This window comes from bacterium (assembly GCA_035945995.1).
Classification (GTDB): domain Bacteria; phylum Sysuimicrobiota; class Sysuimicrobiia; order Sysuimicrobiales; family Segetimicrobiaceae; genus DASSJF01.
Genome location: DASYZR010000135.1, coordinates 1 through 57,671, shown reverse-complemented (window position 1 = coordinate 57,671; position 57,671 = coordinate 1). Strand labels below are relative to the sequence as shown.

Here is a 57,671-nt window from a genome sequence, read left to right as displayed (position 1 = left end):
CCGGTGCTCCATCTACAATCCGGTGGTCGAACGTCAAAGACAATACCATTGTCAGCTTTGGGGCAATCTGCTCGGCCGCGACGACGGCGCACCGGCGCACTCGGCCTACCCCCAGAATGCCGGCCTCGGGTGGATTAAGAATCGGCGTAAACGCGTCAACGTCGTAGATGCCGAGGTTTGTGACCGTGAACGTGCCGCCGCGTACCTCTTCCGGCCGCAGTCGATTGGCGTGCGCCCGTTCGGCAAGGTCGCGAATCGACGCGGAAATTTGCTGGAGCGTCGCGTGATCGGTGTGGCGCACCACGGGGACGATGAGTCCTTCGTCGAGCGCCACGGCAAACCCGACATGGATGTCCGGAAGGCGCCGGATCCCCTCGTCTTCCCATCGTGCGTTCAGACGAGGATGCGCCCGCAGCGCCAATGCTGCCGCCCGAACGATGAGGTCGGTATAGGTGAGGTGAATGCCGTGACGTCGCGCGAGTTCCGGTCCGACCTCGGTTCGCAGTCGGGCGGCCTCCTCCATATTCACTTCAGTCGTCAAAGTCAATTGGGCGGTTGATTTGAGACTGTCGAGCATGCGCCGGGCAATAATCGCTCGCATCCTCGAGGGCCTCACTCCTGCCTCGGCTGGACGCGCCGAAGACGAAGACGGCCCAGGAATCGCATGAGGCGGTATCATCGGCGTAGCGTCATCTCCTCTCTAAGATCGGCGAGCGCTTTCTGTGCCTTCTGCGTGACCATCCGCCGCCGAATCTCGTCGACATGCGGGAGGAACCAACTCGCGATCGAGCAGTTCCTCCACCCCTCGGTAGGCTTGTACGTCCCACACGCCCGCGCCAAGTGGTATCGAAGCATGCGGGACGGTGACAATAATCACCGGGTCCCCGCGCTTCAACGCAGTAATGCCGATGGGCATACCGTCCTTCTGCGATAGAAGCACGATCAGGTCGGGGAAGGACGACATTCGAATTCCGTCGACATCGAGCGTGAGGAACTCGTTCACCACGCCAAGCTCTGCGACGTGGCCGCCGTCCGCCACCACGACGCAACCGACGTCGTACGCTCCCCGGAGGCGAACGGTCTGCTCCGTCACCAATCCCGCCAGCACAACGTTCGCGTTCAGCGTCGACACGATCGCGTCAATGAACGCGTCGGGTCCCCGACCGAGCGCGGCGATCATCGCTCGGCCAAGATGAATGCTCATGCTGACCGAACCGACGGCTGCGGCCGTGCGCAAGAAGCCAATTGAAACCGGACCTCGACACGCGGAGATGCCTCCGCCCAGCACATCGGAAGCGCGTCTGACGACATCGGACGTCAACGCAAGCGGCCCCCAGACCACCAATTCCATGCGACCGCGGTCAGCGAGGGTGCCGCCCACTGCCGCTTGGAAGATCGCAACGTCGAGGCGCGAAGCCAATCCCATTCCGCCCATCCGCACGGACGGGTGGCCGCGACCGTTCGTCGCGCAATCGAGTACCACAATGTTCGGGTCAAGCGCAGCGTGCAGCCACGACGTCGCCACACGCGCACTCGGGTGCCCCATCACTGTGCCGACGAGTCTCCCGTTTCGGGTGTCCTCGCGTTGGGCGATGGCCGCGCGGATCAACTCGAAGGCGCGCAGCCGGTCCCTCGGAAAGACACTGCTTGTGTGCCCTCCGGGAGCACCAACGCCGGTCGTCACGATCGCCAAGTCGCCGTCCTCGAAATCATCCAGATCCGCCAGCCTTGGCTGGCCAAACTCAAGCACCATTTGAGCCTGCCGTAGGCCCTCCTCGAGGCCTCCCCCTCCGGCCCCCAACACGAGGCCCCCGTACACGGCAGCCTCAACATCTCCAGTCGTTAGCGTTCTCACTGCGGAGTCGTGGGCGTGTCGTCATGTCTGGCCAATCGTACGTCGAGCCCAAGCTGATGCCGATTCCGGGCGGCAATGGCGGTCTCGTACCCCGCATCGGCATGGCGGAGCACGCCGAGCCCCGTATCTGCGTGCATCACGCGTCGGATGCGCTCCCGAGCGTGCGCCGTTCCATCCGCGATGACCGTGGGGCCCGCGTTTAGCGAACGTCCGTAGGCCTCGTGTATCGCGACGAGATCGGCTCCCGCGATGGCGTCCAGCAGACCGTTCAGAATCGGCCAATCGGCGATGCAATCGCTACCATCCCGCATGTTCTCCGTCTCACGAAAGCGGCACGTGACACTTCCAGAGTCCAGATGATCTCGAGTCAACGCCACTGGGCCGGCGATGTCCCCCTTTTCGATGAGATCGTTCACGGCCAGCGCGGCTTCCGTGCGCTCTCCGTGCCCAAGCCAGCAGACTCGAGCGGGCAACCCTGTGAACTTGACACGGGATGCCTTCGTGAGCCACTCCGTAATCCGCGGCACGTCCCGAAACATCTCCATCAACGCTTCGTCGATTCGGAAGATTGTGTCGGGATGGCCTTCGATCGCGATGAAACGGAACGGGCCGATCCCTTCGCAGAACATGGGGCGAATGAACAGATCAACGAATCCGGGGATATCAAACGCGTTCGCAACCCCGTTGGCCAGAGCGCGCTCGCGCAAGCCGTTGCCGTACTCAAACACGACCGTCCCTTTGCGCATTAGTGCCAACAAGCCCTGAACGTGCCGAGCCAGCGTCGCTCCCGCTAGGTCGATCAATTTCCCGGGATCCGTCCATGCGAGACGATCACACTCTTCCCCGCTGATGCCGGCAGGGACATAGCCCAACAATGGATCCGGTGTCGTCTGATCCGTGGCGATGTTCGGAACGATGCTGTGACGCTCGAAATGCTCCAGCACGTCCACGATGTTGGCAGCGACGCCGATCGAGGCAGCTCTACGCTCCCGGGCAGCCAACATCCACAGGCGAACAGCTTCCGGCACCGTCGGCGCGAGTCGCTCGAGATACCCTTCTCGCGCGCGGCGGGCCAAACGATCGAGGCGAACGTCTGCGACGAGAATTGCAGCGCCTGCCAGTACGCCGGCCAGAGGTTGAGCACCGCCCATGCCACCCGAGCCTGCCGTGAGAATAGTTCGGCCCACCAGGCTCCCACCAAAGAATCGCCGCGCAGCGGCCATAAAGGTCTCGTACGTGCCCTGGATGATCCCCTGGCTGCCGATGTACTGCCATGCGGCCGCGGTCATGCCCGGGTGAATCGTGAGATTACGTCGCCGTAAGTTCGCTATCTCCTCCTGGGTCGCAGTAATGGTTGTCCCGTTTGACATGATAACGAGAGGGGCGTTCTCCCCCGTCTCAAAAATGCCAATGGGTTTCCCGGACTGAATGACGAGTGTCTCGCAGGTCTCCAGGCAGTGGAGAGAGCGTACGATCTTATCGAGACTCTCCCAGTCCCGTGCAGCCTTGGATCCACCCCCGTACACGACGAGATCCTCGGGACGTTCGGCGTTTACGAGGTTGTTCTCGAGCAAACGCAGGATGGATTCTTGCCGCCACCCTTTGCAGCGGAGCCGAGCGCCGGTCTGGACCGTAATCTGCCGCGACAGAGTCATTGGTGGGCTTCAGAGCCTAGGTGCTGATGGTCATCGTGCCGGACCGCGCTTGGGGTGGACGACGTCGGATCGCGTCTTCGTTCGGCTCGGTGCCCCACCCCGGCCTATCCGGGACGATGAGGTGGCCGTCGTCGATTTCCGGCACATGTGTGAACAGCTCCGCATCCCACGACAGTCGATCGCCGTCATACTCAAGGATGTGGAGATTCGGGATAGCTGCGCCGATGTGACCGTTGATCATGGTGCTCAAGTGACCGTAGAAGTTGTGCAGCGCCACATTCGTTTCGTACGCCTCGGCGGCAGCCGAAATCTTCATCGTCTGCCATGCTCCGTTCCACACCGCGTCGACGATAGCGATGTCCATCGCGTGTTCGTGGAAGTACGGCAGAAAGTCACGAAGTCCGAACAGCGTCTCACAGGACGCCACAGGGTGGGCACTGCGAGCGCGGATATACGCAAGCGCTTTGGGGCTGTAGGTATCAATTTCGACCCACGATAGATCGAGATCCGCAACATCGCTGAGGATCTCGAGATAACCTGCAGTTTTTGCATTGAAGTTGAGGTCGAGCAGGATTTCAATGTCCGGTCCGGCACCGGACCGAAGGGCCTCCAGATGGGCTCGCAGATTTCGCCTTACCGTCTTGTCTACGGTGAGTTCGGGCACGAACGGGTGCGCAAATCCGGGATGCCAGCCGCGGACCGACCCCTGCTCGTATATGAACATATTCGTTTTCAATGCGGTGAAGCGCCGCGCTCGGACTTGCTCCGCGGTGGCTTCGGTACCCTCTAAGTTTGTGATCGCCGGCGGGTAGAATCGCGGATGCAGAATGTGCCACGTCGCGCAGTGTGACCAATAGAGGCGGACGCGGTCGCGCAGCTTGCCACCCAGGAGCTGATAGCAGGGCACCTGTAACGCTTTTGCTTTTGCATCTAATAGAGCGTTCTCGATGGCCCCGATGCCCTCACCCACGACGCCCCGATTCGCCATCCGGGTAGCGGCGTAGAGCTCGGCATGAATTCGCTCGTGGGCCATGACGGGCTGTCCCTTTACGCGCCCGGCGAGATGTTCGATGACAGTTGTGACGCCCGGAGACCCGTACCACTCATCGAATTCGCTCCAGCCTACGATCCCCGCGTCCGTGGTCAGTTTGACGAAGTGGTAGTTTCTCCACCCCGCATCGCAAGAGAGTGTCTCGATATCGGTAACTCTCATACCGAGCTCCTCAGACCGACTCGTTGTGTCGATTGCGGATCCCCCGACTGCCTGCTCAATGTCGTGGGATTCGATGTCCAAGGGACGGTCGGGTGGAAGTTGGGCCGCTCATTGCTACTCCTCGCCAGCCTCGACCGTGGCCTCCGCTGCGGCGGCATCGTCGGCCGAGAACTGCTCCTCTTCCGTCGACCCGCGCAGCGCAAGCGTCGAACTGGCCCCGCCCGCGATCACTTCGGACACCGCGTCGAAGTAGCCAGCGCCGACTTCGCGCTGGTGGCGCGTCGCAGTGTAGCCGTGCCGCTCCAGCGTAAACTCGTGGTCCTGCAGCTGCACGAATGCGGGCATGCCCGCCTCGGCGTATCCGCGCGCCAGCTCGAACATCGACGCGTTGAGCGCGTGGAATCCCGCGAGCGTGATGAACTGAAACTTGTAGCCCATCGTCGCGAGCTCGCGCTGGAAGCTGGCGATCGTCGCGTCGTCGAGATGACGCTTCCAGTTGAAGGAAGGCGAGCAGTTGTAGGCGAGGAGCTTGCCCGGGAAGTCGCGGTGCACCGCCTCGGCGAACCGGCGGGCCTCCGCGAGGTCCGGCCGGGCCGTCTCGAACCACAACAGATCGGCGTACGGCGCGTAGGCTCGCGACCGCGCGATTGCCGCGTCGAGGCCGGGGGTCACGATGTGGTAGCCCTCCGGCGTCCGTTCGCCCGTGAGGAACCGTCCGTCCTCTGGATCGATGTCGCTCGTGAGCAGGGTCGCGCCCAACGCGTCGGTCCGCGCGATCAGCACAGCCGGCACGCCGAACACGTCAGCGGCGAGACGCGCCGCGGTGAGGGTCCGCACGAATTGGGCTGTGGGCACGAGCACTTTGCCGCCCATGTGGCCGCATTTCTTCTCAGAAGCGAGCTGGTCTTCGAAGTGCACGCCGGCGGCGCCGGCCTCGATCATCTGTTTCATCAGCTCGAAGGCATTGAGCGGCCCGCCGAAGCCGGCCTCTGCGTCGGCGACGATCGGCGCCAGCCAATCGCGGCGCAGCCGACCCTCCGCCCACTCGATTTGATCAGCGCGGCGCAGGGCGTTGTTGATCTGCCGCACGAGGGACGGCGCGCTGGTCGCCGGATAGAGGCTGAGGTCGGGATACATCTCGCCGGCCAAATTGTTGTCGGCGGCCACCTGCCAGCCGCTCAAATAGATCGCCCGCACGCCGGCTCGGACGATCTGCACCGCCTGGTTGCCGGTCAACGCACCGAGCGCCGGCACGTACTCCTCGGTGTGGAGAAGGTGCCACAGGCGCGCCGCGCCCGCTGCGGCAAGACTGTACTGCACGTCCACCGAGCCGCGCAGGCGGACCACGTCGCGGGCGTCATACGGCCGGCGGATGCCCCCCCACCGGCGGTCGGCGGCCCAACGTCGCGCCAGAATCGCCGCCTGTTCGTCGATCCGCGTGCTGACCTCGTTCACCATCGCCTTGCCCTCCTGGGTCACGCGAGATGCTCGTACGCCGGAATCGTCAGAAACTCCACGAACGGGTCGGTGAGGGCGACACGCTCGAAGATCGCCCGCGCCTCCCCGAAGCGGCGGAGGTCGAACGCGTGGCCGAGATACTGCCGGATCCGTTGCAGTTCGTCGTCGGCCACCGCCCGCACGAGGCGCGCGGCCACGGGCCGGCCGTCGTCTAGGTGCGCGCTGTGGCGGACCCACTGCCAGATCTGCGATCTCGCGATTTCGGCGGTGGCGGCGTCCTCCATCAGATTGTACAGCGCCGCGGCGCCCGTGCCGCGCAGCCATGATTCGAGATACTCGATGCCGACCCGTACGTTCGTCCGCAGGCCGGCGTCCGTGATCGTTCCGCCCGGCACGCGCACGTCGAGCAGGTCGCGCGCTGCAACGCGCACGTCGTCCCGCGTCCGCGCAAGCTGCTGCCGGCGCCCCGCGAGCACGCCGTCGAACGCGCGCATCGCCTCGTCCACGAGCCCGGGGTGCGCCACCCACGTGCCGTCGAACCCGTCCGTCGCCTCGCGGATCTTGTCGTCGCGGACCTTGGCGAGCGCCTGGCGATTGACCTCGGAATTGCGGCGCGTCGGAATGTACGCCGCCATCCCGCCGACCGCGTACGCGCCGCGGCGATGGCAGGTGCTGACCAGCAGCTCGGTGTACGCGCGCATGAACGGCACGGTCATCGTGACCTGCGACCGGTCGGGCAGCACGAACTCCGGCCGCTCGCGGAACGTCTTGATGATGCTGTAAATGTAGTCCCACCGGCCGGCGTTGAGCCCCGCCGAGCGGTCGCGGAGTTCGTACAAGATCTCTTCCATCTCGAACGCGACGAGAATATGCTCGACCAGCACCGTGGCTCGGATACTCGCTCGCGGAATCCTGAGCGCCTCCTCGGCGAACGCAAAGACGTCGTTCCAGAGCCGCGCCTCGAGATGACTCTCCAGTTTGGGCAGGTAGAAGTACGGGCCGGTGCCGCGATCGAGCAGCGCCTGGGCGTTGTGAAACACATACAGACCGAAGTCGACCAGGCTGCCGGAAGCCGGCCGTCCGTCGAAGTACACGTGGGTCTCCGGCAGGTGCCAGCCGCGCGGCCGCACGATCAGCGTGGCGGTCTCTTCGCCGAGCCGGTACGCTTTGCCGTCCGGCCCGGTGTAGGCGATCGTCCGGCGGACGGCGTCCATGATGTTTACGTGACCGTCGATGACGTTGTCCCACGTCGGGGCGTTGGCGTCCTCGAAGTCCGCCATAAAGGTGCTCGCCCCCGAGTTGAGGGCGTTGATGATCATCTTCCGATCGGCCGGCCCGGTGATCTCGACCCGGCGGTCCTCGAGATCGCGCGGTACGGGAGCCACGCTCCACGCGGCCTCTCGGATCGCGCGCGTCTCAGGGAGAAAATCCGGAAGGCGTCCGGCGGCGATCTCCGCACAGCGCTCAGCGCGCCTGGCGAGCAGCGCGCGGCGGCGTTCGTCGAACTCGCGGTGCAGCGCGAGGACGAACTCCACGGCTTCGCGCGTCAGGACTTCGGGAAACCGGTCACCAATCGGCGCGCGTACTTCGGCTCCACCGGTCGCCGTCGAGGCTCTCATACGTCTATTGCCCCTCACGTCCGATCGCCGCCGCTTGTTCGTCGGCGTGATAGCTGCTGCGGACGAGCGGCCCCGACTCGACATAGCGGAACCCCATCTCAAGTCCTTCGACTTTGAACAAGGCAAACTCGCGCGGGTCATAGTGACGAACGACCGGTAAGTAGTCCTTGCCCGGCCGCAAGTACTGTCCGATAGTTAGAATGTCGCAGCCGACCTCGCGCAAATCGCGCATGGTCGAACGCACCTCGTCGCGCGTTTCACCGAGGCCAACCATTATGCCGCTTTTCGTAAGGCCACGTCGTCCCCATGTCTTTGCCCGGGCCAGAAGGTCGAGCGAGCGCCGGTAGTTGCCACCGACACGCACGGCGCGGAACAATCGCGGCACCGTCTCAATGTTATGGTTCACAATGTCCGGCTCAGCGGTGAGAACGGTGCGAAGAGCAGTATGATGGCCCTTGAAGTCTGGAATCAACACTTCGACAGAGCAACGCGGCGTGCGCTTGCGGATCGCTTGGATCGTCGCCGCGAATATTCCAGCTCCACCATCGGCCAGATCATCACGGTCTACGGAAGTGATGACCGCATGCCGGAGGCCCATCTTCTCGACCGCCTCTGCGACGCGGACTGGCTCCTGCAGATCCAGTTCAGCCGGCAGTCCATGCGCGATCGCACAGTACGCGCAATGCCGCGTGCACACGTTGCCGAGGATCAGGAAGGTCGCCGTCCGGCGGTTCCAACAATCGCCGATGTTGGGACAGCGCGCCTCCTCGCAGACGGTGTGCAGCGCCTGCGTACGCACGATCGCGACTAACTCGCGGAAGTACGGGCCGGTCGGAAGCCTTACTTTCAACCACTCTGGGTGTCGTCGCCGCGCACCGCTCGCCGCGTCTCCTACGTAGGCGCGCGGGGATTCGTGCCCATCATGTGGCATGCCCCCCATCACTGCGCTCCCGACTCCCTTGATCGAGCGTTGCAAGATTCTGTGACCATGTTTGGTTGGTCGTAATTGGAGATCTCGATTAGGTTTCCGTCAGGGTCGTGGAAATATACAGAGGTGAGCTGCCCGATGGCGCCGACCTGGGGTCCGGGTCCCTCAATTACCCTGACCTGATGGGCTTGGAGATGCGCTACGACGACATCCATTTGGGTGAGAGTGATGAAGCACAAATCGGCCGCCCCCGGGGTCGCACGCTCGGCTTTCGGTTCGAATTCGTGGCCTGTCCTATGCAAGTTGATTTTTTGAGAACCAAAATGCAGCGCCCAGTGATCTCCATCGAACACGACAGGCCTCATCCCAAGCACGTTAGAGTAGAAGGCGCAGGTTGCCTCGATGTCTCGGACGGTGAGCACGATATGGTCCAGACGATCAACAAGTGCCATACGCGGATCCTCCTCGAAGACGAAACCGCGTCGTTCCGCGACCTGCTCCCCGATTGGCGACAGCGACGGTTGTCGAACTGGCTGATCGTGTTGGGCCCTGATCGCATGAGGCTCTTAGGAAGGGACCGAACTTCGGCGCGTCGCTGGACCAGACCGATCCGCGCGCAACCGGGCGCTGAGACGATCGAATCCGTGCTGGAGGTCCAGAATTAAATCCTCCACGGCCTCAAGCCCAACATGCAGCCGCAGCAGAATCCCCGATTCCCGCCACGGCCGCGCAGTACGGTGTTCTGCCGGACGCGCAGGGATGATGAGGCTCTCGAATCCGCCGAAGCTGGCACCGATCTTGAACAGTCGAAGACCATCAAGCATCGCAGCGGCTGCGGGTTCGGACTCGGATCGCAGGAGCACGCCGAATAGACTTGAAGCGCCAAGGAAGTCTCGCTTCCAGAGATCATGTCCGCGATCGCTGGGGAGTGCCGGGTGAAGCACGCGGGACACCTCGGGCCGCGACGAGAGCCACTCTGCGATTTGGATCGCGGAGCGTTCGTGGTGACGAAGGCGAACTGCCAATGTGCGCAGTCCGCGGAGGGTCTCGTAGCAAAGATCAGGCGCGACACAGTCGCCAAATTCTTCTACGCCGTCTCTCACCGCGCGGAAAAGACATTCAGATCGAGTCGTAATTACGCCGAGCAGGAGATCTGAGTGGCCCGCCAGATATTTAGTGGCCGCTTGAAGCTCTACGTCGACCCCGTGATCGAACGAGCGGAAGTTAAGGGGCGTGGCCCACGTGTTGTCGAAAATCAGCACCGCCCCGTGCGCGTGGGCCACTTTCGCGATTGCCGGTATATCCTGCATGTCGAATGTCAGGGACCCTGGGGCTTCCGCGTAGACCACTTTGGTGGTCGGCCGCATGAGCGCGGCGATTTCCAAGCCAGCATCCGGATCATAGAACGTCACGTCAACGCCGAAGCGCGCCAGCACCGAGGTGCAGAAAAGGCGAGTCGGGCCATAGACGCTGTCCGCCACCAACACGTGGTCCCCTTGCCGAAGGAACGCGGTCAGGGCTTGCGCGATCGCGGAGAGACCAGACGATGTGACAAGCGACTTGTGGCCGCCCGAGAGCTCGGCGAGTGCCTCGGTCAGCGCGAACGTGGTTGGCGTGCCATGCGTGCCATACCAAAACCCCGTGTACTTGCGCTCCGCCCGCCGTTCGAAATCCTCCACGGTGCGAAAGAGCACGGTCGACGCTCGATACACCGGTGGATTCACAATGCCGAAGCGGTTCTGCGGGTCCCCGCCGGCGTGTGCCAGGGCCGTATCAGGTTTCATCGATCTCCTCGTTGGTGATTCGTCGCGCGTCGACGTCGCGTGAGCGAAGGAGCACGGCTCAGCCGCTGATCGACATCTGCTCGCCGCGTCCCTCGCGGAGGACCGCGCGTATGCCGGCTTCGATCGTGGCTTCCGACGGAATCACTTCCTTCTCGAGCGCCGCCGCATAGGGCATCGGCGCTCTGGCCCCGCCCACGCGTTGGACCGGCGCGTCGAGATCGCGCCAGCAGGCGGCGGAGATCGCCGATGCGAGCTCGCCGCCGAAGCCATAGAGCAGCGGTGCTTCATGGCACACCAGCGCATGCCGCGTCTTGCGCGCAGATGCGATCACGGTCTCCAGATCAAGGGGATACAGCGTGCGCAGGTCCACGATTTCGAGTTCGACGCCCTCGGCGCGCATTCGATCGGCCACGCTGAGGCTGCGATGCACCATGAACTGCGTCGCCACGACCGTCGCGTCTTGCCCGCTCCGGATGATGTTGGCCTTCCCAAGCGGCGTTGCGCTTCTTGTGAGCGGGCCACGGACGTTGTACAGCTGCTTGTGCTCGAGGAAAATCGTGGGGTTTGGACTGGCGACGGCGGACCGAAGGAGCCCGTACGCGTCGTCCGGGGTGGATGGGACGACCACCTCGAGCCCCGGGATATGGGCAAAGAGGGTGTCGAGCGACTGGGTATGCTGGGCGGCCTTTCCGGGCGCCCACCCCGTCGGTGTCCGAACCACGAGCGGGACATCAAACTGGCCTCCGAACATGTACCGAATTTTCGCAGCTTGATTGACAATCGGATCAAACCCGAGCAGCGAGAAATCAGAGTACATGATTTCCACAACTGGCCGGCAGCCGCCGAGCGCCGCGCCCACCGCCGCGGCCAAAATGCCCTCTTCACTGATTGGGGTTTCTCGAACGCGATCGGGCCCGAATTCAGCCAGCAGCCCGCGCGTCACCCCGTAGATGCCGCCGCCCGACCCCCACCGGGACAGGTCCTCGCCCATGACGAAGACCCGGTCGTCCTCGGCCAGGATGGACCGCAGGCTCTCGTTGAGAGCGCGCCAGAGCAAGGTCTCGTTCACGGCGAGACGCCTCCATAGACCCCTTGATACGCTTCCTCTGGCGCCGGCTCGGGGGCGGCCAACGCGTTCCTCTCCGCGACGTCTACGCACGCGGCAATGGCACCCTGCATCTCGTTGAGCGACCGGTCGCTTGCGACGCCGGCGTTAATGAGCTCGGTCTCTAGTCGCGTGATTGGATCCCGTCCTTTCCACGAATCGCGCTCCGTCGCCGATCGATACATCTCGGTATCACCCACCATGTGTCCGAGAAATCGATAGGTGTCGGCGATAATTAGCGTGGGACCCTCGCCACGCTGAGCGCGCGCCACTGCCTCGTGGGCCGCCGTCCAGACCGCGTAGACGTCCATGCCGTCGACGTTCACGCCAGGAATCCCGTACGCGTGCGCGCGGATGGACAGGTCCCGCACGCTCGCCATTTCTTCCACCGGCGACGATTGGGCGTAGTGATTGTTCTCACACACGTAAATACACGGGAGCTTCCAGATCGCCGCGAGATTGAGCGCCTCGTGGAAGATTCCTTGGTTGATCCCGCCTTCGCCGAAGTATGCGGCCGCAACCCGTCCCGTCGCTCGCTGTCGCGCGGCCAGCGCGGCTCCGGTGGCCAAGCCCACGCTCGCACCCACGATCCCGTTCGTGCCTAGGATGCCGAGTTCACGGGCCGCCAAATGCATTGAGCCGCCTTTGCCCCCGCAGTACCCGGACGAGCGCCCGAACAGTTCGGCCAGCACACGTTCCGGCTCGGCCCCTTTGGCAAGACAATGCCCGTGGCCGCGATGGGTGCTCGTAATCAGGTCCGCTGCTTGCAAATTGAGACTGACGCCGACCGCGACGGCTTCCATGCCGACAGAGGGGTGCGTCGATCCACGGATATAGCCGCGTTGCAAGTACCCCGCAAGCCGGTTCTCGATCTCTCGAATGAGAGACATCAAGCCCCACGCCTGGGCGCCGTACCGTGGCAGCCACTCCGCCCGTAGCAGCGTCGCGTCACTCACTGATAATCACCCCGAGCCGGCCACCACGGCGAAGCAGCTGACCAGGTTGGCACTCGATCCGGAGACGACCCGCGGCGGGCGCCGGGACCTCCACCGTGACTTTGGCCGTCATGACCTGGGCGATCGGCTGTCCTTCAGCCACGGTCGACCCGTCGTCAACCAGCCAGGCCGCCAACTCAATCTCCGGCTCCTCAGTGAACAACTTTTCATCCTCCACTGTGACAATCGCTTCTGACAAGTTCGTGTCCCCCAGTAGCGCGCGCCGACCCACGGAGTCACACCCAACCGTTGCCACCCGGCCCACCGCGCAAGAAGGCTGCTTTGCTATGCGTCGTTCAGCGTCGAAACTCGCTGATTTCCCAACGACTCGTCTCGCTCGCGAATAGAGCGCAGGAACTGTCGTGTGCGCTCGTTCCTCGGGGCGGCGAAGATCTGTTGAGGAGTCCCTTCTTCAATCACAATCCCGTCAGCCATGAACACGACGCGGTCGGCGACATCACGCGCGAACCCCATCTCGTGAGTGACCACGAGCATGGTCATCCCGTCCGCGGCAAGTTGACGCATGACCCGGAGTACTTCTCCGACGAGTTCAGGATCCAGGGCCGACGTCACCTCATCAAACATCATCACCTTGGGGCGCATCGCCAGTGCTCGCGCAATCGCCACTCGCTGCTGCTGTCCGCCGCTGAGCTCATGAGGATACGCGTCGACCTTGTCAGACAGCCCGACCTTGGCCAGAAGATCGAGCGCGCTGACTCGTGCCGCGTCGCGTGGCTCTCGACGGACGTGTACGGGAGCCACCATGATGTTCTCCAGTGCCGTGAAATGCGGGAACAAGTTGAACGACTGGAACACCATTCCCACTTGAGAGCGGAGCGCTTCGATCCGATGGTCGGGATCCACTCGCACCACGCCGCTTCGCGTGAATCGGTAAACCGGAGTACCCTCGATATAGATCGTTCCGCCGTCAATGCGCTCGAGATGATTGACGCAGCGCAGGAGGGTTGTCTTTCCGGAGCCCGAAGGTCCAATGATACATACGACCTCGCCTTTGGTTACCTCCAACGTCACGTCGCGCAGGACCTGATGCCGGCCGTACCACTTGCTGACCTGCTCTAACCGGATCATTCAGACGGCCTCCTGCGGCACGCGAGCCGTGGATGCGGGGGGTTGTCGACGCGTCCCGATCCGCAGACGACGCTCCAAGAACTGCACACCCAAAGATCCTGGGTAGGACAACGCCAGGTAAAACAGCCCGATCAGCGTAAACACGGTGAAGTACTGGTAGTTAACCGAGGACACGATCTGCCCCGAAAAGAAGAGTTCTTTCACCGTGATGATGGATGCGAGGGCGGTGTCCTTGAAGAGACCGATGAAGTAGTTACCCAGCGGCGGCACGACGATGCGGATCGCCTGCGGGAGGATAATCAAGCGCATCGTCGTCATCCGGGACATCCCCAGAGCTTGCGCCGCCTCGAGTTGACCCTTCGCCACTGCTTGAATCCCGGCCCGGTACACTTCGGACAGATATGCCGAGTAGTTCAGGGTCAGGCCGATTACCCCGGCGGTGAACGGCGGGAATCGGATCCCAAACACGGGCAGCACAAAGTACACGTAAAATAGCTGCAGCAGGGCCGGCGTGCCGCGGATAAGCTCCATGTAAATGGTCGCCACAGCCCGAATTGATTTGAGTCGAGTAATGCGCGCCAAGGCGACGAATAACCCGAAAACGAGGCTGAGCGCCATGACCGTCACTGTCAGTTCGACACTAACCAGTGCGCCTTTGGCCAGATCCGGCAAATAGCCCACCGAAGCGCGGAAGTCGAACAAGGAGACGAAATTCCGCAACATGTCCTACGCCCCCGGCCTCGTGTGCGCGAAGGCGGCGGGGTTCGTGGCAAGTCCCGGCCGCCAACAGCTGGATGCGCCCGCCTGGTCGCCGTGAGTGCTTAGTAACCGACGTCTTTGGGCGCGAGGACAGCGAGCGACGCGCCCCTGCCAAGGCACGACACCGGTAGTCACGGATGCACCCTTCAGGCGGAGCATGATGCCGACCAGCCCCTCTACTGAGTCGGGACGGGATAATTGAAAACGTAGCTGGCGGGCAATCCACCCTTCACGATGAACTTCATGATCGTGCCATCGGCCCGCATCTCTTCAAGCGCTCGAGAGAGCGCCGAGTTGAGGTCCACATCTTGTTTGCGAAGAGCATAGCGCGCGTAGCCCAGTTCCTGCGCGGGTGGGATGCGTACATCCGTCAGTTCGATATTGAGGCCCGGGTTGTTTTTGATCACTTGCTTGATCTTCATGAAATCGTCAACCGCCACATCGATGCGCCCCGCCGAGAGATCCGCGAATTCTGCTTCACTCGTCGTATACAGCTTTATTTCTTTGATGTCTTTTCGCGCCTCTAAGATGGGCTGATAGAATGTGCCCCGATATGTGGAAACAACCTTTCCGGAGAGATCCGCCCAAGAGTGAACACTTTTCGGGTTGCCTTTGAAGACGGCGACACCGCCGCCGTACCAGTAGGCTGGGCCGGTAAATGCAATTACCTTCAACCGCTTCGGATTCTCGTGAATATTATCGCCTATGACATCGCCACGGTTGGACAGGAGCGTCGGAACCATCGCATCGGGGGCCACCAGCTGAATCGACACCTTCGAGATTCCCAGGCGTCGGACGGCGTCCCTTAGAACGTCGACGTCGATTCCGGCAAACTCGTGAGTCTTGGGGTCCTGGTATGTCCAGGGAAAATCGGAGGCAATAATGAGCCTGACTCCATTTTGTACCGCGCGCTTGTACGACCCGTCGCCGCCGGTGAAGGAAACTCCGAGAATGGGTCCCGAGGTCCCGAATTCGTCTACTACGCTGGCAAACGCCAATAACGAGCCCATTGCGAGGATCCCAGTTACGAGCAGAGTCCTCAGGGCCAGTCTTCGTAGCCGCAGATCCATTTCATCGCCCCCTCTCACATCTAACAATCGTTCCTCCGCTCGATAACGATGCGAAAACGCGGTGGCCTCTGCTCCCGTTGGGCCCAACGTTAGGAATAAATTGGCGTACCGTGAGTGCCGCTCGCGATCAGTGCCTCGTATGCGTCCTTAAGCCGGTAGAAGACCGGCCCGGGTTGTCCGGTGCCCACCTGGCGACCGTCAATCGCCCGAACCGGTACCAGCCCGCCGGCCGTACTGGTCAGGAACACCTCGTCCGCCGTGTACGCGTCGTAGGGAGTGAGCGACCGGGCCGTCGCTGGGATGCGCAACTCGGCGCAGAGATCGAGGATGGTCTCCCGCGTCACGCCCTCGAGGACTCCCTCCGACGGCGTGGCAATCCCGCCGTTCTTGACGACAAAAAGGTTGTACCCGGAGGCTTCCGTCAATCGTCCAGCCATGTCGAGCAAAATCGTTTCATCGTATCCGGCGCGGGTCGCCTCAATTCGCGCCACGACGAAACTCAGGTAGTTGACGCTCTTGACGCGCGGGTCTAGGCACTCCTGAGGAATCCGTCTCGTTTTGGGGATGTTGACGGAAATCCCCTGAGCCGCCTTCGCGGGATCCATGAGGTAGAGGTAGTCTCGCGCAAAGACGATCACACTCGGCTCGCACTTGCGTAGATCGAAGGAGAGCATCGGGCCGGTCCCGCGGGTCACCAGCCACTTGATGTAGGCATTCTGGAGTTGGTTGCGGCGGACGGTCTCGACGATAGCCTCCCGTAGCGCGGTGAACGTCATCGGCAGTTCGATGCAGACGACCTGAAGCGATTGCCGCAGGCGCTCAAGGTGCCGATCCAGCTTGAAAATCCTGCCGTCCCAGGCGAACGCCGTCTCGAACACGGCGTCACCGTATAGCACGCCGCGATCAAAAATCGAAAGAGCCGCCTCGTGTTCCGCGACAAACTTGTCGTTCAAGAACACAACCCGTTCTGACGACGATACCTTGGGAACGCGTTCCTGCTCGCTCACAGGTAACATGCGGAAGCGAACCTCCCCCCCGACAGTGGTGTAAACGCCAGCCCCAGCGAGAGTGCCCCTGAGCTAGTCCGACGTGGACTGAAACTCATCGGGAGCCTCCGGAAATGCTCTCGCGTATTCCTCATTCCACGCTCGGAAATGCGCATCGACGGCACCGGCGGCCGCCGCTGGGTCGTGAGCGCGGACTGCCTCGAGGATGGGAAAATGGACGGCCGTCAACCGGGCATCGGCTTCGGGTGACATGTGAGCCACTCGGTTGCGATACTGGAGCACCGGCAAAAGCACAGAAGCGAGTCCTTCGATTATCAACAACAACACGGGGTTATGCGATGCTCGGGCTAGCGCAAGGTGGAAGTCGTAGTCCGCTACAGCGCCCTCCTCCGCCGTCTCGGCCGCGCCGAGCCGCGCCGCTGCACGGCTCAGCGCGGCGGCATCCTCGGGCGTTGCGTGCTGCGCGGCGGCATACGCCAGTTCACGTTCGAGGAGCTCGCGGGCTTGTTCAAGCTGCTCAAGCGTGAAGTAGTGGAGTTTCAGCGCCATTTCGAAGTAGAGCTGAACGAACGCAGGATCCGGCATCGAAAGATACGTTCCGCTCCCCTGTGTTCGCCGAATTAGGCCGAGGCTTTCGAGCGCCGCGAGACGTTCCCGAAGAGAGGTGCGGTTAACACCCAACGCATCGGCGAGTTCTCGTTCGGTGGGCAAACGAGCGTTGGATCCAGTGGAAGTCCCCACTTCCGAAAGGACGTGTTTCAGGCCCTCCAGAGTGTGGTCTAGTGTCCCTCTAACAATTGGTCTAACCATATTGGTTTAACCTATTTATAGACGCAATCCGATAGAGAGTCAAATCAGTAATTATGGTGAAATCATCGATAAATTCGATTGAATCACTGAATTATTGCGAAATGCTTCTCGACGCTACGAAAATGTCGTTCTTTTATTGTGGATCTATGGCATTATCTTGGTTACTAGCGAGCAGGCCTCGGTGAGACCAGAGAGACGGTCGTCGGGCTTGTCAATCTGCCAACCCTCAGTATTCTTCCGGACATTCTTCCTGCCGTTTCGGACGCGCTTCAGCACAATGCCACCGAAGTCCAGAGTCTGCGAAACGGCAACGTTGATGTCGGTCTTCCTTTCCCCGCCGGTGGATTGTTAGTCGCATTGCGTTCCGATACTGCCCGTTCTTATGCTGCCGGTCTGGCCATGGTCTCGCTTCCGAGCCAGCGCCACTCTCCACGCGACATACGACCATCGCAGTACTGGGTGTTCTCACCGGCACACCGACACCTCAGACCTTTGTGCAATGCTCTCCTCCCTCCAGCATCGCGCGAAACTCCGTCCTAATGGCACGGAAAATCGGTCCGGGCTCACCAGTGCCGATCGGTCTGCCGTCCACCTCGCTGAGCGGCAGCAAACCACCTACGGTACTGGTGAGAAACGCCTCGTCCGCCACCCAGCAATCGTATGAGGTGATCACGCCTATCCGACAGGGAATGGAGAGCCTCTTGCAAATCTCAATGACCGTCTCGCGAGTTATCCCCTCGAGGATCGAGCGGCCGGGGGTAATCACCTCGCCTCCGCGGACCACGAAAATGTTCCAGCCGGGAGCTTCGCATACGCATCCATCGACATCCAGCATGAGTGCTTCATCGTATCCGGCCTCGAGCGCCTCAAGCCGGGCGAGCGCAAACGGCAAGTAGTTCAGGCTCTTGATCCTTGAGTCGAACACATCGTCCGGGGTCCGCCGGATCGATGCGATCGTGGCGCGAACGCCCGGCCTGTCCACGAACGGGTTAGCCTTCTCCGGGTACGGCACGGCAATGACGATCAGGCTCGGGACGGAACGCAACAGGTCCATATATGGGGCCGGGCTGGTTCCTCGCGTCATAATGCATTTGATGTAGACGTTCTCAAGTCGGGCCATCCGGATTGCTTCCGTGATCACGTCCCGAATCCGTTCCTTGTCCAGCGGGGGCCGAATCTTCACCGCTCGGGCGGAGCGAAACAAGCGATCGAGATGTTGATCCAATTTGAAGATGGCTCCCTTCCAGGCCATAAGGGTATCGAAGACTCCGTCGCCGTGTAAGAGGCCATGATCGAAGACTGAGATAGCCGCCTGATCACGCGGAAAAAACCGACCATTGACGTAGATGATCCCGTCGGTCGCCGTACGAGCGAATTCCTTCACCTTAACAGTCCTCCTCTTTCTGTGGAGCTTTCATCGCAAGCAGTCGCCCTCGCGCGCGAGACGCCGGATTTTCACCTGACGCGCCGACCGTCGTCACGACGAACGACGGCCCGAGTGCAGAGAAACTCAAAAATAAGCAGTGAAGCAAGGATTGAGGTGATGCTGGCCACATCATACATGGGTTGGACCTCGACAAGATCAAATCCCACGATGGATGGAAAGTCGACAAGATGCCTCATCAACACGAGTGCTTCACGGCTTGTCAGCCCCCCGGGGACGGGCGATGTCGTGGCCGGGGCAAACGCGATGTCGATCGCGTCGATGTCGAACGTGACATAACACTTGGTGTCTTTCAGCCAGACCAGTTGCTGCGCCACCCAGTCGAGCCCATTTCTTGAAACCTCATCCATGGTTAGGCTCCGAACCCCGTGCTCGCGAATGAAACTGAACTCCTCGTCTCCGTACACAGGACCACGGATGCCAATCTGCGCCCACTTTCGCGGATCGATCAGGCCCTCTTCCACGGCTCGGCGGAAGGGTGTTCCGTTGCCGTACTTGCTCCCGAAGTATTCATCTCCAGTATCCACATGCGAGTCCACCTGAATCAGTCCCAAAGGACCGTGAGTCTTGGCAGCGGCACGCAAGATCGGCAGGGAGATCGAGTGGTCGCCGCCCACGGCGACCGGCAGTACGCCGGCGTCCACAATCTTTGCGACCGTGTCTTGGATCAACTGTCTCGACACTGCCGGGTCGAGAGGATTGATCGGACTGTCGCCGAGGTCCGCGATCTTAAGGACATCATACGGACTCACATTGAAGGAGGGATGGAACGGTTTGATTACGGCTGCAGACATCCGGCGAACCTCCGCCGGGGCGAACCGTGACCCCGTGCGATAGCTTTGTCCACCATCAAAGGGCACGCCGAAGATGGCCACGTCGAGACCCCGCGGATCCTCGATATGGGGCAGGCGAAAGAACGTTGGGATGCCGGCGAACCGTGGGAGTTTGAGAGAATCGACGGGCTGAAATTCCATTTGTGCTATCCCTCCTTGCTCTTGGCGGACTTGTCTCTCTCGCCACAGGGGTTCGGTGGACGATCAACTTAGGGTCAATCGCGACAAGTTCCGGCGGCGAAGTCCGACGCCGAGCATGTTGAACCCCAGAATGCTGAAGGTTAGGGCTATTCCCGGAAAGAGACTGAGCCACCACTCGGTGGGGGCGATTCGGGCCTCGTTGAGCATCGCTCCCCACTCGGCGGCCGGAGGCCGCGCGCCCAGTCCGAGGAATGACAAGCCGGCCAGGTTACTCAGGACGCGGCCGAGGTCCAAGGGGATTAGACTGACCGGAACAACCATGATATTTGGGAGGACGGTCCGCGTTAAGATTCGGCCGTCGCGCGCGCCCAACGCTCTGCTCGCTTCGACATAGTCAAGACTCCGCGTGCGAAGTACCTCTCCGCGGGTGACTCGGGCATAGACCGGCCACCATACCACGGTCAGCGATAAGATCGCGTGGGCAACGCTCGGCCCGAGCCCGGCGGCGATCGCCATTGCCAAGACTATGGATGGAAAGCTCAAGATCAAATCGGTGAACCGCATGACGATGTCGTCGACGCCGCCGCCGATATATCCGCTGAGCGCGCCCACCGTCGAGCCGATCAGAAACGCGCAAACGACGACGACAACCCCGGCACCAAGCGTAAGTCTTCCCCCGTATAGAACGCGGCTCAGCACGTCTCTCCCCAACTCGTCTGTCCCAAAGGGATGGTCGCGCGCCGGCGCCTTCAGCACTTTGGTCAGATCCTGTGCATACGGAGAGTGGTGGACGAACGAGGAACCGGCCGCAGCAACCACAAGCGCAAGCACTGACAGCGTTATGCCCACCGCCAGATACCCGTTCCCCAGGAACACACTCAGTCCCGTCAATCGGAGCAGCACGCTCATCCGGGCACCGTCTGAGGGCCGTTGTGTGGCGACTCGTCCCAATCTTGCGCCCGTCATTCGAAACGGATCCGAGGATCGAGGAGAGCGTAGGACAGATCCACCAACAGGTTCACCGAGGCAAAGCTACCGGCCACGATGAGCGTGACACCCATGATCCCAGGGAAATCGATGTTGGTGGCGGCCTGGAAAGCATAGAATCCCAACCCAGGCCAGGAAAAGATCGACTCAGTGAGGACTGCCCCGCCCAACAGTTGACCATACAGAACGCCCAGGATCGTCAAGACCGGGAACACCGCATTCCGCAGTGCGTGGCGTAGCACGATCGCGTGTGGCGGCAATCCCTTCCCGCGTGCGGTCCGCACGTAGTCGGCCGACAGTGCGTCGGCTAGATTCCCGCGTAGAAGGATCGCGATTACGCCGATCCAGTAACTGGCCAGCACCAGCGCGGGAATGAAGAGATGAGCGAGTGCATTACTGAACACGCCCCAGTTCCCTGACAGACCGGCATCGACCAGCACCAGCCCGGTCACATGAGGTGGCGGCACCAGACCCGGATCCAACTGCCCCAGGGTCGGAATGGCCGGAAGGTAGAGGTTAACGAGGGCCAACACGACAAGCCCGAGCCAGAAGATCGGGATGCTGACCTGAACCAACGCGAGGAGATCGATCACTCGAACGCCGCGACTGCCGGCAAGCGTTCCAAGGATCGCCAGAACCCCACCGATGCTGGCCGCTACGATGATCGCCGCCGTGGCGAGCTCCAGTGTCGCAGGGAAATACTCCTTAAGATCGTCGGCGACGAAACGTCGGGATGTCAACGATACGCCGAACTCGCCACGCATCAAGTGTGTCACGTAGACGCCGTATTGAACGATAAGAGGTCGATCGAGACCCCAGCGCGCCCGGTAGGCGGCGACGATTTGCGGATTTGTGACGGCCACATCTCCGAGGTTGGCGACCACCGGATCGATCGGTGTCAGGTGAGAGACCAGAAAGGTTAGTACCGTGATGCCCAAGAGAAGAACTGGAAATGCGAGCAGTCTCTTCGCTATGAACCGCGCCATGTGTCCGCTGTCTTCAATTCGGCGCCGATTGGAGCCTCGTCAGCTTTAACATTCGGCTGTAGTTGCTACTTGACAGCCACGCCAGTCAGATCGACGGACGCGATGGCTGAGAAGCGGTCTCCCTGAATCACATCCCACACCGGGATCAGCAATTTGGGTTGCGCGACCACGGCGAACGGACCGTTCGCCAACTCCCGTTGGATAATTTCGCGGTATGATTCGACAAACTTCGCTTTGCTGATGGTGTCAAATGCTCCGGCAATCAACTGGTGCAGCTGCGGGTCTTCGAACCCCAGGCGGCGGGCGACTGCCCCGCCTGGGCCGACAAATTCCGCGGGTTCGCTGGGCCCGATATAGTCGAGCCCGAGGATGAACAGGACCATCGGGAGGCTGCCCGCGCGATAAGCGGCGAGAACCTTCGGCCGAGTCCCGGGGTCGAGCTTGACCGAAATGCCCGCCTCGCTCAAGTCCGCGGCGATTTTGGGGGCTAGCGCGTCGTATGAGACCCCGTAGTCCACTGTACCGCCAGGATAGCTCATGGTCACTGCGAAGCCGGTTGGGTAACCTGCGGCCCGCAACAACTCTTTTGCCTTTGCGATGTCGCGGCGGATCCGTATGCGGTCGTTGAAGATCTGATCTGATCCAAGGATGCCCACAGGAATGGGCGTCGCCGGCTTTTCCGATTGCCCCTGCAGCATACCGTCCACGATACCATCCTCATCCACCGCGTATCGGACCGCCGTCCGCACGCGCGGGTCACTCAGGGGACGGGATATCTCTGGTTTGGTTGTCATCCCGACGTAGATCGCGTTGAACGACTTCCCGGCGAGGATGTGAACGCCGTTCAATCGCTTCAGCTCGATGGCCTGCTGAATCGGCAACCCCAGCGCGATCTGAGCTCGCCGCGATCGAAACGCAAGCAATCTCGCCGCCGGCTCCTTCGCATGCAGAAAGATCACATTCCCCCCGTAGACAGTCCCACGCGCGTAGTGCGGATTCGGCTCGAGCACGGCCCGCTGATACGGGCTGTAGCTGGTGAGCATCCAGGGCCCACTCCCGGCGGAATGCGCGTTTAACCACGGCGTGGCCGTATCGCCCTTCGCGGCATCTGAACCATCGGTCCCTCCGTGGGCTGCCACGGTCTTGCTGTCGAGCACACTGAACTGCGGAGCGGTGAGCCGGGACAAGAACGTAATGTCGGGTGTCCTTAGGTTGATCGCAACAGTATACTTGTCCGGAGCGTCGATGACCGCGATGGAATCGGCCAGGAACGACGGGTTGTCCTTTAGGTTCTTGAGCCGCTGAAACGACCACACCACATCATTCGCCGTTACTTCATTCCCGCTGGCGAATTGCACGCCACGCTTCAGCCGAAACGTGTAGACTCGGCCGTTCCTTGACACGGTCCACTGCTCCGCCAGTCGAGGGACTTCTCGCGTGTAGTTTTCCCGCTCGTACGTCACGAGCGTGTCGTATGTATTGGCGATGATAGGAGCGGAGACGAACTCGAAGAACCGGCCAGGATCATAGGTGATGACCGGTGACATGTCTTGCATGATTACAATTGGGGAACGGACATCGCTGCTGGCGGGCAAAGGTTCGATCGCGGCAGATGCTAACCATCCGCATATCGCTACGATAAACCCGAGCACGTGCACGGGATTTCGCATGGTCCCCCCCAATTTCAATCCTTGTCGAAGGTCTTCACTCCACTATCCTCCGCTCGAGCCCGGTTGCCAGTCACCAGGCCGCGCACCGCTGCCTCAATCCGCGCCTCTGATGGGATGACCTCATCTTCGAGCTCGGCGGCGTAGGGCATCGGCGTCCTGGCGCCTCCGAGTCGCCGCACCGGAACGTCGAGCTCCCGCCAGCATGCCTCCGTAATGCTCGACGCAATCTCCGCCCCGAACCCGTAGAGGACCGGGGCTTCGTGACAGACGAGAACGCGGCGAGTGTGGCGGACGGACGTCACGATCGTATCGAGATCGAGCGGATACAAGGTTCGCGGATCAACAATCTCGATGTCGATCCCATCAGCAGCGAGGCGGTCGGCAACGGCGATGCTGCGATGTAGCATTAATTGGGTCGCCACGATCGTGACATCCCGGCCCTTCCGAGCAACCCGCCCTACGCCCAAGGGAACGGGGGTGTCGTCCACAAGGCCGCGGACATTATACAAGTTCTTGTGTTCTAGAAAGATCGTCGGGTTGGGACTGAGGATGGAGGACCGCAGGAGCCCACGGGCGTCGTGCGGAGTCGAGGGCAGGACGACCTCAAGACCGGGAATATGCGCAAAGAGGGTCTCAAGCGATTGCGTGTGCTGCGCGGCCTTGCCAGCGCCCCAGCCCGTATTGCTTCGAATGACGAGCGGGACGTCAAACTGACCGCCAAATTTGTAGCGGATCTTGGCGGCTTGATTGACGATCGGATCGAAGCCGAGTAGTGAGAAATCTGAGTACATGATCTCGACCACGGGACGACACCCGCACAACGCCGCCCCTACGCCGGCAGCGAGGATGCCCTCCTCACTGATTGGCGTGTCCCGAACCCGCCCGGGGCCAAACTCGGCCAACAGGCCACGCGTGACGCCGTGGATGCCACCACCTGCGCCCCAACGGGTCAACTCCTCCCCCATGATAAAGACCCGAGCGTCCTCCGCCATGGCCGAGCGCAGCCCGTCGTTGAGGGCCCGCCACAACGTCATTTCACTCATCCGTAGAAACCCCCATACACCTGCGTGTAGGCCGCGCTCGGAGGCGGGACGGGCGCCGCAAGAGCAGTTTTCTCCGCTCGCGCAACCATCCGTGCCACATCATCCCGCAACTCCGCGAGGTGGTGGTCCGTCAGGACGCCACCGTCGAGTAGTTCCCCTTCGAGGCGGCTAATCGGATCACGCACCCGCCATGCCTCGCGCTCCTCGTTTGTCCGGTAGATCTCAGTATCGCCCGCATGATGCCCTAGGAATCGATACGTGTCGGCCACAATGAGAGCCGGCCCTTCGCCCTTGCGCGCTCGAAGGATGGCCGGGCGCACGCCGCTCCAGACCGCATAGACATCCATACCATCAACGTTCGTGCCGGGAATCCCGTATGCCACTGCCCTCACCGTCAGATCAGGCACGCTTGCCATCTCTTCGACCCGCGATGATTGGGCAAAGTGATTGTTTTCGCACACATAGACACAGGGCAATTTCCAGATGGCTGCGAGGTTGAGCGACTCGTGAAAGATCCCTTGATTGATGCCGCCTTCGCCAAAGTACGCGACAGCGATCCATGGCGCCCGGGTCTGCTGAGCAGCAAGGGCGGCGCCCGTCGCGAGACCGATGCTGGCGCCCACGATGCCGTTCGTCCCCAGGATCCCAAGCTCTCGCACGGCGAGGTGCATGGACCCACCCTTGCCCTCGGAATATCCCGTGGACCGTCCAAAGAGTTCAGCCAGCATTCGCTCTGGATCGGCGCCTTTCGCGAGGCAGTGCGCATGACCGCGGTGAGTGCTCGTGATTTTGTCCTCGCGTTCCAGTTGGAGGCTAATCCCCACTGCAACTGCCTCCATGCCGACGGAAGGATGTGTCGTCCCGCGAATGTATCCCCGCTTGGAGTACTCGCCGAGACGTCCTTCAAGTTCGCGAATCGACATCATCAACCGCAGCGCTTGGGATCCATAAAGCTGAAGCCACAGCGACCGGTTCATTCGATCAGTATCAGTCATGCTCGATCACCCCGATGACTTCGCCTGCGTGGATGAGGTCATGAGGCTGCCGCAGGCGCCTGAGCTGCCCTGCGGTCGGGGACGCAATCTCAACGATGACCTTCGCCGTCGAGATCTGAGCGATGGCCTGGTCGGCTTCAACCACAGTCTCATCCTCCGCAAGCCAGGCGATTAGTTCGACCTCTGGATCTTCTCGGAACAACGACTGATCGAGTACGATCGGTGTTTTCGCCAATTCCCCCTCCGCGGCGCCTGCGCTCGTGCGGGAGCTAATACCCTACGACATCACAGTAGGAATCGAGATTATAGAAGTCCAATATAATTGTTATTGTGATTAATACCATCTTGGTATCAATGTGAGCGTAAACTTGCGCCATCTTCGATATTTCATCGCCGTCGCCGAGGAATTGCATTTCGGTCACGCGGCGAAGCGCTTGAACATCGCTCAGCCTCCGTTGAGCCTACAAATCCGCCGCCTTGAAGAAATGGTTGGGGCCCAACTGCTTTTTCGCACCAAGCGGCGGGTCGAGTTAACCGATGCTGGGCGGATCTTTCTGGACGAAGCACGACAGATCATGGATCACGTGGATCGGGCTGTGCTGGCTGCACAGCGAGCCGGCCGCGGAGAAACAGGTAAGCTAGTGATCGGGTTCGTCAACGCCGCGACCTTTAGTATTCTTCCAGATATCCTCCAAGCGTTTCGGACGCGCTTCCCCGACGTGGCGGTGACGTTGCACGAATTGAGCACAGAACGTCAGGTTGAGAGTCTGCGCAGTGGCAGTATTGATGTTGGGTTTCTCCGCCCCCCCATCGACGGCGATGTCCTGAGTCTACTTCCGGTACTGCGAGAGGCTCTGGTTATGGCATTAGAGGAGCACCATTCGCTTGCCGCTCACGCAGCACCCTCGTTGCGATTGTTCGCGAGAGAGCCGTTCATTCTCTTCCCTCGCCGCCTTGGCCCCGGACTCTACGATCAAATCATTCGCCTCTGCCAGCGATCAGGGTTCACACCACATGTCGTACAAGAAACCGATCAGATGCAGACCATAGTAAGCTTGGTGGCGGCCGGAATAGGTGTTGCTTTGGTGCCCGCCTCGCTACAGAATCTTAGACGGACCGGGGTAGTTTACCGGACCGTGCCAGAGTCAAGGCCTATCGTTGAGGTCGCAGTCGCATGGAGGGGGGACATGTTTTCGACAAACTTGCGAACGTTCCTCAACGTAGTCAAAGAACGTTGCACAGCCCGGAGATCTATAACTCTTTGCGATCCGACAAAGATCACCCCAAGGACATCTCGCGACTGCTGAAACGTGTCCGGAACTGTCCCCGTCCCTGTACGGTCGAATGAGCGTTGGTCGAAAATTATGGCACTCACGCGGCGCCTACTTCGTCATTGGCACTCGCGATAGGATGTCCCTTCGTGGCGACGAAGTGTCCGTCGCCGCCCACCGCTCGCACCAACTAGAGCGTCAATTGTGCTGTCTCTAAGATGCCTTCACCTGGCTGACCGAATGTATAGACCGTCTCAAGTCAATATGTCACGCCGACAAAGATGATTTATCCTGCCGACAATACCGAAAGCGTTGTCGATTGGGCCGATCATAGCGGAGTCGAGCGCGGCGTGGTAGTCGGGAGGCCCCGCGCGGCACCTCCTGCCAAGGGTACGACCGACTGGCCGCATGTTTCAATCGGGGGGTGCTCGGCGAGATCGAGGTCGAGGAAACGATACCACAGTGCCATCCGGCGCGCGAAGTCCCGGCTCATGCGCGACGTTCTCGTGCCGGAGCTCACCGAGGAGGCTGAGCAGCGCCCCATATTCCGGTCCTACGCCGGCGCCGATTGGACCCCTCAGGCGCAGCACAAGCGGGACTCTTGCCGTCCGTTGCGACCGCAATCACGAGATCGGTCCGCGATGAATCGTGGGCGCCCCCGGAAGATGCCCGAGGCAGGCTGTCTGATCGGTGCCCCAAGGGTGCCCCAACGGAGGGGTTTTGGACGACTGGCGACTTTCGAAAATCCTGGTATGGAAGGACCGGTCAAGTCCCTTGGTTCAATCCTTCCGGCTTAAGTACCTGATGCGATAGCGCGTTGGTGGTCGGGCATGGACAGCGCGGGTGCCAGGATGCGGCCGTATTGTCGACGGTTGATCACCCTGGTAGTCGCGGGTCACAGGATGCATGCATCCCACCGCATGATAGGGAGCCGTCGGGAGCTGCCTCGCTCTTATTGCGCGCGTTCGGATCGAAACCCTGAGCGCAAAGGGTTTGCCGAGGATTCTCCCAACCGTGGCCCGGTCCTGAGCACCCGCGCTGTCCATCCTCATGTATCGCGCGATGTCGTGAAGGCCACCTAGGCCGGAATCGCCTGCGCGACCGCCCAAATAAACTCCACCAACTCCCGCGCGACGGCCACGGCAGCGACCTGAGGCAGTTTGCCCCGATACACGAGCCGGCGGAACCGCCGATGAAGGCGCTGCTGGGCGGTCCGACTGATGGCGAGGACCGTGGGGGGAAGGCCCGCTTGGCGCTTCTTGAGCGCGCCCCACACGCCCGGCGGATGGCGATAGTGCCAGGCGGCTTGGATCAGCGCGTGGCGGATATGGGCATTGCCGGTCTTGGTAATGTGCCCACGCCAGCGCCGCTCCCCAGAGGAATCCTCGCTCGGCACCAAGCCCGTGTAGCCCATGAGATCGCGCGGCGAGGGGAACCGCCGCAAGTCGCCCAGTTCAGCCACCAATGTGACCCCCGTCAGCACATCCACGCCCCGCAGAGCTTGAAGCGCGGCAATCAGCGGCGCGTGAGGGGTCTGCGCCGCCAGCAAGGTAAGCTCAGCTTCCAGGTTCTCCAAGCGCTGCTCGGCCTGGTCGATCGTGGCGAGGTAATCGCGAAGCACGACCTGCTGACTCGCGTGCGGGACATGCAGGGACTGGAGCCAGGCCCGGTGCGCTTTGCCCCATGCGCGGCCTTCCTCTGGAGCGCGGACGCCGAGGCGCAGCAGGAACTTGCCCAATTGATTGCGGTGACGCAAGACATCGATAGAGGCGTGCCCCCGCGCGCGACTGAGATCCCGCAACGCCTCGTGGGCTTCATCAGGGATCCATACTGGAGTCAGGTCACCGCTGCGCAGTAACCGTGCCAGCTTGACGGCATCGCGGCGATCATTTTTCACGCGATCGCCCGGCTTGCGGGGAATCAAACTGGGAGCCACCACGACACACGCTGCACCAAGCCGGTTGAGCTGACGGGCCACCACATAGCCACATGGCCCCGCTTCATAGCACGCGGACAGCCGCGAGGCAGGACCTAAGCGCTTCACCAGCTTCGCCACAGCTTCAGGGCTGTTCGCTACAGCTCCCAAAGACCGTACTTCACCGTCGCGATCCGCTGCAGCGACATTGATCGACGATTTATGCACATCCAACCCAACAAAGATGGTATCCTGCGTCATGACCGGCCTCCTCTCGTATGAAGCTCTGCGCTGTGCGCAGATCCGCTCGCAGCGTAATCTTCGTGACTGCGAGCTAGGAGACCGGTCCTTCCATCTTATCTTATTTTACTGGAGCCGGCGATCGGATTTGAACCGATGACCTGCGCATTACGAAGCCCCCGCGGCCAACCTCCGACCACGTTCAGACTATTGTCCGAAGGGAGCCGTCGTTAACACAGCCCTGGTGCCCTTCGACACTTGATTACGCGTGCCGTGCGGCACGCTTGCGCTTCCGGCGTGCGGTGAGACTGCTCACCGCGACGGCCCGAGTATGCCGGCGAGGACGGCCACCCTTGCGGCCATTGGCTCGCGCGGCCGCGGCCTTTGCCGCGCTTCGGACAGCCCCGCCCTTGCGCCCCAGTTCGCGCATCCAGCGTTTCGTTCCGAACACGCCAGCGAGAAGACCGGGGATATAGTGGTCGACATCCAAGGACGCCCAGTGGAGCCCCGAACCTGCTCCCTCCAGCTCGATCTTAGCCACTTGGGCGCCCGTTGCCCTCTCAAGGCCCTGAAGATTAGTGCGAGGAATGGCGACATCGACACCAGAGGCGAGACGGATGACAACTTTATCGCTCGATGTGTCATAGTGTGCTTCAATCGCGCGGGGCCGATCATTCTCTTGCGCGCGCGCTTGTGCAATGGCGGCATCGATCTCTGTATTCGTTGTAATGACCCGATCTTGTGTCATCTGTGCATCTTCTCCCACGCGGCCGCAAGGGGCTCAAAATGCTCCGCGGCCACCTCCAGCACCCATCGCACGTCGCTACGCTTCGCATCGCCCGGCCGAATAGAGTCCTTGCGGTCTGCGAGAGCGACCGTTCCGTCCTGTCTAAGCTCCACGATCACCGCAACGCCGCCGTACAGGCCGTGGACGTGGCGACGACCATGATCTTGAGGGTACACTCGAAAGCGAACCCCTCGAGCATGAATCGTGACCACACAAGAATTATACCCAAGCGGCTTCGGTTTGTCGATAGAGGTCAGTCGAACGTCGCCCACAGGGCTTGGCGATTGACCCGAAGCTAGGTGGTTTCACCGGCATTTCTGGCGTGGCGACCGGCGCCGGCAGTCAACTGAAGCTCAACCGGACTCCGCCACGCCAGCGATCGGATGTGACCCGAGGACTTGACGGTACCACTGATGCATCGCCTGCCGGGTGAATGACCACGTGAACGGACGACGTGCGCGCGGTCGACCAGCCGGCGTTCGGTCGTGCCGGCCCGGCAGAGATGCTCAAGAGCGGCGCGCTCCTCGGGGGTGAGCGCGATGACGACCGCAGGTGGAGGACCCTTTCGACGAATACCGATTGCTGGGTCCATGGAAGCTGTGACCTCTGCTGCGACGTATGCTGCGATGAATTTGGAGCCGAGCATACGGGCCCATGGCCGGAACTCCTGGCTTCTCTCTCAGGACTTGGGCTATGGTGCACTAGTGCGAGTGGGCTTCGTGGAGCGGCTGGCCGGCCAGGCGGGCGGTGATGAGGCGGCGGAAGTTGGGGCATTGCAGGATGTCCTCGTGAGGACAGCGCAGGGCGTGGTCGACGGCCTCGCGGGCGGCCCGAGCTTTGGCGATTTGCTCGTCGAGTTCGGCCAGCTTGCGCCGAGCGAGCCGCCGCCACTCGTTCGGCGCAATCGCCCGTGCGGCCATGAATGCCTTCTGCTCGGCGAGCGAGAACCCGACGTCGCGCAGGAGCAGGATGATCCCGACGAGCTCGACTGCCGATTCGGGGTAGCGGCGTTGCCCTGAGATCCTGGCGGGCGTCGGAAGCAGGCCGAGGTCCTCGTAGTAGCGCAGGGCCGAGGGGGCAATCCCGGCGCGACGGGCCAGCTCACTGATGGTCAGCATTGGAGCTCCTTCTTCACCATCGATCGAACATCTTGACATCAAGTGTACTTGAAGGCGTAGGCTGCGGGCTATGGAGACTTGGTCCGCAAGGAGAGATCCGATGGTGCCGAGATTTGCGGAGATAATCGAACCACAAGCACGCCTACGTGGCCAGTTCCGCGGCGCGCTGCTGCGGCCGGGCGAGGAAGGTTACGACGAAGCCCGGCGCATCTGGAATGGTGGCATCGACCGCTACCCGGCCCTCATCGCCCGCTGCGCGGGCGCGGACGACGTAGCGACCGCCGTCCAGTTCGCCCGCGAGCGCGACCTCCTTATCTCTGTTCGCGGCGGCGGGCACGCGGTGGCCGGTCACGCCGTCTGCGATGGCGGCGTCATGATCGACCTCTCGCTGATGAAGGCGATCCGCGTCGACCCGTCGGCGCGCATGGCGCGGGCCGCGGGTGGCGTCCTCTGGAACGAGCTCGACCGCGCCACTCAGCCGTTCGCTCTCGCCACGACGGGCGGGGTCATCAGCCACACTGGGATCGGCGGGCTGACCCTGGGCGGCGGCCTCGGGCATCTCATGCGCAAGTACGGCCTGACCGTCGACAACCTAATGTCCGTCGATCTGGTGACGGCTGACGCCGAGCGGATCCACATCGACGCCGAAAGCGAGCCGGACCTCTTCTGGGGAGTGCGCGGCGGCGGCGGCAACTTCGGGATCGTCACATCCTTCGAGTATCGGCTCCACCCGGTGGGACCACTCGTTCTCGGCGGACCAATCTTATGGCCGCTGGCGGACGCGCCGGAGGTGCTACGGTTCGTCCGCGACTACGCCTCCGAGGCGCCGGACGAGCTGGGCATGACGATGGCCGCCATGCTAGCGCCGCCGATGCCGATTCTGCCCGCAGATCGTTATGGACAGCCGGCGCTGGCCATGATGGTCGTCTGGGCCGGCGATCCGAACGCGGGCGCGCAGGCGATTGCGCCACTGAAGGCGATCGGCTCGCCGGTCGCCGAGTTGGTACGCCCGACGCCGTACGTCGCGCTGCAATCGATGCTCGACGACGGGTCCCCGCACGGCCGGCATTACTACTGGAAGTCGCATCGCGTACGGAGGTTGGCCGATGCGATCATCGACGAGATCGTGAGGCGGATCTCCTCGATCACCTCCCCCTTCTCGCAGATCGTCATGTTCACCATCGGCGGGGCAGTGAGCCGCGGCGACCCGGCGGCAACGGCGGTCGGCGAGCGCGAGGTCGGCTTCGAGATCAACATCGCCGCCGCTTGGCCGCCGGCAGACGCCGACAGCCAGCGCCATGTCGCCTGGGTGCGTGAGGGCTGGGAGGCGATGCTGCCGTTCAGCACCGGCGTCTACGCGAACTTCCTCTCCGACGAGGGCGCCTCCGGCGTGGAGGCCGCCTACGGTGGGCGCTTGCAGCGGCTGACTGCGCTCAAGGACCGCTACGACCCGACGAATGTCTTTCACCTGAATGCCAACATCCCGCCCAGCCGGCATCTGTAACGGCCGCCGGATTGCCAGCGCGTTGCGCACCTCGGCGCTCAGCGACATCACCACCGAGCCAATCGCCCGAGCCGCTCTGATGGGCCCCGGCGTCGCCGACGCGATCGCGTTCCTCGAGGCAACCGGGATCAGGAGCTCCCTGCTCCAAGACGCCGACCCGCCGACGGTCGCCCGGGTAACAGAGGCCGTCCAGTCCGCGCTCGAACCGTACGTCACGCCTGATGGCCTGCTGCTGGGATCCCGGGCTTGGCTCGTCACCGGGAGCAGGCCATAGCCATGAAGCGGGCCGTGATCGCGGCCATCGTTGGTCAGTTTGGTCACCCTCGGGGCACCGTTGGGCGGGTTACCGGCTGGGTCATGGCGTATCGCCCGTCCAACCGGCAGCGCAACCGCTGGGTGGTTTCGTTGCTCGATGTGCAGCCCACCGACCGGGTCTTGGAGATCGGCTTCGGGCCGGGCATCGCGATCCAAGAGCTGAGCTGGTTTGCTACCGCCGGCCACGTCTACGGCGTAGATCACTCGCAGGTGATGGTCCGCCAGGCCTGCAGGCGCAACGCGCACGCTATCCGCGCCGGGCGGGTTGATCTCCGGCGGGGTTCGGCCGACGACCTCCCAACGTTTGGGGAACCACTCGACGCGGTCCTGGCCGTCAACTCGATGGGATTCTGGCCCGACCCCGCCCGGACGCTGAGGCAGCTGCGGGCGAGACTGCGACCCGGGGGGCAGATCGCGATCGCTTCCCAACCGCGTTGTCCCGGTGCAACGAGCGAGACCTCCCAGCGGGCGGCACACCAGATCCGATTACTGCTCGAAGCAGCCGGCTACTCCCGAATCCGCATCGAGACCCTCGACCTCGATCCGCCCGCGGTCTGCGTGCTCGGCGTGAACGACGCGCATGCGGAAAGACGGGAAGGTGAGGGCTTCGGCAGGTCCACTCCGTCACAGGTATCGCGATGGATGTGCTGAGGGCGTGGCAGGAACGTCCACGCGGCGACACGAGAAATCCGACGCCCAGGTAGCCACTCCAGACCCGGCAGACCGTGTTTATCACGGCCCTGCTGTCACAGGATTCGCGTAGGTCAATCAAGTCTAGAACCCTATACGCGCGGGCATGCCCCCTCCGGGACCGGAGGCTAGTGCACCATCATTCACCCGGCAGGCGATGCATCAATGGTACCGTCAACGGACTTCAGCAATGGTGCACTAGGGCGTCGATTTCTTGTTGCGGGCCCTGGACACGTGCTAACGGAGCGCCCGGGTCCGCGCGAGCGCTACGGGCGAGAGGCCGGAAAGGCGCGCGCATTCCCGAGTCAGATGCGGCTGGTCGGTGTAGCCGAGGTCGAGCGCGACCCCTGCCAAGTCGGTCTTGACTGGCATAGCATCGATGTGCGCAAGAAGGCGTTGGAACCGCAGCACTCTTTGGAGAGTCTTCGGGCCATAGCCGACAGCTGCCTGGAAACGGCGCCGGAATTGCCGGTCGCTTAGCCCGAATTCCGTTGCGAGAACTTCAACACGAGCCCTGGGCTGGGCAAGCCGATCGCATGCCTCACACACCAGAACGTCTGGTGGGCCCCAGCCTGCGAGTTCGTATGCAGTCTCCGCCACCAGCTGCATAGCCCTCGACAAATCCAGACTCGCCGGCAGCCGCTGGGCAAGCTCCGGACGGAGGTGGGAAAGGTCGACGCGGCGGTTCAGAAGGCTGTGCAAGGGGATCCCCAGAGCGGGTCCGCCGGCGCCCGGACGAAATCGCGCTCCCACGAGAATCGTCCCCGGTAACAGCGGGGTAGGCATTGGGCCGGTGTCCGGTCCGGCCACATGAGCGACCCGGCCTTTGTGCCAGATCAGGTCCACGCAGCCATCCGGTAATACAAGGGTCGGCGGAGTGCCTTCCGTAGGAACGACACGCATCCACAGACACGCTATTGCCGGTTGCAACGCGTCGGGAGCCGCCCACTCACGGTAACCAGGAGCACAATTCATAGGGTGATTGTCCCCCGAACGTCCGTTTTTTTCAAGACAGCCACCAGCCACCTTGAGAAGATGTGTCATGGCGCCGACCATTGGCGTCAGGAGTGTGACGACGGCAACAGGGCGTGCGGCTCCACTTTATCGACCGTGGGAAGCCCGTCCAGAGCGCGTGCGTGGAGAGTTTCAGGGGAAGCTGCGGGACGAGTACTTGAATGGCACTGGTTCCTGAATCTCGCCGACACACAGCAGACACTGGCCGAGGGCGGACGACCTACAATCGGATCCGGCCGCACAGTGCGCTCGGGTACGTCACGCCGGAGGAGTTCGCGAGGGCCGAGCTCAGACGAGCCGAACAGCTCCAACCCCATGGGGCAGGTCTCGTCATAATTGAGGCCACCAAGTCAAAAGAAACTGATCGAAGCTCTTCAAACGGAAGGGGACAGAGCCGAAATGAAAATTCCGGACGAGGTGGGCAACATCAAGGTACTGTTCATCGCGGGTTTTGGTCCAATCGTCCGTGAGGCAACTGCGAGTCGCGAACTCTACAACCAGATCCTCGGTATTCGCTTCAAAGAGGAGAATGACGGTTACCTCCATACGGAGGCTCTGAGAGGCGCAAAAAGTTTCGCCCTGTGGCCACTTTCGCAAGCAGCGCAGTCCTGCTTCGGAACGGATTCTTGGCCCAAGGATATTCCTGTGCCACAAGCGTGGCTTGAGTTTGACGTTGACGATGTCGAAAAGGCAACGGCAGAGTGTGAATCTCGAGGGCTTCGAATGCTCGTCAAAAATAAGAAAGAACCGTGGGGCCAGATTGTCAGCCGCTTCATCACGCCGGAAGGATTGTTGGTCGGAGTCACATTTACTCCATTGATGCGAAAAGAAGAATAGCGTGAGCTTCGAACGATATGGGTGTGGTAGTTCAGCGCGCTTTCGATGATCCTCGAGCGCCGAACAGAGAAGGGTCGAAGAGCTCCAACCCCTGACGTCCTCCCCAAAAGGTAAATTTTGAACCCGGGACTGGACCACCTTTTGGGGAGGACGTCAGCGTGGCACGTTCACTGGTATGTTAGGCTATCAAAGAGATAACCATGATCGTTCACGAGTTGCAATCCGGACCGATTTCTGTGATCGATTACCGCTGTGCCCTCAAACCGGGCGACCGGCCGTTAGCCGCAGTGCACCGGGCCGTCACCGTGGCGTACGTACGACGCGGCAGTTTCGCCTATCACGCCCGCGGGCAGGTGTCCGAACTTGTAACCGGGTCAGTGCTGATCGGCCAAGCAGGCGATGAGTATGTCTGCACGCACGAGGACTCGTTCGGCGACGAGTGCCTTGCCTTCGAATTTTCCGCCTCGGCAGTCTCGGCGATCGGCGGCCGACGGTGGTTCGGCCGAGCGAACGGCCTCCCTCCGATCGGGGACGTGTCGGTGTTCGGCGAGCTTGCGGTCGCCGCCGCGGACGGCCACAGCGATATCGGCCTGGACGAAGCGGGCCTGCTACTGGCTGCGCGCGTCGCACGGACTGTTTGGCGTGAGAGCCCCCGTGCCTTGCAGGCAACGCCTCGCGACCGCCGGCGCGCCATCGAGGCAGCGTACTGGATCGACGCGCACTCGGGCGAAACGATCGACCTTGAACAAATCGCGCGGGAAGCCGGATTGAGCATGTTCCATTTCCTGCGCCTGTTCACCCGCGTTCTCAGCCTGACACCACACCAGTATCTGATTCGCGCGAGGCTGCGACACGCGGCACAACTGTTGGCCGCCGGGGCGACGTCGATTACGGAAGTCGCCGCCGACGTCGGGTTCGGCGATCTCTCCAACTTCGTCCGAACGTTCCGGCGGGCGGCCGGCGTGTCCCCCGGAGAGTTCCAAAGGGCCGCCCGGGGAGGCCGCAAGATTTTCCAAGACCGCCCAGTCGCGGTCACCGTATACTCCCATGCATGAGCCGACGGGCGGAAACACCTCATAGAGATCTGGTAGAACGCTACGTGGCCGTCTGGAATGAAGACGATGTGGGACGACGGCGGGCGGCGATTCGAGAGATTTGGCCGGAAGACGGCGAGCATGCCTCGCCGTCGTACTATGTGCGCGGGTACGAGCAACTCGAGGAGCGGATCACGCGGACGCACACGCGATGGGTCGCCGCCGAAGGGTACCGGTTCCGCGTGCGAGAGGAGCCCGCCCAGCATCACGGCGTGCTGAAGTTTCGCTGGGAGATGGTACCGCAAAGCGGCGGAGCAGCCCGATCCGCCGGCACCGACTTTCTCATCCTCGGCGATGACGGCCGCGCGCGGGCCGTGTATCAATTCCCCGATGCCTGACCGCGCAAACAGTTGCCACGCCAATCCGAGCGCGGGACCAACGGCCTTCGTGCGGCGTCCCGGCACGCCGGCATTCGAGGGCCTTGCGGCGGCCCCGCAGTCCAAGACATCCCCTCAGATAATGGACACCGGTGCGTTGCATGAGCTGATCTTGCCAGTCCTACTGATCGGTACTTTCATGTCTACGCTCGACTTCTTTATTGTCAATGTCGCGATCCCGTCGATGCAGCACGACCTCGGCGCATCACCAGCTGCGATCGAATGGGTTGTGGCCGGTTATGCCCTGGCATTCGGTTGTGGCTTGGTGACCGGGGGACGGTTGGGTGACCATTACGGGAGGCGCCGAGTACTATTCCTGGGGCTTCTCCTCTTCACGATCACCTCGACCCTTTGCGCATTAGCACCTAATCCGGCTGTCCTTGTCCTTTCGCGCATATTGCAGGGTGCTTCCGCCGCACTACTCAGTCCGCAAGTGCTTGCCATCGTCAGTACAATCTTCGCCGGTGAGGCGCGCGCCCGGGCGTTTCAAGCCTACGGTTTAACGCTGGGTATCGCGGCCGTGTTCGGGCAACTGATAGGCGGGCTGCTCATCCAGGCGAACATTCTCAATCTCGGGTGGCGAACCTGCTTTCTTATCAATGCTCCCATCGGCTTTGCCGCCATGGCGCTTGTTCCGAAGGTCATCCCGCAGTTGCGGCCACCTACACACAGCAGGTTGGATGTCGTTGGGGTCGGCATACTGAGCGTGGCGCTCCTCGCGCTTCTGTGGCCGCTCATTCAAGGACAACAGCGCGGCTGGCCCATATGGGCGTTGCGAAGTTTCCTGGCCTCGCCGCTACTCCTCATTGTGTTCGCCGCCTGGGAACGCGCCCTGAACAAGCGAGGGGGCGCTCCAATGGTCAATCCGGCCCTCTTTGAGGAGCGGGCGTTTACCGCAGGGCTCTTGACCCAGTTGGTGTTCTGGATGGGTATTGCCTCGTTCTTCCTCATATTTGCCTTGTACATGCAGCAAGGCCGCGGCCTGAGTGCCTTGGAGGCTGGGGCGACCTTCATGGCGATTGGCGGAGGTTACTTGGCTACATCTCTTATCGCAACGCGCTTGGCACGGCGGCTCGGCCGGCAGGTCGTCTCAACTGGCGCGCTTTTGATGGCCGCCGGCCTCGGCATATTGTCGTTGACAGTGCTGCCGGGTCGCGTGCCCCTCGGGTGGCTCGTGCCCGGCCTGATCTTCGAAGGTGCCGGTATGGGGATTGCTCTGGCCCCGCTGGTTTCGATCATCCTGGTCCGTGTCATGCCGGAGCATGCCGGAGCCGCATCCGGTGTGCTGACGACGACCCAGCAGATTGGCAACGCGTTAGGGGTCGCCGTTATCGGGGCGGTCTTCTTCCGGGCGCTGGACCCAACCCGTGCCGCGGGCTACGACCTTGCGTTTAGTCGATCCGTTGTCGCGTTGCTGGTTATCAGCCTCACGGTAGTCGGTTTCGTTCAACTACTGCCCCGTAGGCACGGAGAGTTGTGATCACGACCGTTCGGCGTACATCCGCGTCGTTCGGCATCGGGCTTTTTGTCCTAATCGCGCTGCAACCGCTCGAGGGGCTCCGTTGAGCGCTGGCCAAAGTGGCGAGGACAGCGACCAACTCGAGATGGTTCGCAGGGTATCCGATTTCTTCAGCTTGAGACGCCAACCCTCAGGTAGCCGGTCGGTGATGAGGGCGCGGAGAAGGAAGTATCGAGCCCACGACCCGACTCACCATGTCGGTCACGTGCGAATCCACGCCACAGTCCTACCGACCCGAGCGGGGCAGGAGCAGCTGGCTGGAACGGTGCTACGGGCGGGTCTCTTGGAGAGGTGAGCGCCGATCAGCCGCTTGCTGAGAAGCACCTGAGCCTGTTCGCTGACCGTTCGTTGAAAACTGTCTTGAGAAGATCCACTCAAACTTATCTCGGAAAGATCGTCGGAATCCCTCATTTTCGTGGCTCTCCGGGAAACTGGCCGAGGCGGACTGTCTGAACGGTGCCCCAAGGGTGCCCCAACGGAGGGGTTTTGGACGACAGGCGGTTTTCGAAAATCCTTATTTTACTGGAGCCGGCGATCGGATTTGAACCGATGACCTGCGCATTACGAATGCGCTGCTCTACCGCTGAGCTACGCCGGCCCGCCTGACAACCCGGAGTATACAAGAGGATCACGGACGGGACAATCGAACGGCCTCAAACTGCCGCTACAGGGGCTATGGGCAGCCTCGAGGGGCCCGGCGCGCCTCGCCGGGGCCAGACGGGTTGGTGGGTCTAAGATCGGCTCGCGCCGGCTGACTTACGGCGGGATCGTGCCTTCTTCCGCTTTCTGCTCTTGGCGAGACGGGCCTGCACGCCGAGCATGGCGATGCGGTATCGTTCCTTTGCGCTGAGACGCCTGGCGCGGGCACGGCCTCCTTTGCTTCCGAGTTTTGCCCAAATGCTAACCAGTTTCTTGCGTACCCTCCTGCTGACAGGCCGCGGCATCGGGCGAACTCCTGTGACCCCCGCGCTCATTTTACTTGGCGCGCCAGAGGCGGTCAACATGCCGAGGGCGCAAAGAGGCAAACGCGCGCGAAAACGCTACAGACCTCAAGATGTGATCCGCACCGGCCGCGCGGCGGCGTGCGCAGAAGGGAGTGACAACTGGGTCCCTACAGGGCGGGCTCGCCGGGGGGAGTCTTGCCCATCTTCTTGGCGCGACGCGCTTCGACGCCGAGCATGGCGATGCGCCGACGCTCAACAGCCGAGAGGCGAGCAGCTCTCGCCTTCCCGCCCTTCCGTCCCAGTCGTACCCAGATGCTGCGCTTTTTCTTGGTGGTGCTTTTCGTTCTCTTCTTCGCCATCAGCAAATACTTACCCATTCCGTCCGCCGTTGACAAGACTCGAAGTGATGACTTAGCCGCTAAGTAATCATTTCGGCGGGGAGGACTCGTCACGTCCGCCGGCGCATTGTACCGCGAGTGGTGGTCGCCTGGAGGGGAGAAGCACCGCCATGGCTACGGGGGGCTCGAATTGGTCCAACACGCTGCTGTGCCGGCGGCGGGACTTCGGCGGTGTGGCGTGCGTGGCGCTCACGGGGGAACTGGACCTCGCGACCGTCTCGACGCTGTCGGGACAGATGAACGCCGTCGCCGAGACGGAGGACCACCTGATCCTGGATCTCGGCGAGCTCCGTTACATCGATTCGACCGGCATCAAGGCGATGCTCGACGCCCACCGGGCGTTCGCGCGCCGGGGACGGCGGCTCGCGCTGGCCGCTGTCTCTGCGATGGTCCTCAAGATTCTGCGCGTGGTCGGCGTCGACAAGATGATCCCGATTTTCCCGACCGTCGACGCGGCGTTGCGGGACCTTGGGGGAGACGGGACATCGACACGCGCGCCGTAAGGCGGTGACGTGCCGAACAACCGTGGGCCGCGCGCGCCGTCGAGGCGCGCGCGGCCCACGCACACTACCCTTCGCGCCTTACCGCCGCCAATGTTCCATCAACAGAAGCACGCCCGCGATCAGCGCCACGTAGCTCGTCAGCCGGCCGAGAGTGAAAAACAACCCGAACGGTTCCAAACCCACCAAGATGAGATAGATTGCGAGCAAAAACATCCCCCAGTTCGAAACGCGCATCCGCGCCCTCCGTCTATGACGTGCCCATTCGAGCCGGTGAGAGGTTACCATCCCATGGCATAGCCGTTCCGGCGGGGATCGGCCCCGCCCATCATCCACCCGTCCTCGCGCACGACGATGCCCTGCGCGCCGCCGACGCGGACCGACCAGTCTTCCAGCACCTCGAGGGCGTACCCGCGGGAGGCGAGCGTCTTCCGGACCGATGGGGTGAAGCGGCTCTCGATCAGCAGGGTCTTGGGCGGCATCGGGTCGCCGACGTCGTCCTTCCACCGGAATCGCGGCGCCGCGATCGCGTCCTGGATGCCGCGGCCGAAGTCGATGAGGCCGACGATCATCTGCGCCGTGGTCTGCGGGATGCCGTAGGAGCCCGGCGTGCCGATGAGAAACACGAGCCGGCCCGCCCGCGCGGCGTGCGCCGGGCCGAGCGGATCGATGCCGAAGGACTGGGCCGAGGACATCGGGGACTCGCGCACGCCAAACGCGTGCGTCGGGCCCGCGGGCGACTCGCGGCGCTTCTCGGGCGCGATCACGTTCTTGTCGCCCGGGATCAGCGTGCACCAGTGGTGCCCGTTGTTCAGCACGATCCCGGTGTCGCCGACCACGACGCCGCAGCCGTAGCCGCTCCCGATCGTCTGGGTGATGTTGATCGCGAGCCCGCCGGCGTCCGCGGCGGCGAGGTGCGTCGTCGACCGCTCGGGAGCGCGGCGGGCTTTGCGGATCCGGGCGCGCACCGGCCGCCGCCCGCGTGAGGCCCGCGCCGGCTTGAGGCGGCGGCGGACCTCGGCGGTCAGCTCGGCCACCCGTTCGTCGGAGAGCATCCACGCGATCGGCACGTCCACGAACCGCGGATCGGCGACGTGGGCGGCCGCGTCCAGGCGGGCGAGGCGAATCGCCTCCGCGGCGAGCGCAAGATAGTCGGGACCGAGCGGATCGAGCCCCGCCACGTCGAACGCCTCGAGGACGCGGAGCGTCTGCAGCACCTGGACGGCGCTGCTCGGCGGCGGCGTGGTCCGGATCTCGTAGCCCCGGTACCGGGCGGCGATCGGGGCCTCCCAACGCAGCGTGGCGGGATAGTCCCGCAGATCGGCCCGCGCTATGAGCCCGCCCTGCGCCCCGAGGTACCCGCTGATCGTATCGCCGATGCTGCCTTCGTAGAACGCCTGCCACCCGTCGGCGGCCAGGGTTCGCAGCGTGGCCGCGAGCCCGCGCTGGCGCAGGATCTCGCCGGGCAGATACGGCCGCCCGCGGTTGAGGTACGTGCGCGTCGCGTCGGGGAACGGCAGCAGCCGCTGCACCACGGCGGAGGTCCGCGCGTGATCGAACGCGGTCACGGGCACGCCGCGCTCCGCGAGCTCGATCGCCGGCTCGAGCACCTGCGCAAACGGCAGGCTGCCGTACTCGGCGAGCAGGCGGGCCCACCCCGCGACGTTGCCGGGCACCATGGCGGCGAGAGGACCGAGATCCTGGGTCTCGACCGTGAACAGATCGGGCCGCACCGCGCGCGGGCTGCGGCCCATGAAGTTCAGGGTGCGCGTCTCCCCGCCGGGGAGCGACACCACCGCGAGCCCGATGCCCCCGACGCTCGAGAAGTACGGCTCCACGACCGTGATCGCCGCGGCCGTCGCAATCGCGGCGTCGACCGCGTTGCCGCCGGCCGCAAACATGCGCAGCCCGGCCTGCGTCGCGAGCGGGTTGGCGGACGCGACCATGCCGCGGCGTCCGGCAGCCTGCGGCCGCACCCCGAACTCCGACGCGCCACAGCTGTACGCCACGCCCGCACCTCCACGGAAGATGATGACGCCGCAGGCATACAAGCCCGGGCGGCCTGCCTCTTGGGCCTGCGGCGTGAGCCGGAATGCGACGGGGCAACGGCGCGAACGCGCGCCGGCCTGTTGGCATTTCGATCCGCCCGGGGCGATTCCTGGCGGCGCGGGGAAGGGACGGAGGACTCCGGATGCTAAGTATTAGGGTCGTGGTTTGACATGCCCAGGCTCCTCCGGCCATAATGGTAGGGTTGAGCCCATTGAAGCACATCGTATGCTCGGCCGCCGCGGAGGAGTGATGGAATGGCTCTGACGCTGATCGTGGCCAACCTCCGCTCCGGCGGCGGACGCGCGCGTGACGCGCTGCCCCTTGTCACGAGCGCCCTGCGACGCGCCGGACGCGAGTACGACCTCATCGTGACGCCGACCGGCGATGCAACGGCGTCGCTGTTGGCGTCCGCGCTGCACTCCAGGGCCGACGAGGTCGGGCAGGTGGTCGCGCTCGGCGGGGACGGCACGATCAACGGCGCCGTCAACGGGCTCATCGCCAGCGGCGCGGACGTCCCGCTCGGCATCGTGGCCTGCGGCACCGGCAACGAAACCGTGCGCTCGCTCGGGCTGTCCAAGAATCCCCGCAAGGCGATCCAGACGCTCCTGCGCGGACGCGTGTGCCCGATCGACGTCGGCGTGGTGAACGGCCGGTACTTCCTCAACACCTTCGGGCTCGGCGCGGACGTCGAGGTGGTCAAGATGACGAACGCGCTGCGCGCCCGCTATCGGTTCGCCCGCAACCGCTCCGTGTACTACGTGGCGGCGCTCATGCTGCTGTCGTCCGGCTTCGAGCCCTTCAACGTGGAGATCGAATCGGACGGGCGGTCCTTCAGCGGACGGGCGCTGATGATCGCGGTCGCCAACGGCCGCATCTACGGCGAGCGGCTGCTCGCGCTGCCGTCGCCGAGCCTCACGGACGGGCTCCTCGACGTCTATCTCTTGCAAGAACTCGCGACGCGGCGGTTCCGCAAGACCGCGCGGCTGCTCCGGCGCCTGCCGGTGCCCGAACTGAGCGTCCAGCGCTGCTCGCAGGTGTCGATTCGCCTCGACCAGCGGCGCGAGGCGCAGGTCGACGGCAGCCTCGCGGGGGCGGCGAGCGCGTTTACGCTGTCGCTCCTGCCCGCGCGCATCGCCGTGATCCACCCGACGCCGCCGGCGCTGGTTGCGACACCGGTTCTCACGACGGTGCCGGCCGGGAGCCTGGCGGGGCGCGCGTAGGTCCGAAATGCGGCTCGCGATCCTGTCCTGCAATTACGGCGGGGGGCACAAGCGCGTCGCGGAGACCGTGGCCGCGGAGTGGGAAGCCCGCACCGGCGGCAGCGCCGAGATCGTCGACTACTTCGCCCGCTTCGTCCATCCCATCTTCGACGCGTTCACCAAGTTCTCGTACATCCAGAGCGTCCGCCGGGCGCCGGGGTTGTACGGGCTCTTCTACAAGCTCACGGGCGAGATCCGCCCGGACTCGACGATCCAGCGGCTCATCAACCGGATGGGGATGGAGCGACTCGGCCGCTACCTCGCCGAGACCCGTCCCGACGCCGTCTGCTGCGTCCACTGCACGCCGGCCGGGACGATGTCGGACCTGCGGCTGGCCGGACGGACGACGGTCCCGTGCCTCACTGTCATCACCGACTACGTCACGCACAGCCAGTGGATCCATCCCGGGGTCGACGTCTATTGCGTGCCCAACGAGAACGTCCGGGACGGCCTCGTGGCGCGCGGGATCCCCGCGGAGCGGATCGTCGTCTCGGGCCTGCCGGTCGAGCGCAAGTTCCTGCGTCCGCTCGACCGCGCGGCGCTGCGTGAGGCGTACGGGCTCGGGCGCGGCGCGCCGGCGGTCCTCGTGATGGCGGGGGCCTACGCGATGCTGGGCGGCGTGCTCGACGTGGTGCGGGTCCTCGCGGAGTTCCCGCAGCCGATCCAAGTGCTCGTCGTCTGCGGGTACGATCGCGGGCTCGCCGACCAGGTGCGCGCCCGCACGGCCGGCTCGCCGCATCCCTTCCACGTCGTCGGGTACGTGGACACGGTGGAAGAGTTGATGACGGTCAGCGACGTGCTGATCACCAAGGCGGGCGGCGTCACGGTCAGCGAAGCGCTCGTCAAGCGGCTGCCGATGGTGATCTACCGGCCGATTCCCGGCCAGGAGGAAGGCAACACGCGCTTCCTCCTGGAACGCGGCGCCGCGCTCGCGCCCCGGACCCCTCAGGAGCTCGTGTCCCACCTCGAAACGCTCCTCGGCGACCCGGCCCGCCTCGCCGCCATGGCGGACGCCGCGGACTCGCTGGCACGGCCGGACGCGGCGGAGATCGTGACGGCACAGCTCGCCGGTCTGCTGTCCCTGCATCGCGAACCGGCGGAGACGTCGCTCACGATCCCCCAACCGGCCCGGTGACGCCCCGCAACGAAACAGGTCTGCTGGCCCTCACCATCGCGCTTGTCGAGTTTGTCCACGGCGCGCTGCTGCTCGTCCTCCTGCCCACCATGCTCACGATCCGCTTCGGATGGGCCATGGGGACCACGGGGGCCGCGGTCTCGACCTACTTCTTCACCGAGGTCGCCCTCAAGCTGCTGGCCGGCTGGATGGTGGACCGGATCGGCACGCGGAAGATGTTGTTGTGGGGATTCTGGATCTACGTCGGCGCGTTTGCCTGGCTCGTCTACGCGACGCACACGTGGGAAGTGTTCGTCGCGCTCGCGGCGATGGGAGCCGGCGCGTCGCCCCTGTGGCCGGCGGCGCTGACGCGGCTCACCCGCGGCGCGGCGCCGAAGGTCGGGCGGGAACTCGGACGCGTCTTTTCGACATGGTTCCTCGGCGGCGGCCTCGGCATCGCCGTCGCGACCCTCGTCAGCCGCGCGCAGCATCCGATCTCCCTCCGGCTGTTCGTCCTGCCGCTCCTGGCCGCGGCCATCATCGCGCAGCGCATCCCGGCCGAGCCGCGGGAGCTGCGCGCCGGGCCCCGGACGTCCCCCCGCCGCGCGCTCGCCGAGATGCTTCGCTCGCTCGTCATGCTGGCGGCGAGTCTCGTGCCCCAGATCATCGCGGCGGGCATCCTGATCCCGATCATGGTGCCGTACCTCGAGATCGTCCGCGGCCTCGACGAACGGGAGTTGCTGCTGCTGCTCCTGCTCGGACCCGGCATGGGCCTGGCGCTCATGACCCACGCCGGCCACCTCGGCGACCGGCTCGGATGGCGGCGGACCTACGCGCTTGCGCTCGGGAGCGTGGCGGTGCTGCTCCTGCTCATCCCCTTCTGCAACACGCTGTGGCTCCTGGCGCTCGACTTCGCCGCGATCGGCGTCGGCTACGCCTTCGTGCTGCCGGCGTGGAACAGCATCCTCGTGCGCCTGCTGCCCCAAGACGTGCGCGGCGCCGGGCTGGGGTTCGCGATGACGATCGAGGGCATGGGCGGCGTCGTCGGGCCGCTCATCGGCGGGCTCCTCTGGCAGTGGGCCAATCCCGCATCGCCCTTCTATCTGAGCGGCGGGCTGCTGCTCGTGGCCGCCGGGGCCTCGACGCGCTGGCGGGTCGACGCGGCCGAGCCGTAAGTGACCTGCGAGCTGCTCGCCGAACCCGCCCCTCCGCCGGCGTGACCGGCGCCGCGCGCAGCCTCGCCCGGCACTCGACGCCGTGACGGGCGCCGCGCTCGCGCTGATCCTCGCCGCCGCCGCCGTTCACGCCACCTGGAACCTGATCGCCAAACGCACCCACGGCGGCGCCGTGTTCCTCTGTCTGTTCTCGCTCGTCGCGGCGATCCTGTATCTGCCGCTGGCGATCGCCGTCGTGCTCTGGCAGCGGCCCCAGTTCGGCCCGGTGCAGCTCGTCATGATCGCCGGCACGGCGGTGCTGCACAGCGCGTACTTCCTGCTGCTGCAGCGCGGGTACCGGCTCGGCGACCTGTCGCTGGTCTACCCGATCGCGCGCGGCACCGGCCCGATCCTCACGACCGCGGCCGCGCTCGTATTCTTCGGCGAACGGCCCGGGCCGGCCGCCCTCGCCGGCACGGCCCTCATCGCCGGCGGGATCATCCTTTTGACCATGGGCCCCGAGGCGTTGCGGCAGCGCCACGCGCGCCAGGCGGCGGCCTACGCGCTGCTGACCGGCGTGTGCATCGCCGGCTACTCGCTGTGGGACAAACGCGCGGTGACGACGTTTGCGATCCCGCCGGTGGTGCTGGACTGGGGCGACAATCTCGGGCGCGCCGCCCTGCTGGCCCCGGTCGCGCTGGCCCGCCGGGCCGGCGTCCGGGACCTGTGGGCGCGCAGCCGGCGCGAGATCCTCCTCGTCGGCCTGCTGAGCCCGATGCCGTACATCCTGGTGTTGACCGCGATGGTGTTCACCCCGGTGAGCTACGTTGCCCCGGCGCGGGAAATCAGCATCCTGGTGGGCGCGCTGATGGGGACCCGCCTGCTCGGCGAAGGCGACGCGCCCCGCCGCATCGTGGCGGCCGGCGCGATGGTGGCGGGCCTCGCAGGGCTCGCGCTCGGGTAGATCCGCGCTACCGCCGCGCCCGGCCGGTCCGCTCGGCCTGCCGCGCCACGAGACGCTCGATGGTGGTGCGGGTCAACCAGACCTGCCGCAGTTCGACGCGGCGCCCCTCAGTGAGGCGCCGGCGGCCCTCGGGATGGTAGCGCGCCAGGAGGAAGCGCTCCCACCAGGTGAGCCACCATCGCGTGAACGCCGGCAGCGGGCGGTGCTCGAAGCCGGCACGCTCCGCCTCGGCCCAAAACAGGCTCGCGCCGCAGATCGCTTGGATGTCGTGATATTCCGGCCGGTCCCGCAGGTCCTCGGCCAGCGCCGGAAGCAGCCGGAACACCTCCCGCCGGAACCGGAGGCCGGGCCGGCCTTCGTCGTGCAACCGCGCCGTCCGCTCGTTCTCCATGTGGAACTCGCCGACCGGATCACCGGGGTTCACCACGGTCCCGTCGCCGAAGACGTAGCGCGGTCCGTGATGGCGGGCCAATTGCAGCTTGAGGATGTAGCCGCCGGCCCCGATTTCCCGGATGTCGAACCGGCGCTCAAACCACCGGTTGACCCACGCGACCCAGTTCACCACGCGGCCGACGGCGCCGATGCCGGCGGCGCGACGATTTGGCGGTTCATGGCCCTATATTCGCGCCCGTACGGAACGGACCTTGCCCTCGATCGTCGACGGCGCGTCGCGGCGGTCGTCGAGTTTGATGACCGTGGAGAGCCGGCGCGCGCCGCGCGCAAACAGCGCCCCATGAATGTCGCCCACGAGGCGCAGGAGGGCCGCGAGATCGCCCTCGACGACCGTGTGCATCGCGTTCAGCTCGTACCGCAGCCCGCTGCGCTCGATCACCCGGACCGCTTCGGCGACAAATTCGCCGACGCCCGTGGACGCGGTCCCGATCGGCGTCACGCTGATCGCCATGATGGCCATCCCGGCACCTCCGGCCCCTCAGTTAACGGCGCCCCGTAGGCTTGCGTCCCCTCAAACGGGTTCCCTCCCGGCGGCGGCGAATGCTCCGCGGGGAACACACGCATGGCGGACGACGGCACGCGCACGCCCACCGGCGACTCGGACCGCCTCCGGCGGACCAAGATCGTCGCCACGCTGGGCCCGGCCAGCGAATCCGAGGCGGTCCTCCGGCGCCTCCTCGCCGCCGGCATGGACGTCGCCCGGCTCAACTTTTCTCACGGGACGCGCGCGGAGCACGGCCGCACGATCCGCGCGCTCCGGCGGCTCGCCCGCGAGGCGGGCGTCCCCCTCGCGATCCTGCAAGACCTCCAGGGCCCGAAGATCCGCGTCGGCCGGCTCCCGTCGCCCGTCGACCTCCGCGACGGGACCACGGTCGCCCTCACGGCGGGGCGGACGGCGGGGGGCGGCCGCATCCCCATTCCCTTCGCCGGCCTGGGGCGCGTCGTGCGCCGCGGATCGCGCATACTAATGAAGGACGGCACGATCGAACTGACCGTCACGGGCCGGCGGGGCTCGGAGATCCTCTGCCGCGTCGTCCGCGGCGGGCTCCTGGGCGAGCATCAAGGCGTCAACCTGCCCGGCGTGCGGCTCCGCGCGCGGGCGCTCACGCCGAAGGACATCGCGGACCTGGCGTTCGGGCTCCGGCACGGCGTGGACGTGGTCGCGCTCAGCTTCGTGCGCACCGCGGCGGACCTCCGCCACGCACGGCGCGTGCTGCGCCGCCTCGGACGCGCCGTCCCGCTCGTGGCGAAACTCGAAAAGGCGGAGGCGATCGCCCACCTCGACGAGATCGTCAACGAGGCCGACGCCGTGATGGTCGCCCGCGGCGATCTCGGGGTCGAGCTGCCGGCCGAACAGGTCCCCCTGCTGCAGAAGCGGATCATCCGCCGGGCCAACGCGCGCGGCATCCCGGTCATCACCGCGACGCAGATGCTAGAATCGATGGTGCGGGCCGAGCGCCCCACGCGCGCCGAGACTTCGGACGTGGCGAACGCCGTTCTCGACGGGACCGACGCGGTAATGCTGTCGGCCGAGACCGCCGCCGGACGGTTTCCCGTGCAGGCGGTCGAGACGATGGCCCAAATCGCGAAAGCCGTCGAGCGGGGGGCGCGACTCAACGCCGCGGGGCGGATCGGCGCGGGCGGCGGATTCGCGGGGGGCGCGCGGCGCCTGCCGCGGCCGAGCGTCGCGTACTCGATCGGCGCGGCGACGCAGGCGCTCACGGAGGATCTCGCGGTCGCGCTGGTCGTCGCGCTGACGACGACCGGCCGGACCGCCCGCCTCCTCTCCCAGCGGCGGCTGCCGGCGCAGGTGCTCGCGTGCACGGAGGACGAGCGGGTCGCGCGGAGTCTCGCCCTGTGGTGGGGCGTGACGCCGCTCGTCCTGCCGTTCCAGCGGAGCACGGAGATCATGATCGGCGTGCTGGACCGCGAACTGGTCCGGCGGCGGCTGGCGGGCCGGGGGGACATCGTGGCGCTCGTCGGCTCCATGCCGCTGATCGCCCGCGGCCGCACGAATTTCGTCCACGTACACCGGCTCGGGTCGCGCCGCGCGCCGGGGGAAGATTCCGCGGCCTGGTGACGTTCCAGGGACTGGGGTGACGCATCCGTGACAACCGACACGCGCAGCGACGGCATCCGAAACGTGGTGATTCTGGGGTCCGGCTCGGCCGGCCTCACCGCGGCCATCTACGCCGCCCGCGCGGCGCTCCGCCCGGTCGTGGTGGCCGGCGGCCAGCCGGGCGGGCAGCTGACGCTGACGTCCGAGGTCGAGAACTTTCCCGGGTTCGAGCACGCGATCATGGGTCCCGAGCTCATGGAGACCATGCGCCGGCAGGCCGAGCGGTTCGAGGTCGAGTTCGTGGACCACGACGCGACCGCGGTGGATCTCCGCCACCGGCCGTTCGAGATCACGACCCACTCCGGCGTCCTCCGCGCCCGCGCCGTCATCGTCGCGACCGGCGCCGGCACCAACTGGCTCGGCCTGCCGAACGAACGGCGCCTCGTCGGCCACGGCGTCTCCTCGTGCGCGCCGTGCGACGCGTTCTTCTTTCGGGGCAAGGAGGTCGCCGTCGTCGGCGGCGGGGACTCCGCGATGGAAGAAGCGCTGTTCCTGGCCAAGTTCGCCGACAAGGTCACGATCATCCACCGCCGGGACAAGTTCCGCGCGAGCAAGATCATGGCGGCGCGGGCGCTCCGCAACGAGAAGATCGGCGTGCGCTGGAACACCGTGGTCGAAGACATCCTCGGCGACGGGGCGGTCACCGGCCTGCGGCTGCGCACCAACGGCCGCGTGGAGGAGTTCCGGGCCGACGGCCTGTTCGTCGCGATCGGCCACCATCCCAACACCGAGCTCTTCCGCGGCCAGATCGAGCTGGACGCCGCCGGCTACGTGGTGCTGCACGGGCACACGATGACCAGCGTCAAGGGGGTGTTCGCGGCCGGCGACTGCCACGATCACCGCTACCGCCAGGCGGTCACCGCCGCGGCGTTCGGCTGCATGGCGGCGATGGACGCGGAGAAGCACCTCGAGGCGCACCACGAATGAACGAGGCGCTCTGGGAGATCTACCAGCAGACCTGCCAGGACGAGATGGTGCCGCTCGACGAGTTTCTCCGGCGGCTCGCCGCCGGCGAGTGGGGCCCCTACGCCAAGGACGACGTGCTCGCGCTGCTGCAGGAGCTCGAGAGCATGATGCTCGCGAACATCCAGGTGAAGGCGCACGAGGGGCCGCGGTTCGCCGAAATGGCGGAGACCGTGAGCGAACAGACGCAGGCCGAGTTCGAAAAACTCACCGCGTTCGTCGAGGAAGCGTTCCGGGACCGCTGAGGCGCCGGGTGGAGCTGGACGGCCTTGTGGCGGTGGTCACCGGCGCCGGGCGCGGCCTCGGGCGGGCCATCGCCGAACGGTTCTTCGCCGAGGGCGCCCGGGTCGTGGTGTGGGACGTCGATGGCGACGCGGCCGCGGAGGCCGCCGCCCGCCTGGACTCCCACGGTACTGCGGTGCTCGGCGCTCCGGTCGACGTCACGAGTGAGTCCGCGGTGGACCGGGCGGTGTCGGAAACGCTCGCGCGGTTCGGCCGCCTCGACGTGCTCGTCAACAACGCCGGGATCTCGCGCCACCGGCCGATCGACGAGATGACGGTCGAGATGTTCGAGTCGGTGATGCGGGTGCACGTCACGGGTACGTTCATCTGCTGCCGGGCCGCCGTACCGGCAATGCGGCGGCAGCGCCGCGGCAAGATCGTCAACGTCTCGTCCCTCGCCGCCCGGACGGGGCGGCCCGGCGTCGGGGTCAACTACGCCGCGGCCAAGGCCGCGATGATCGGCCTGACCCAGACGCTCGCGAGAGAGCTCGGGGACGCCGGGATCTACGTCAACGCGATCGCGCCGGGCCCGATTCTGACCGACCAGACGCGCCAGTACGCCCCGGAGCTCTTCGCCGCGTGGAACGCGGGCCGCGCCGTGCCGCGGGACGGCACGCCGGCGGACGTCGCGGACGCCGCGCTGTTCCTGGCCTCGCGCCGATCGGACTGGATCACCGGGGCGACGCTCGACGTAAACGGCGGGATACTGATCCGGTGAGTCAGCCGAGAAACCGCCCGTTGCGGTAGATCACCTCGCCGTCGGCGAGCGCCTCGGCCCCGCCGGCCCGCAGGTCGAGGATCATGTCCCAGTGGAGGCCGGAGACGTTTTTGCCGCCGGTGTCGGGGTACGCGGCCCCGAGGGCCATGTGGAGCGTGCCGCCGATCTTTTCGTCGAAGAGAATGTTCCGCGTAAACCGCGGGATCTCGTAGTTGAGGCCGAACGCGAATTCCCCGAGCACCCGGGCCCCGGCGTCGATGTCCAGCATCGACCGCAGAAACTCTTCGCCCTTGTCGGCGCGCGCGTCGGTGACCCGCCCCTCCTTGAACGTGAGGCGGATGCCGGCGACTTCGCGGCCGCCGTAGATCGCCGGAAACGTAAAGCGCACCGTCCCGTTGGTCGCGGTCTCGACCGGGCCGGTGAAGACCTCGCCGTCGGGAAAGTTGTGCTCGCCGGCCGCGCTGATCCATGTCCGGCCGGCGACGCCGACCGTGAGGTCCGTGTCGGGGGCCACGATGCGAATCGTCTTGACCGTGCCGAGCCGGGCACAGACCGCCGCCTGCTCACGCTCCACCCGCTCCCACTCCGCGACCGGGTCGTCCTTGTCGAGGTGCCCCGCCGTGTAGACGAAGTCCTCGTACTCCCGAAGGGACATCTCCCCTTCCTGCGCGTCCGCCTGCGCCGGCGCCTGGGTGAGACACCAGCGCAGCTCGTGCCTGGCCGCCCGCTCCATGAAGCGGCTCATCAGGTCGCGCATCGCCTCGCGGCGGAGCCGCATCCGGTCGGGCGGCACGCCGGTGAGGGCGCGCGTGTTGTACGCGCCGAGGTACCGCAGCTCGCAGTCGAGGGTGTCGACTTCGCGCCGGTCGAGCTCGGACACGAACCGCAGCTGCTCGTCGGTCGCGAGCTTGTAGTACGCTTCCTCGATGCCGTCGACCGTGCACCGCACCGCCGGGTGGCCGCCGGCGAGGAGCACTTCCCGGTACGCAGCGGCGATGTGGGGCGCGGCGAGCGCGGTGCCCCCGATCCGGACGAGGTCGCCCTTCCGGACCTTCATCGAGTAATGGACGAGCACGCGGGCCAATTTGTCGATCCGGGGATCCGCCATGCGATGCCGCTTCCGCCCCGACGGGAGCGCATCCTCCGCCCCGCGCGGAGCGCGGGGCAGGCCCTTGCGCGGGGCGCGGGGAGACCATGCGGAGCGTGGGGTCACTTCACCTCGAGCACGCCCCGCATGCCCGCCTCGCGGTGGCCCTCGATCGTACAGGCGAAGACGAAGCGGCCCCGGCGCCGGGGATAGAACTCGATCGACGCCGTGCCGGCGGGCTCGACCCGAACGAGGGTGACGCCCTGGACCTCCGCGAGCGTCGCGTCATCCCAGATCCGCGCCGGGAGCGCGCGCAGGTAGTCCGCCTGGAACTGGTGGGCCAGCCTTCCGCGATTCGCGAAGACGAGGCGAACGGGACGGCCTGCGCTCACCGCGATCACGGCCGGGCGAAACACGAATTCGGCCGTCTCGACGCGCACCGTCTGGGCCGAGGCCGGCAGGGTCCCGCCCGCGACCGACGCGACGGACCGGGCGGACGCGGCGGCGGCCGTCGACGGTGGGACGGGGCACCAGAAGGGCGCGCCTGCGACGAGGGCGGCGAGGGCGGCTCGACGCCAGCAGCGGGGAAGGGCGCGGCGCGCCCTTCCCCGGCTTCCGTCACTCACGGTTGAACGGCGTCAGCAACGGGTTGAACTCCCCGAACACCCCGCCCGGATTCGGATACCAGATCCAGACGTGGAGCGTCACGAGCGGCGGATGCCAGAACGCGAAGGCGGCGCCCGTTTCGGGATTCTTCTTGGCGCACATGACTTCCATGCCGGACGGGAGGAAGGATCCGTCCGCGTAGTGGCACGCAGCGCCGAAGGAGCCGTACCGGACTCCGCGGAGCGGCGGCGCGGCCGGCGTCTTGGGCCATACCCACTCGAGGGCGACGAGCTGCCAGACGCCGCCCTTCCGGACGTAGACCAGAATCGGCGGCTTCGTAACGTCGAACCCCTGGATCTTCGGATTCAGAAAATGGTAGCCCATGTTGGGAATCATGGGCGTGATGATCGTGTAGCCGTCCGCCTCGGCCCGGGCCAGATCCGTGGCGTACTTCGCCGTCGCCAGCCGGGCCGCGGCGAGTTGCGCGCCGACGCCACTGTCCGGCGCGGATTGCGCCGTCGAGGCGGCGAGTCCCACGCTCCAGACCGCGGCCGCGGCCAGCATCAGAGTACCCGTCCTCCGCACACGTCTCCACATTGGCGCGCCTCCTAGACCTCCGCCGTCGTCGGGTCGATGGTCGTCAGGACCGCCGACACGCGGTTGGCGGGGAACCCACCCTTCAGGGCGTGCTCGCGCACCATCGCCTTGTTCGGCGCGACGTACAGACAGTAGATCTTGTCGTCCGTGATATAACTGTGGACCCATTGGATCTCGGGGCCCATCTGGTTCAGGACCGCGCAGGACTTCTGAGAAATGGCACGGAGCTCGTGAGGCGACAGCGTGCCCGCGCCGGCGAGATCGCGCTCGATCACGTACTTTGGCATGCCCGGCATCCCTCCCGTTGGCGTGGTCGTGGCAGGACCACTATAGGAAGGGACGGGGCCCGAGGCATCGAGGAAACCCCGTAGCCGGTACGTATCTTTGGGCCCGAAGGCGGAGCTACGTGGCGGCTACCGCGGCCCGACGGGCTTCGTCAACCCTCGCTCCGCCGCCCACGCGGCAATCTGGGCCCGCGAGCCGAACCCCAATTTGTTGAGGATGTTCTGCACGTGCGTTTCGGCCGTGCGTTCCGCGACCACGAGCGCGGCGGCGATCTCACGATTGGTCAGGCCTTGCGCGACCAGCCCGGCCACCTCTCGCTCCCGCGCCGTCAACGCGCCGGCCTCGCCGGCGGGCCGCCCGGCGCGGACCGGAGGCGGACTCCCCGCCGTCGCGGCCAACGCAAAGTCCACCGCCTGCGCGAGGGTCATCGCGCGGCCTTGTGCGCGGGCGGCCGCGAACCGCGCATCTCCGAGTGCGGTGCGCGCCGCCGCAGTATAGCGGTCGTGTTCGGCGATATCAGACCACAGCGGCAGCTGGCCGCCGAGACTCTCAAGCGATGCCTCCGCAGCACCGAACAACGCGGCCGCGTCCTCATACGCCCCGCGTACGCAGGCCACGCGCGCCAAGCCGTCGAGGCACTCGGTAATCACCCCGGGCAGCAACAGGACCGCCGGCGCCCCGGATCGCCCCTCCAGAGGCTCGCGGGAATCGACGACGACCGTCACGATTTCCGCGTTTCTGCAGAGTTGCAGGCTCTCCGAATAGTAGGCCGCGGCGCGTTCATCGTCGCCCCGGCGGAGGGCCAGGTGGCCGAGGTTGCGGAGGGCCGTAGTGATGTTGTTGCGGTTCCCGGTCTGCCGGGCGACGGCGAGACTCTCCTCATGGAGCGCCCGGGCCCGGTCGTAATCGCCCCGCATCACCGCAAGACTCCCGAGGAACGACAGCGCCTCGACCGTCCACCAGCCGTCTTGGAGCGCGCGGTACAAGGCGAGGCTCTCCTCGAGCAAGGGCGCCGCGCGATCGACGTCGTCTTCGACCATCGCGAGGATCCCCAGCCACAGAAGGCAGCACGCCTCCCCGGAGCGATCCCCGACCCGACGAGACACCGCCAGACCTTCCTCGCACCGCGCCCGCGCGCGCAGGCGATCGCCCTGCCGATACGCCAACCGCGTGGCGCCCACGAAGACCTTGGGCAGGAGCGCCGATGCCCCGCCCGCCCGCGCGAGCACCGCTTCGAGCCTCGCGCGGCCTTCGGTCCAGTATCCCACGATGTGCCAAAACCACTCCAATGCCCGGACGAGCCGGACCTCGGCCTGCTCGCCGTCCGCACCCGTTCTGGCACAGTCCAGCGCCGCCAGGAGGTTGTCGTGTTCGGTCTCCAGCCGCCCCAACCAGAGTGCTTCATGCGGCCCGCGGAGACCCTCGTCCGCCTCTTCCGCCAAGGCGAGATACCACGCCAAATGCCGGCGGCGGGTCCGGTCCGCGTCGTCCGTCCCCGCCGACCGATCGCGGCCGTACTGCCTGACGGTTTCCAGCATCCAGTACCGGGCCGCCCCGTGCCGCGTCTCCGCGATGACGAGAGAACCGTCGACGAGCCGGCTCAGCGCATCGAGCACCTCGGCCCGCTCGACACCGTCGCCGGCGCACACGGCCTCCGCCGCGTCAAGCGTCCACCCGCCGGCAAAGACGGACAACCGGCGCAGCACCGTCCGCTCGCGCTCAGCGAGCAGCCCGTCACTCCACTCCATCGTGGCGCGCAGCGTCTGGTGCCGGGGCAGGCCGGCCGCGCTTCCCCCGGTCAGCAGCCCGAACCGATCGTCGAGACGCGCCGCGATCTGTTCGACGGACAGCACGTTGGTGCGCGCCGCGGCCAATTCGATGGCCAGCGGCATCCCGTCGAGGCGGTGACACACCTGGGCCACGGCGGCCGCGTTGTCGGGCGTCAGCGCGAAGGCCGGGTCACCGGCCCGCGCCCGCTCGACGAAGAGCCGGACGGCTTCGGACCGTTCCACCTCGTCGACGGATGCGGCGCCGGCAGGATCCGGGAGCGACAACGACGGTACCCGCCACAGAGTCTCACCGGGCACGCCGAGCGGAGTCCGGCTCGTCGCGAGAATCCGGAGATTGGGACAGCTGCGCAGCAACCGGCCGGCGAGGTCCGCGCAGGTCTCGGCGAGGTGTTCGCAATTGTCGAGCACGAGCAGGAGCGACTTGGACCGCAGCGCCTCCACTAGGGTCTCGTCCACTCCGCGCCCGGGCTGCTCGGGGACGTCGAGCGCGGCCGCCGTGCGCTGCGGGACGAGCGCCGGGTCGGCCAGCGAAGCGAGCTCGACGATCCACGCGCCGTCCGGAACACTCTCAACGAGCTCGGTCGCGACACGCAAGGCGAGGCGCGACTTGCCGGCGCCCCCGGCGCCGATGAGCGTCAACAGGCGCGTCCGGGAGACGAACGCCTTCACCTGCGCGATCTCTCGCCGGCGCCCGATGAAGGTCGTCAGTTCGGCGGGCAGGTTATGCGGAGCGGGTCCGGTTCCGGAGGAGGTCATGCGGAGTCCCCGAGGGAGACGAAACGGCGGAGGCGTCGTGACAGACGGCCGGAGGGCCCTGTCCTCGGCGGACAGCGCCCTCCGGGTGAAACCCGGGTAAAACGCGATTTAGCGCTTCTTGCCCTTTTTGGCTGCCTTCTTCTTAGCTGCCATGAAACGGGGCCCTCCTTTCGATTTTTAGTGTCCAGGGGGGCCACTCTGCCCCTCGGTTTACGCACATACGACAGTCGTTACTATTTTCCTGCTGGGAAACCGAGAAAATTTTCAAGAAAAGGAGATAACGCGAGGGTCCGGGCCTTGAGGCCTTGGAATCGAGGGAATCTCCCCGGCCCGCCCTCCACTTAGCGGGTTGCAAGTTCGCGAGCAAAACCCTTCCGAACGGGCGTCCGTTGCGGCCTGGCGAGCGTTCCGCACAGCGGAACGATAGCCCCGTCTCACCCGGACGCCCTACTCCGCGCCTCGGCGCTGAGAACAATTCTCACAGCCGGCGCGGACGTTTCCCGCCGCCGGGGGGACGGACCGCGGCCGCAGTGAACCATCCCGCATGAACCGAGGAGCGCTCACGGCCGGCGCCGCGTTCTTGACGGCGATGCTGATAGCAACCGGCGGGCCGGCGCCCGCGCCGGCCGAGACACTGCTCGTTGTATCCGCCGGCGGCGCGGTGCGCTCCGCCGGCGATGCGGACGATTCAATCGAGCGCATCCTCGGCGTCTACCTTCAACAGGCGATCGAACTCGCGACGGTGGGCACACGCACCGTCCTGCTGACCCGCATGACGAGGTTCCGGCGGTGCGGCCGCGGCCGGGGCACGGCCGACGAGTTCAACGGCCATCTCGTCGAGGTCGTCGGCCGCGAGGTGCCCGGCTTCGGCTTCGTCGCCGGTCTCGTCAACACCGTCGAAGGATGTATGCCCGAATCGGCCGGGGAGCATGACCACGACCGGTAGGCTCTCGGATTTCCGCCGCGTCGTCTACGACGTCCTGCGGCGCGTGCCGCGCGGCCGCGTCGTCACGTACGGACAGCTGGCGCTGCTCGCCGGCCGGCCGCGCGCCGGCCGGGAGGTGGGATGGATCGCACACGAGGGCGGCCGCCGCCTTCCCTGGCGAAGAGTCGTGAACCGCTTCGGCGGCCTCGCATCCGGGTACACGGGCGGCCGCACCGGCCACAAACGGGATCTCGAAACCGACGGCGTCCGGGTCCGGCGGGACATGACCGTGGATCTCGAGCGCTATCAGTGGTGGCCGGATGACGCGCTGTGCCGGCGTCTCGGGCTCCGCCTCGAGACGCTCGCCGCGCTCTCCGCGGCCCGCCGACGCGTGGCCGCTCCGCGGCGGCGCCGGAGGCGCCCGACACGGAGCGGCCCGGGATCACCTCCGTAACCGCCGGGGCGCGTGCCAGCCCGGGTCCCATCGGACGGCTGCCCGAGCCGAGATCAACCTCGCACCGTATGTCCGGCCGCCATCCTCCGCCTGTACTGTCTTAGTGGATGGCCTGAGACGGGGTGGA

At 64.9% G+C, this 57,671-nt stretch carries 57 protein-coding genes and 1 tRNA gene (1 of these 58 running past the window's edge); 19 read left to right on the top strand and 39 right to left on the bottom strand.

Going from position 1 to position 57,671, the window contains the following annotated elements:
* The 25 genes from VGZ23_15510 to VGZ23_15390 form a co-directional block, all read right to left on the bottom strand.
* Positions 1-679: the 5' portion of a dihydrolipoamide acetyltransferase family protein gene (locus VGZ23_15510; GenBank protein HEV2358999.1), read on the bottom strand. The gene continues 134 nt to the left of window position 1, outside the view; 679 of the gene's 813 nt are visible here — the first part of the coding sequence; the start codon lies at positions 677-679; the stop codon falls past the left edge of the window.
* A 21-nt stretch (positions 680-700) separates the two neighbouring features.
* On the bottom strand, positions 701-1,855 hold the full coding sequence (locus VGZ23_15505) for a DUF917 family protein (protein ID HEV2358998.1): 1,155 nt from the start codon (positions 1,853-1,855) through the stop codon (positions 701-703).
* Entirely contained in the window at positions 1,852-3,510 is a 1,659-nt protein-coding gene (locus VGZ23_15500; GenBank protein ID HEV2358997.1) for a urocanate hydratase, read from the bottom strand. Before VGZ23_15500 ends, VGZ23_15505 begins: the two co-directional genes overlap by 4 nt.
* Before the next feature lie 16 nt (positions 3,511-3,526).
* Positions 3,527-4,723 (bottom strand): mandelate racemase/muconate lactonizing enzyme family protein, encoded by a 1,197-nt coding sequence (locus tag VGZ23_15495; GenBank protein ID HEV2358996.1) that lies wholly within the window; start codon positions 4,721-4,723, stop codon positions 3,527-3,529.
* Between the two features lie 114 nt (positions 4,724-4,837).
* On the bottom strand, positions 4,838-6,181 hold the full coding sequence (gene aceA / locus VGZ23_15490; GenBank protein HEV2358995.1) for an isocitrate lyase: 1,344 nt from the start codon (positions 6,179-6,181) through the stop codon (positions 4,838-4,840).
* 17 nt (positions 6,182-6,198) lie between these two features.
* Complete coding sequence (gene aceB, locus VGZ23_15485) at positions 6,199-7,800, bottom strand: malate synthase A (protein ID HEV2358994.1); 1,602 nt, start codon at positions 7,798-7,800, stop codon at positions 6,199-6,201.
* A 4-nt stretch (positions 7,801-7,804) separates the two neighbouring features.
* Positions 7,805-8,731, bottom strand: coding sequence for a lipoyl synthase (lipA, locus tag VGZ23_15480; protein HEV2358993.1), 927 nt, complete (start codon positions 8,729-8,731; stop codon positions 7,805-7,807).
* 8 nt (positions 8,732-8,739) lie between these two features.
* On the bottom strand, positions 8,740-9,180 hold the full coding sequence (locus VGZ23_15475; GenBank protein HEV2358992.1) for a VOC family protein: 441 nt from the start codon (positions 9,178-9,180) through the stop codon (positions 8,740-8,742).
* A 114-nt stretch (positions 9,181-9,294) separates the two neighbouring features.
* The gene (metC, locus tag VGZ23_15470) at positions 9,295-10,512 is read right to left on the bottom strand and encodes a cystathionine beta-lyase (GenBank protein ID HEV2358991.1); all 1,218 of its coding nucleotides are present in this window, start codon (positions 10,510-10,512) and stop codon (positions 9,295-9,297) included.
* 58 nt (positions 10,513-10,570) lie between these two features.
* A complete protein-coding gene (locus VGZ23_15465) occupies positions 10,571-11,581 on the bottom strand; it encodes a transketolase C-terminal domain-containing protein (GenBank protein ID HEV2358990.1) in 1,011 nt (336 codons plus the stop codon).
* Positions 11,578-12,573, bottom strand: a complete 996-nt coding sequence (locus tag VGZ23_15460; protein ID HEV2358989.1) for a thiamine pyrophosphate-dependent dehydrogenase E1 component subunit alpha — start codon at positions 12,571-12,573, stop codon at positions 11,578-11,580. The genes VGZ23_15465 and VGZ23_15460 overlap by 4 nt, the downstream gene beginning before the upstream one ends.
* Positions 12,566-12,775 (bottom strand): lipoyl domain-containing protein, encoded by a 210-nt coding sequence (locus VGZ23_15455; protein ID HEV2358988.1) that lies wholly within the window; start codon positions 12,773-12,775, stop codon positions 12,566-12,568. The genes VGZ23_15460 and VGZ23_15455 overlap by 8 nt, the downstream gene beginning before the upstream one ends.
* Positions 12,776-12,897: 122 nt before the next feature.
* Positions 12,898-13,701, bottom strand: a complete 804-nt coding sequence (locus tag VGZ23_15450) for an amino acid ABC transporter ATP-binding protein (GenBank protein ID HEV2358987.1) — start codon at positions 13,699-13,701, stop codon at positions 12,898-12,900.
* On the bottom strand, positions 13,702-14,424 hold the full coding sequence (locus tag VGZ23_15445; GenBank protein HEV2358986.1) for an amino acid ABC transporter permease: 723 nt from the start codon (positions 14,422-14,424) through the stop codon (positions 13,702-13,704).
* Positions 14,425-14,636: 212 nt separating this feature from the next.
* Complete coding sequence (locus VGZ23_15440) at positions 14,637-15,530, bottom strand: transporter substrate-binding domain-containing protein (protein ID HEV2358985.1); 894 nt, start codon at positions 15,528-15,530, stop codon at positions 14,637-14,639.
* 89 nt (positions 15,531-15,619) lie between these two features.
* Positions 15,620-16,546 (bottom strand): aminotransferase class IV, encoded by a 927-nt coding sequence (locus tag VGZ23_15435; GenBank protein HEV2358984.1) that lies wholly within the window; start codon positions 16,544-16,546, stop codon positions 15,620-15,622.
* 63 nt (positions 16,547-16,609) lie between these two features.
* Positions 16,610-17,248: an FCD domain-containing protein gene (locus VGZ23_15430; protein ID HEV2358983.1), complete on the bottom strand. Its 639-nt coding sequence runs from the start codon at positions 17,246-17,248 to the stop codon at positions 16,610-16,612.
* Positions 17,249-17,831: 583 nt separating this feature from the next.
* The gene (locus VGZ23_15425) at positions 17,832-18,731 is read right to left on the bottom strand and encodes an aminotransferase class IV (GenBank protein HEV2358982.1); all 900 of its coding nucleotides are present in this window, start codon (positions 18,729-18,731) and stop codon (positions 17,832-17,834) included.
* Positions 18,732-18,802: 71 nt separating this feature from the next.
* Positions 18,803-19,765: an agmatinase gene (gene speB, locus VGZ23_15420; protein ID HEV2358981.1), complete on the bottom strand. Its 963-nt coding sequence runs from the start codon at positions 19,763-19,765 to the stop codon at positions 18,803-18,805.
* Positions 19,766-19,828: 63 nt separating this feature from the next.
* On the bottom strand, positions 19,829-20,674 hold the full coding sequence (locus tag VGZ23_15415) for an ABC transporter permease (protein HEV2358980.1): 846 nt from the start codon (positions 20,672-20,674) through the stop codon (positions 19,829-19,831).
* A 53-nt stretch (positions 20,675-20,727) separates the two neighbouring features.
* Positions 20,728-21,738, bottom strand: a complete 1,011-nt coding sequence (locus VGZ23_15410; GenBank protein HEV2358979.1) for an ABC transporter permease — start codon at positions 21,736-21,738, stop codon at positions 20,728-20,730.
* Between the two features lie 65 nt (positions 21,739-21,803).
* Complete coding sequence (locus VGZ23_15405; protein HEV2358978.1) at positions 21,804-23,285, bottom strand: ABC transporter substrate-binding protein; 1,482 nt, start codon at positions 23,283-23,285, stop codon at positions 21,804-21,806.
* 137 nt (positions 23,286-23,422) lie between these two features.
* On the bottom strand, positions 23,423-24,451 hold the full coding sequence (locus tag VGZ23_15400; GenBank protein ID HEV2358977.1) for an alpha-ketoacid dehydrogenase subunit beta: 1,029 nt from the start codon (positions 24,449-24,451) through the stop codon (positions 23,423-23,425).
* Complete coding sequence (locus tag VGZ23_15395) at positions 24,448-25,428, bottom strand: thiamine pyrophosphate-dependent dehydrogenase E1 component subunit alpha (protein HEV2358976.1); 981 nt, start codon at positions 25,426-25,428, stop codon at positions 24,448-24,450. Before VGZ23_15395 ends, VGZ23_15400 begins: the two co-directional genes overlap by 4 nt.
* A 10-nt stretch (positions 25,429-25,438) precedes the next feature.
* On the bottom strand, positions 25,439-25,681 hold the full coding sequence (locus tag VGZ23_15390) for a biotin/lipoyl-containing protein (protein HEV2358975.1): 243 nt from the start codon (positions 25,679-25,681) through the stop codon (positions 25,439-25,441).
* Positions 25,682-25,802: 121 nt separating this feature from the next.
* Between VGZ23_15390 and VGZ23_15385 the strand changes: the two genes are divergently transcribed.
* Positions 25,803-26,753, top strand: a complete 951-nt coding sequence (locus VGZ23_15385) for a LysR substrate-binding domain-containing protein (protein ID HEV2358974.1) — start codon at positions 25,803-25,805, stop codon at positions 26,751-26,753.
* Between the two features lie 1,042 nt (positions 26,754-27,795).
* Here VGZ23_15385 and VGZ23_15380 read toward each other — a convergent pair.
* From VGZ23_15380 to VGZ23_15370, 3 genes are all read right to left on the bottom strand, one after another.
* On the bottom strand, positions 27,796-28,893 hold the full coding sequence (locus tag VGZ23_15380; GenBank protein HEV2358973.1) for an IS110 family transposase: 1,098 nt from the start codon (positions 28,891-28,893) through the stop codon (positions 27,796-27,798).
* Between the two features lie 241 nt (positions 28,894-29,134).
* Complete coding sequence (locus tag VGZ23_15375) at positions 29,135-29,620, bottom strand: DUF2442 domain-containing protein (protein HEV2358972.1); 486 nt, start codon at positions 29,618-29,620, stop codon at positions 29,135-29,137.
* 740 nt (positions 29,621-30,360) lie between these two features.
* Positions 30,361-30,777: a MerR family transcriptional regulator gene (locus VGZ23_15370; protein HEV2358971.1), complete on the bottom strand. Its 417-nt coding sequence runs from the start codon at positions 30,775-30,777 to the stop codon at positions 30,361-30,363.
* A 103-nt stretch (positions 30,778-30,880) separates the two neighbouring features.
* On the opposite strand from VGZ23_15370, the gene VGZ23_15365 reads away from it, so the two are divergent.
* The 7 genes from VGZ23_15365 to VGZ23_15335 all read left to right on the top strand — a co-directional run bounded on the left by VGZ23_15365 (position 30,881) and on the right by VGZ23_15335 (position 38,088).
* A complete protein-coding gene (locus tag VGZ23_15365) occupies positions 30,881-32,281 on the top strand; it encodes an FAD-binding oxidoreductase (protein HEV2358970.1) in 1,401 nt (466 codons plus the stop codon).
* A gap of 22 nt (positions 32,282-32,303) precedes the next feature.
* Positions 32,304-32,555, top strand: coding sequence for a hypothetical protein (locus VGZ23_15360; protein ID HEV2358969.1), 252 nt, complete (start codon positions 32,304-32,306; stop codon positions 32,553-32,555).
* A 14-nt stretch (positions 32,556-32,569) separates the two neighbouring features.
* A complete protein-coding gene (locus VGZ23_15355; protein HEV2358968.1) occupies positions 32,570-33,247 on the top strand; it encodes a class I SAM-dependent methyltransferase in 678 nt (225 codons plus the stop codon).
* A gap of 1,452 nt (positions 33,248-34,699) precedes the next feature.
* Positions 34,700-35,137, top strand: coding sequence for a VOC family protein (locus tag VGZ23_15350; protein ID HEV2358967.1), 438 nt, complete (start codon positions 34,700-34,702; stop codon positions 35,135-35,137).
* A gap of 200 nt (positions 35,138-35,337) precedes the next feature.
* Positions 35,338-36,192, top strand: coding sequence for an AraC family transcriptional regulator (locus VGZ23_15345; protein ID HEV2358966.1), 855 nt, complete (start codon positions 35,338-35,340; stop codon positions 36,190-36,192).
* Between the two features lie 68 nt (positions 36,193-36,260).
* Positions 36,261-36,569 (top strand): nuclear transport factor 2 family protein, encoded by a 309-nt coding sequence (locus VGZ23_15340; protein HEV2358965.1) that lies wholly within the window; start codon positions 36,261-36,263, stop codon positions 36,567-36,569.
* Positions 36,570-36,690: 121 nt separating this feature from the next.
* Positions 36,691-38,088 (top strand): MFS transporter, encoded by a 1,398-nt coding sequence (locus VGZ23_15335; protein HEV2358964.1) that lies wholly within the window; start codon positions 36,691-36,693, stop codon positions 38,086-38,088.
* Positions 38,089-38,650: 562 nt separating this feature from the next.
* Here VGZ23_15335 and VGZ23_15330 read toward each other — a convergent pair.
* Both VGZ23_15330 and VGZ23_15325 read right to left on the bottom strand, forming a co-directional pair.
* A tRNA-Thr gene (locus VGZ23_15330) sits at positions 38,651-38,725 on the bottom strand.
* 513 nt (positions 38,726-39,238) lie between these two features.
* Entirely contained in the window at positions 39,239-39,448 is a 210-nt protein-coding gene (locus tag VGZ23_15325; protein HEV2358963.1) for a hypothetical protein, read from the bottom strand.
* Between the two features lie 131 nt (positions 39,449-39,579).
* On the opposite strand from VGZ23_15325, the gene VGZ23_15320 reads away from it, so the two are divergent.
* Positions 39,580-39,972 carry an STAS domain-containing protein gene (locus VGZ23_15320; GenBank protein HEV2358962.1) on the top strand — a complete coding sequence of 131 codons (393 nt, stop codon included), beginning with the start codon at positions 39,580-39,582 and terminating at the stop codon, positions 39,970-39,972.
* A 78-nt stretch (positions 39,973-40,050) separates the two neighbouring features.
* On the opposite strand, the gene VGZ23_15315 is transcribed toward VGZ23_15320, so the two are convergent.
* Positions 40,051-40,206, bottom strand: a complete 156-nt coding sequence (locus VGZ23_15315) for a hypothetical protein (protein ID HEV2358961.1) — start codon at positions 40,204-40,206, stop codon at positions 40,051-40,053.
* 44 nt (positions 40,207-40,250) lie between these two features.
* Positions 40,251-41,978 (bottom strand): gamma-glutamyltransferase, encoded by a 1,728-nt coding sequence (locus VGZ23_15310; GenBank protein HEV2358960.1) that lies wholly within the window; start codon positions 41,976-41,978, stop codon positions 40,251-40,253.
* A 294-nt stretch (positions 41,979-42,272) separates the two neighbouring features.
* Here VGZ23_15310 and VGZ23_15305 point away from each other — a divergent pair, with 294 nt between their 5' ends.
* The 4 genes from VGZ23_15305 (at position 42,273) to VGZ23_15290 (ending at position 46,509) form a co-directional block, all read left to right on the top strand.
* Entirely contained in the window at positions 42,273-43,238 is a 966-nt protein-coding gene (locus tag VGZ23_15305; protein ID HEV2358959.1) for a diacylglycerol kinase family protein, read from the top strand.
* A 7-nt stretch (positions 43,239-43,245) separates the two neighbouring features.
* Positions 43,246-44,412, top strand: a complete 1,167-nt coding sequence (locus VGZ23_15300) for a glycosyltransferase (GenBank protein ID HEV2358958.1) — start codon at positions 43,246-43,248, stop codon at positions 44,410-44,412.
* Positions 44,409-45,566, top strand: a complete 1,158-nt coding sequence (locus VGZ23_15295; GenBank protein HEV2358957.1) for an MFS transporter — start codon at positions 44,409-44,411, stop codon at positions 45,564-45,566. The genes VGZ23_15300 and VGZ23_15295 overlap by 4 nt, the downstream gene beginning before the upstream one ends.
* A gap of 82 nt (positions 45,567-45,648) precedes the next feature.
* The gene (locus VGZ23_15290; protein ID HEV2358956.1) at positions 45,649-46,509 is read left to right on the top strand and encodes an EamA family transporter; all 861 of its coding nucleotides are present in this window, start codon (positions 45,649-45,651) and stop codon (positions 46,507-46,509) included.
* Between the two features lie 7 nt (positions 46,510-46,516).
* Here VGZ23_15290 and VGZ23_15285 read toward each other — a convergent pair whose 3' ends face one another.
* The gene (locus VGZ23_15285; protein HEV2358955.1) at positions 46,517-47,071 is read right to left on the bottom strand and encodes a hypothetical protein; all 555 of its coding nucleotides are present in this window, start codon (positions 47,069-47,071) and stop codon (positions 46,517-46,519) included.
* A gap of 54 nt (positions 47,072-47,125) precedes the next feature.
* The gene (locus VGZ23_15280; protein HEV2358954.1) at positions 47,126-47,422 is read right to left on the bottom strand and encodes an MTH1187 family thiamine-binding protein; all 297 of its coding nucleotides are present in this window, start codon (positions 47,420-47,422) and stop codon (positions 47,126-47,128) included.
* Positions 47,423-47,524: 102 nt separating this feature from the next.
* Here VGZ23_15280 and pyk point away from each other — a divergent pair, with 102 nt between their 5' ends.
* From pyk to VGZ23_15260, 4 genes are read left to right on the top strand one after another with little or no spacing between them, the layout of a single operon-like run.
* Positions 47,525-49,042: a pyruvate kinase gene (gene pyk / locus VGZ23_15275; GenBank protein ID HEV2358953.1), complete on the top strand. Its 1,518-nt coding sequence runs from the start codon at positions 47,525-47,527 to the stop codon at positions 49,040-49,042.
* Between the two features lie 27 nt (positions 49,043-49,069).
* On the top strand, positions 49,070-50,008 hold the full coding sequence (gene trxB / locus VGZ23_15270; GenBank protein ID HEV2358952.1) for a thioredoxin-disulfide reductase: 939 nt from the start codon (positions 49,070-49,072) through the stop codon (positions 50,006-50,008).
* On the top strand, positions 50,005-50,289 hold the full coding sequence (locus tag VGZ23_15265) for a hypothetical protein (protein HEV2358951.1): 285 nt from the start codon (positions 50,005-50,007) through the stop codon (positions 50,287-50,289). Before trxB ends, VGZ23_15265 begins: the two co-directional genes overlap by 4 nt.
* A gap of 8 nt (positions 50,290-50,297) precedes the next feature.
* A complete protein-coding gene (locus VGZ23_15260) occupies positions 50,298-51,044 on the top strand; it encodes an SDR family NAD(P)-dependent oxidoreductase (GenBank protein ID HEV2358950.1) in 747 nt (248 codons plus the stop codon).
* A 1-nt stretch (position 51,045) separates the two neighbouring features.
* On the opposite strand, the gene VGZ23_15255 is transcribed toward VGZ23_15260, so the two are convergent.
* The 5 genes from VGZ23_15255 to VGZ23_15235 all read right to left on the bottom strand — a co-directional run bounded on the left by VGZ23_15255 (position 51,046) and on the right by VGZ23_15235 (position 56,165).
* The gene (locus VGZ23_15255; GenBank protein HEV2358949.1) at positions 51,046-52,152 is read right to left on the bottom strand and encodes an aminopeptidase; all 1,107 of its coding nucleotides are present in this window, start codon (positions 52,150-52,152) and stop codon (positions 51,046-51,048) included.
* Positions 52,153-52,253: 101 nt separating this feature from the next.
* Entirely contained in the window at positions 52,254-52,757 is a 504-nt protein-coding gene (locus tag VGZ23_15250) for a cupredoxin domain-containing protein (protein HEV2358948.1), read from the bottom strand.
* A complete protein-coding gene (locus tag VGZ23_15245; protein HEV2358947.1) occupies positions 52,750-53,334 on the bottom strand; it encodes a hypothetical protein in 585 nt (194 codons plus the stop codon). Before VGZ23_15245 ends, VGZ23_15250 begins: the two co-directional genes overlap by 8 nt.
* 11 nt (positions 53,335-53,345) lie before the next feature.
* Complete coding sequence (locus tag VGZ23_15240) at positions 53,346-53,621, bottom strand: DUF4242 domain-containing protein (protein HEV2358946.1); 276 nt, start codon at positions 53,619-53,621, stop codon at positions 53,346-53,348.
* Positions 53,622-53,747: 126 nt separating this feature from the next.
* Positions 53,748-56,165 (bottom strand): LuxR C-terminal-related transcriptional regulator, encoded by a 2,418-nt coding sequence (locus VGZ23_15235; protein ID HEV2358945.1) that lies wholly within the window; start codon positions 56,163-56,165, stop codon positions 53,748-53,750.
* A gap of 544 nt (positions 56,166-56,709) precedes the next feature.
* Between VGZ23_15235 and VGZ23_15230 the strand changes: the two genes are divergently transcribed.
* Entirely contained in the window at positions 56,710-57,111 is a 402-nt protein-coding gene (locus tag VGZ23_15230) for a hypothetical protein (protein HEV2358944.1), read from the top strand.
* Entirely contained in the window at positions 57,095-57,544 is a 450-nt protein-coding gene (locus VGZ23_15225) for an MGMT family protein (GenBank protein ID HEV2358943.1), read from the top strand. Before VGZ23_15230 ends, VGZ23_15225 begins: the two co-directional genes overlap by 17 nt.
* The last annotated feature ends 127 nt before the right edge of the window (positions 57,545-57,671 follow it).

Bases quoted from the DNA above. Each gene is read 5' to 3' on its own strand.
- speB (HEV2358981.1), bottom strand. From the start codon at position 19,765: ATGGAATTTCAGCCCGTCGATTCTCTCAAACTCCCACGGTTCGCCGGC.
- VGZ23_15315 (HEV2358961.1), bottom strand. From the start codon at position 40,206: ATGCGCGTTTCGAACTGGGGGATGTTTTTGCTCGCAATCTATCTCATC.
- VGZ23_15235 (HEV2358945.1), bottom strand. From the start codon at position 56,165: ATGACCTCCTCCGGAACCGGACCCGCTCCGCATAACCTGCCCGCCGAA.
- VGZ23_15350 (HEV2358967.1), top strand. From the start codon at position 34,700: ATGAAAATTCCGGACGAGGTGGGCAACATCAAGGTACTGTTCATCGCG.
- VGZ23_15225 (HEV2358943.1), top strand. From the start codon at position 57,095: ATGACCACGACCGGTAGGCTCTCGGATTTCCGCCGCGTCGTCTACGAC.
- aceA (HEV2358995.1), bottom strand. From the start codon at position 6,181: ATGGTGAACGAGGTCAGCACGCGGATCGACGAACAGGCGGCGATTCTG.
- pyk (HEV2358953.1), top strand. From the start codon at position 47,525: ATGGCGGACGACGGCACGCGCACGCCCACCGGCGACTCGGACCGCCTC.
- VGZ23_15370 (HEV2358971.1), bottom strand. From the start codon at position 30,777: ATGCTGACCATCAGTGAGCTGGCCCGTCGCGCCGGGATTGCCCCCTCG.
- lipA (HEV2358993.1), bottom strand. From the start codon at position 8,731: ATGCCACATGATGGGCACGAATCCCCGCGCGCCTACGTAGGAGACGCG.
- VGZ23_15230 (HEV2358944.1), top strand. From the start codon at position 56,710: ATGAACCGAGGAGCGCTCACGGCCGGCGCCGCGTTCTTGACGGCGATG.
- VGZ23_15415 (HEV2358980.1), bottom strand. From the start codon at position 20,674: ATGAGCGTGCTGCTCCGATTGACGGGACTGAGTGTGTTCCTGGGGAAC.
- VGZ23_15410 (HEV2358979.1), bottom strand. From the start codon at position 21,738: ATGGCGCGGTTCATAGCGAAGAGACTGCTCGCATTTCCAGTTCTTCTC.
- VGZ23_15265 (HEV2358951.1), top strand. From the start codon at position 50,005: ATGAACGAGGCGCTCTGGGAGATCTACCAGCAGACCTGCCAGGACGAG.
- VGZ23_15445 (HEV2358986.1), bottom strand. From the start codon at position 14,424: ATGTTGCGGAATTTCGTCTCCTTGTTCGACTTCCGCGCTTCGGTGGGC.
- VGZ23_15495 (HEV2358996.1), bottom strand. From the start codon at position 4,723: ATGAGAGTTACCGATATCGAGACACTCTCTTGCGATGCGGGGTGGAGA.
- VGZ23_15245 (HEV2358947.1), bottom strand. From the start codon at position 53,334: ATGTGGAGACGTGTGCGGAGGACGGGTACTCTGATGCTGGCCGCGGCC.
- VGZ23_15320 (HEV2358962.1), top strand. From the start codon at position 39,580: ATGGCTACGGGGGGCTCGAATTGGTCCAACACGCTGCTGTGCCGGCGG.
- VGZ23_15440 (HEV2358985.1), bottom strand. From the start codon at position 15,530: ATGGATCTGCGGCTACGAAGACTGGCCCTGAGGACTCTGCTCGTAACT.
- VGZ23_15450 (HEV2358987.1), bottom strand. From the start codon at position 13,701: ATGATCCGGTTAGAGCAGGTCAGCAAGTGGTACGGCCGGCATCAGGTC.
- VGZ23_15380 (HEV2358973.1), bottom strand. From the start codon at position 28,893: ATGACGCAGGATACCATCTTTGTTGGGTTGGATGTGCATAAATCGTCG.
- VGZ23_15345 (HEV2358966.1), top strand. From the start codon at position 35,338: ATGATCGTTCACGAGTTGCAATCCGGACCGATTTCTGTGATCGATTAC.
- VGZ23_15300 (HEV2358958.1), top strand. From the start codon at position 43,246: ATGCGGCTCGCGATCCTGTCCTGCAATTACGGCGGGGGGCACAAGCGC.
- VGZ23_15395 (HEV2358976.1), bottom strand. From the start codon at position 25,428: ATGAACCGGTCGCTGTGGCTTCAGCTTTATGGATCCCAAGCGCTGCGG.
- metC (HEV2358991.1), bottom strand. From the start codon at position 10,512: ATGAAACCTGATACGGCCCTGGCACACGCCGGCGGGGACCCGCAGAAC.
- VGZ23_15375 (HEV2358972.1), bottom strand. From the start codon at position 29,620: ATGACACAAGATCGGGTCATTACAACGAATACAGAGATCGATGCCGCC.
- VGZ23_15400 (HEV2358977.1), bottom strand. From the start codon at position 24,451: ATGAGTGAAATGACGTTGTGGCGGGCCCTCAACGACGGGCTGCGCTCG.
- VGZ23_15335 (HEV2358964.1), top strand. From the start codon at position 36,691: ATGGACACCGGTGCGTTGCATGAGCTGATCTTGCCAGTCCTACTGATC.
- VGZ23_15280 (HEV2358954.1), bottom strand. From the start codon at position 47,422: ATGGCCATCATGGCGATCAGCGTGACGCCGATCGGGACCGCGTCCACG.
- VGZ23_15475 (HEV2358992.1), bottom strand. From the start codon at position 9,180: ATGGCACTTGTTGATCGTCTGGACCATATCGTGCTCACCGTCCGAGAC.
- VGZ23_15435 (HEV2358984.1), bottom strand. From the start codon at position 16,546: ATGTTACCTGTGAGCGAGCAGGAACGCGTTCCCAAGGTATCGTCGTCA.
- VGZ23_15405 (HEV2358978.1), bottom strand. From the start codon at position 23,285: ATGTCACCGGTCATCACCTATGATCCTGGCCGGTTCTTCGAGTTCGTC.
- VGZ23_15255 (HEV2358949.1), bottom strand. From the start codon at position 52,152: ATGGCGGATCCCCGGATCGACAAATTGGCCCGCGTGCTCGTCCATTAC.
- VGZ23_15305 (HEV2358959.1), top strand. From the start codon at position 42,273: ATGGCTCTGACGCTGATCGTGGCCAACCTCCGCTCCGGCGGCGGACGC.
- aceB (HEV2358994.1), bottom strand. From the start codon at position 7,800: ATGAGAGCCTCGACGGCGACCGGTGGAGCCGAAGTACGCGCGCCGATT.
- VGZ23_15325 (HEV2358963.1), bottom strand. From the start codon at position 39,448: ATGGGTAAGTATTTGCTGATGGCGAAGAAGAGAACGAAAAGCACCACC.
- VGZ23_15240 (HEV2358946.1), bottom strand. From the start codon at position 53,621: ATGCCAAAGTACGTGATCGAGCGCGATCTCGCCGGCGCGGGCACGCTG.
- VGZ23_15500 (HEV2358997.1), bottom strand. From the start codon at position 3,510: ATGACTCTGTCGCGGCAGATTACGGTCCAGACCGGCGCTCGGCTCCGC.